This is a genomic window from uncultured Marinobacter sp., from assembly GCF_947488835.1.
GTDB lineage: Bacteria > Pseudomonadota > Gammaproteobacteria > Pseudomonadales > Oleiphilaceae > Marinobacter.
Window position 1 is genome coordinate 460,341 of record NZ_CANLBK010000002.1, and the last position, 57,534, is coordinate 517,874.

The 57,534-nt window shown below is 52.6% G+C and carries 55 protein-coding genes, 1 tRNA gene and 3 pseudogenes (2 of these 59 running past the window's edge); 44 read left to right on the top strand and 15 right to left on the bottom strand.

The features are described from left to right. Positions 1-447, bottom strand: the start of a protein-coding gene (locus Q0824_RS11045) for an NADP-dependent oxidoreductase (RefSeq protein WP_298450298.1). It extends 579 nt beyond the left edge of the window; 447 of the gene's 1,026 nt are visible here — the first part of the coding sequence; its start codon is at positions 445-447; its stop codon lies off the left edge, out of view. 240 nt (positions 448-687) lie between these two features. On the opposite strand from Q0824_RS11045, the gene tssI reads away from it, so the two are divergent. The 7 genes and pseudogenes from tssI to Q0824_RS11080 all read left to right on the top strand — a co-directional run bounded on the left by tssI (position 688) and on the right by Q0824_RS11080 (position 8,027). Continuing rightward, the gene (gene tssI, locus Q0824_RS11050; protein WP_298450300.1) at positions 688-2,763 is read left to right on the top strand and encodes a type VI secretion system tip protein TssI/VgrG; all 2,076 of its coding nucleotides are present in this window, start codon (positions 688-690) and stop codon (positions 2,761-2,763) included. Next, positions 2,763-3,704, top strand: a complete 942-nt coding sequence (locus Q0824_RS11055; protein WP_298450302.1) for a DUF4123 domain-containing protein — start codon at positions 2,763-2,765, stop codon at positions 3,702-3,704. The genes tssI and Q0824_RS11055 overlap by 1 nt, the downstream gene beginning before the upstream one ends. An 89-nt stretch (positions 3,705-3,793) precedes the next feature. Beyond that, positions 3,794-4,606 carry a VRR-NUC domain-containing protein gene (locus Q0824_RS11060; protein ID WP_298450304.1) on the top strand — a complete coding sequence of 271 codons (813 nt, stop codon included), beginning with the start codon at positions 3,794-3,796 and terminating at the stop codon, positions 4,604-4,606. A gap of 35 nt (positions 4,607-4,641) precedes the next feature. Continuing rightward, positions 4,642-5,601: a type VI immunity family protein gene (locus Q0824_RS11065; RefSeq protein WP_298450306.1), complete on the top strand. Its 960-nt coding sequence runs from the start codon at positions 4,642-4,644 to the stop codon at positions 5,599-5,601. Further along, positions 5,594-5,968 (top strand): hypothetical protein, encoded by a 375-nt coding sequence (locus Q0824_RS11070; RefSeq protein ID WP_298450308.1) that lies wholly within the window; start codon positions 5,594-5,596, stop codon positions 5,966-5,968. The genes Q0824_RS11065 and Q0824_RS11070 overlap by 8 nt, the downstream gene beginning before the upstream one ends. Before the next feature lie 76 nt (positions 5,969-6,044). Next, a pseudogene (locus tag Q0824_RS11075) lies at positions 6,045-7,012 on the top strand (RHS repeat-associated core domain-containing protein); the annotation flags it as partial. 193 nt (positions 7,013-7,205) lie between these two features. After that, positions 7,206-8,027, top strand: coding sequence for a hypothetical protein (locus Q0824_RS11080; protein ID WP_298450310.1), 822 nt, complete (start codon positions 7,206-7,208; stop codon positions 8,025-8,027). A gap of 95 nt (positions 8,028-8,122) precedes the next feature. Here the strand turns inward: Q0824_RS11080 and Q0824_RS11085 are convergent, their stop codons facing one another. Beyond that, positions 8,123-8,413: a hypothetical protein gene (locus Q0824_RS11085; RefSeq protein ID WP_298450312.1), complete on the bottom strand. Its 291-nt coding sequence runs from the start codon at positions 8,411-8,413 to the stop codon at positions 8,123-8,125. A 34-nt stretch (positions 8,414-8,447) separates the two neighbouring features. Then, positions 8,448-8,735, bottom strand: coding sequence for a hypothetical protein (locus tag Q0824_RS11090; protein WP_298450314.1), 288 nt, complete (start codon positions 8,733-8,735; stop codon positions 8,448-8,450). 43 nt (positions 8,736-8,778) lie between these two features. Here Q0824_RS11090 and Q0824_RS11095 point away from each other — a divergent pair, with 43 nt between their 5' ends. From Q0824_RS11095 to Q0824_RS11145, 11 genes and pseudogenes are all read left to right on the top strand, one after another. Next, a complete protein-coding gene (locus tag Q0824_RS11095) occupies positions 8,779-9,153 on the top strand; it encodes a hypothetical protein (protein ID WP_298450315.1) in 375 nt (124 codons plus the stop codon). Between the two features lie 124 nt (positions 9,154-9,277). Continuing rightward, positions 9,278-9,793 (top strand): hypothetical protein, encoded by a 516-nt coding sequence (locus tag Q0824_RS11100; RefSeq protein ID WP_298450317.1) that lies wholly within the window; start codon positions 9,278-9,280, stop codon positions 9,791-9,793. Then, positions 9,790-10,863 carry a hypothetical protein gene (locus Q0824_RS11105; RefSeq protein WP_298450319.1) on the top strand — a complete coding sequence of 358 codons (1,074 nt, stop codon included), beginning with the start codon at positions 9,790-9,792 and terminating at the stop codon, positions 10,861-10,863. Before Q0824_RS11100 ends, Q0824_RS11105 begins: the two co-directional genes overlap by 4 nt. A gap of 513 nt (positions 10,864-11,376) precedes the next feature. Continuing rightward, positions 11,377-12,519, top strand: a complete 1,143-nt coding sequence (locus tag Q0824_RS11110) for a hypothetical protein (protein ID WP_298450321.1) — start codon at positions 11,377-11,379, stop codon at positions 12,517-12,519. Between the two features lie 756 nt (positions 12,520-13,275). Beyond that, on the top strand, positions 13,276-14,073 hold the full coding sequence (locus tag Q0824_RS11115) for a hypothetical protein (protein ID WP_298450323.1): 798 nt from the start codon (positions 13,276-13,278) through the stop codon (positions 14,071-14,073). A gap of 165 nt (positions 14,074-14,238) precedes the next feature. Then, complete coding sequence (locus tag Q0824_RS11120) at positions 14,239-14,346, top strand: hypothetical protein (RefSeq protein WP_298450520.1); 108 nt, start codon at positions 14,239-14,241, stop codon at positions 14,344-14,346. Positions 14,347-14,538: 192 nt separating this feature from the next. Then, positions 14,539-15,204, top strand: coding sequence for a hypothetical protein (locus Q0824_RS11125; protein WP_298450325.1), 666 nt, complete (start codon positions 14,539-14,541; stop codon positions 15,202-15,204). 30 nt (positions 15,205-15,234) lie between these two features. Then, positions 15,235-15,666, top strand: coding sequence for a hypothetical protein (locus Q0824_RS11130; protein ID WP_298450327.1), 432 nt, complete (start codon positions 15,235-15,237; stop codon positions 15,664-15,666). Positions 15,667-15,752: 86 nt separating this feature from the next. Beyond that, complete coding sequence (locus Q0824_RS11135; protein WP_298450329.1) at positions 15,753-16,277, top strand: hypothetical protein; 525 nt, start codon at positions 15,753-15,755, stop codon at positions 16,275-16,277. A 164-nt stretch (positions 16,278-16,441) separates the two neighbouring features. Beyond that, a pseudogene (locus tag Q0824_RS11140) lies at positions 16,442-17,878 on the top strand (RHS repeat-associated core domain-containing protein); the annotation flags it as partial. Between the two features lie 495 nt (positions 17,879-18,373). Next, a complete protein-coding gene (locus Q0824_RS11145; protein ID WP_298450331.1) occupies positions 18,374-18,799 on the top strand; it encodes a hypothetical protein in 426 nt (141 codons plus the stop codon). Positions 18,800-18,910: 111 nt separating this feature from the next. Here the strand turns inward: Q0824_RS11145 and Q0824_RS11150 are convergent, their stop codons facing one another. Further along, positions 18,911-19,129 (bottom strand): hypothetical protein, encoded by a 219-nt coding sequence (locus Q0824_RS11150; protein ID WP_298450333.1) that lies wholly within the window; start codon positions 19,127-19,129, stop codon positions 18,911-18,913. Between the two features lie 121 nt (positions 19,130-19,250). On the opposite strand from Q0824_RS11150, the pseudogene Q0824_RS11155 reads away from it, so the two are divergent. The 3 genes and pseudogenes from Q0824_RS11155 to Q0824_RS11165 all read left to right on the top strand — a co-directional run. Beyond that, positions 19,251-19,994, top strand: a pseudogene (locus Q0824_RS11155) (RHS repeat-associated core domain-containing protein); the annotation flags it as partial. Positions 19,995-20,424: 430 nt separating this feature from the next. Beyond that, positions 20,425-20,766, top strand: coding sequence for a hypothetical protein (locus Q0824_RS11160; protein WP_298450334.1), 342 nt, complete (start codon positions 20,425-20,427; stop codon positions 20,764-20,766). A 60-nt stretch (positions 20,767-20,826) separates the two neighbouring features. Further along, positions 20,827-21,198, top strand: a complete 372-nt coding sequence (locus Q0824_RS11165; protein WP_298450336.1) for a hypothetical protein — start codon at positions 20,827-20,829, stop codon at positions 21,196-21,198. Here the strand turns inward: Q0824_RS11165 and Q0824_RS11170 are convergent. Next, positions 21,192-23,069, bottom strand: a complete 1,878-nt coding sequence (locus tag Q0824_RS11170) for an MFS transporter (protein ID WP_298450337.1) — start codon at positions 23,067-23,069, stop codon at positions 21,192-21,194. The two genes, Q0824_RS11165 and Q0824_RS11170, sit on opposite strands and share 7 nt — an antisense overlap. Positions 23,070-23,554: 485 nt before the next feature. On the opposite strand from Q0824_RS11170, the gene Q0824_RS11175 reads away from it, so the two are divergent. Then, a complete protein-coding gene (locus tag Q0824_RS11175; RefSeq protein ID WP_298450338.1) occupies positions 23,555-24,505 on the top strand; it encodes a hypothetical protein in 951 nt (316 codons plus the stop codon). A gap of 316 nt (positions 24,506-24,821) precedes the next feature. Beyond that, the gene (locus Q0824_RS11180) at positions 24,822-26,168 is read left to right on the top strand and encodes a hypothetical protein (protein ID WP_298450339.1); all 1,347 of its coding nucleotides are present in this window, start codon (positions 24,822-24,824) and stop codon (positions 26,166-26,168) included. 48 nt (positions 26,169-26,216) lie between these two features. Here the strand turns inward: Q0824_RS11180 and Q0824_RS11185 are convergent, their stop codons facing one another. Beyond that, complete coding sequence (locus Q0824_RS11185) at positions 26,217-27,125, bottom strand: DUF1853 family protein (RefSeq protein WP_298450341.1); 909 nt, start codon at positions 27,123-27,125, stop codon at positions 26,217-26,219. A 106-nt stretch (positions 27,126-27,231) separates the two neighbouring features. Here Q0824_RS11185 and Q0824_RS11190 point away from each other — a divergent pair, with 106 nt between their 5' ends. The 3 genes from Q0824_RS11190 to Q0824_RS11200 all read left to right on the top strand — a co-directional run bounded on the left by Q0824_RS11190 (position 27,232) and on the right by Q0824_RS11200 (position 29,567). Beyond that, on the top strand, positions 27,232-27,672 hold the full coding sequence (locus tag Q0824_RS11190; protein ID WP_298450343.1) for a VOC family protein: 441 nt from the start codon (positions 27,232-27,234) through the stop codon (positions 27,670-27,672). A 124-nt stretch (positions 27,673-27,796) separates the two neighbouring features. Next, positions 27,797-29,221: a hypothetical protein gene (locus tag Q0824_RS11195; RefSeq protein WP_298450345.1), complete on the top strand. Its 1,425-nt coding sequence runs from the start codon at positions 27,797-27,799 to the stop codon at positions 29,219-29,221. Further along, positions 29,193-29,567 (top strand): hypothetical protein, encoded by a 375-nt coding sequence (locus Q0824_RS11200; protein WP_298450522.1) that lies wholly within the window; start codon positions 29,193-29,195, stop codon positions 29,565-29,567. Before Q0824_RS11195 ends, Q0824_RS11200 begins: the two co-directional genes overlap by 29 nt. An 83-nt stretch (positions 29,568-29,650) precedes the next feature. Here Q0824_RS11200 and Q0824_RS11205 read toward each other — a convergent pair whose 3' ends face one another. Further along, positions 29,651-30,214: a cold-shock protein gene (locus Q0824_RS11205; RefSeq protein WP_298450347.1), complete on the bottom strand. Its 564-nt coding sequence runs from the start codon at positions 30,212-30,214 to the stop codon at positions 29,651-29,653. A 263-nt stretch (positions 30,215-30,477) separates the two neighbouring features. Between Q0824_RS11205 and Q0824_RS11210 the strand changes: the two genes are divergently transcribed. Beyond that, the gene (locus Q0824_RS11210; RefSeq protein WP_298450348.1) at positions 30,478-30,696 is read left to right on the top strand and encodes a SlyX family protein; all 219 of its coding nucleotides are present in this window, start codon (positions 30,478-30,480) and stop codon (positions 30,694-30,696) included. Positions 30,697-30,777: 81 nt separating this feature from the next. Here Q0824_RS11210 and dapE read toward each other — a convergent pair whose 3' ends face one another. From dapE to map, 6 genes are read right to left on the bottom strand one after another with little or no spacing between them, the layout of a single operon-like run. Continuing rightward, positions 30,778-31,914 carry a succinyl-diaminopimelate desuccinylase gene (dapE, locus tag Q0824_RS11215; RefSeq protein ID WP_298450350.1) on the bottom strand — a complete coding sequence of 379 codons (1,137 nt, stop codon included), beginning with the start codon at positions 31,912-31,914 and terminating at the stop codon, positions 30,778-30,780. Then, entirely contained in the window at positions 31,901-32,929 is a 1,029-nt protein-coding gene (gene dapD / locus Q0824_RS11220; RefSeq protein ID WP_298450352.1) for a 2,3,4,5-tetrahydropyridine-2,6-dicarboxylate N-succinyltransferase, read from the bottom strand. Before dapD ends, dapE begins: the two co-directional genes overlap by 14 nt. Before the next feature lie 31 nt (positions 32,930-32,960). Beyond that, positions 32,961-33,302, bottom strand: coding sequence for an ArsC family reductase (locus Q0824_RS11225; protein ID WP_298450354.1), 342 nt, complete (start codon positions 33,300-33,302; stop codon positions 32,961-32,963). 3 nt (positions 33,303-33,305) lie between these two features. After that, positions 33,306-34,502, bottom strand: a complete 1,197-nt coding sequence (gene dapC, locus Q0824_RS11230; protein WP_298450356.1) for a succinyldiaminopimelate transaminase — start codon at positions 34,500-34,502, stop codon at positions 33,306-33,308. After that, on the bottom strand, positions 34,499-37,144 hold the full coding sequence (locus tag Q0824_RS11235) for a [protein-PII] uridylyltransferase (RefSeq protein ID WP_298450358.1): 2,646 nt from the start codon (positions 37,142-37,144) through the stop codon (positions 34,499-34,501). The genes dapC and Q0824_RS11235 overlap by 4 nt, the downstream gene beginning before the upstream one ends. Further along, positions 37,145-37,915, bottom strand: coding sequence for a type I methionyl aminopeptidase (gene map, locus Q0824_RS11240; protein WP_298450360.1), 771 nt, complete (start codon positions 37,913-37,915; stop codon positions 37,145-37,147). It lies immediately after the preceding gene. 262 nt (positions 37,916-38,177) lie between these two features. On the opposite strand from map, the gene rpsB reads away from it, so the two are divergent. The 16 genes from rpsB to Q0824_RS11320 all read left to right on the top strand — a co-directional run bounded on the left by rpsB (position 38,178) and on the right by Q0824_RS11320 (position 52,949). Next, positions 38,178-38,924 carry a 30S ribosomal protein S2 gene (gene rpsB / locus Q0824_RS11245; RefSeq protein WP_298450362.1) on the top strand — a complete coding sequence of 249 codons (747 nt, stop codon included), beginning with the start codon at positions 38,178-38,180 and terminating at the stop codon, positions 38,922-38,924. Positions 38,925-39,017: 93 nt separating this feature from the next. Then, the gene (tsf, locus tag Q0824_RS11250) at positions 39,018-39,887 is read left to right on the top strand and encodes a translation elongation factor Ts (protein WP_298450364.1); all 870 of its coding nucleotides are present in this window, start codon (positions 39,018-39,020) and stop codon (positions 39,885-39,887) included. A gap of 181 nt (positions 39,888-40,068) precedes the next feature. Next, positions 40,069-40,797 (top strand): UMP kinase, encoded by a 729-nt coding sequence (gene pyrH / locus Q0824_RS11255; protein WP_298450365.1) that lies wholly within the window; start codon positions 40,069-40,071, stop codon positions 40,795-40,797. 41 nt (positions 40,798-40,838) lie between these two features. Then, complete coding sequence (frr, locus tag Q0824_RS11260; RefSeq protein ID WP_298450524.1) at positions 40,839-41,396, top strand: ribosome recycling factor; 558 nt, start codon at positions 40,839-40,841, stop codon at positions 41,394-41,396. Between the two features lie 67 nt (positions 41,397-41,463). After that, positions 41,464-42,234, top strand: coding sequence for a polyprenyl diphosphate synthase (gene uppS, locus Q0824_RS11265; protein WP_298450367.1), 771 nt, complete (start codon positions 41,464-41,466; stop codon positions 42,232-42,234). 21 nt (positions 42,235-42,255) lie between these two features. Beyond that, the gene (locus Q0824_RS11270; RefSeq protein WP_298450368.1) at positions 42,256-43,095 is read left to right on the top strand and encodes a phosphatidate cytidylyltransferase; all 840 of its coding nucleotides are present in this window, start codon (positions 42,256-42,258) and stop codon (positions 43,093-43,095) included. Positions 43,096-43,097: 2 nt separating this feature from the next. Continuing rightward, positions 43,098-44,282, top strand: a complete 1,185-nt coding sequence (gene ispC, locus Q0824_RS11275) for a 1-deoxy-D-xylulose-5-phosphate reductoisomerase (protein ID WP_298450371.1) — start codon at positions 43,098-43,100, stop codon at positions 44,280-44,282. Positions 44,283-44,329: 47 nt separating this feature from the next. Then, complete coding sequence (rseP, locus tag Q0824_RS11280; protein ID WP_298450373.1) at positions 44,330-45,679, top strand: RIP metalloprotease RseP; 1,350 nt, start codon at positions 44,330-44,332, stop codon at positions 45,677-45,679. Positions 45,680-45,723: 44 nt separating this feature from the next. Beyond that, entirely contained in the window at positions 45,724-48,042 is a 2,319-nt protein-coding gene (bamA, locus tag Q0824_RS11285; RefSeq protein WP_298450375.1) for an outer membrane protein assembly factor BamA, read from the top strand. 63 nt (positions 48,043-48,105) lie between these two features. Further along, on the top strand, positions 48,106-48,600 hold the full coding sequence (locus Q0824_RS11290) for an OmpH family outer membrane protein (protein ID WP_298450377.1): 495 nt from the start codon (positions 48,106-48,108) through the stop codon (positions 48,598-48,600). 47 nt (positions 48,601-48,647) lie between these two features. Next, complete coding sequence (lpxD, locus tag Q0824_RS11295) at positions 48,648-49,673, top strand: UDP-3-O-(3-hydroxymyristoyl)glucosamine N-acyltransferase (RefSeq protein ID WP_298450379.1); 1,026 nt, start codon at positions 48,648-48,650, stop codon at positions 49,671-49,673. 11 nt (positions 49,674-49,684) lie between these two features. Next, positions 49,685-50,122: a 3-hydroxyacyl-ACP dehydratase FabZ gene (gene fabZ / locus Q0824_RS11300; RefSeq protein WP_298450381.1), complete on the top strand. Its 438-nt coding sequence runs from the start codon at positions 49,685-49,687 to the stop codon at positions 50,120-50,122. Then, positions 50,122-50,913, top strand: a complete 792-nt coding sequence (gene lpxA, locus Q0824_RS11305; protein ID WP_298450382.1) for an acyl-ACP--UDP-N-acetylglucosamine O-acyltransferase — start codon at positions 50,122-50,124, stop codon at positions 50,911-50,913. Before fabZ ends, lpxA begins: the two co-directional genes overlap by 1 nt. 20 nt (positions 50,914-50,933) lie before the next feature. Continuing rightward, on the top strand, positions 50,934-52,115 hold the full coding sequence (lpxB, locus tag Q0824_RS11310) for a lipid-A-disaccharide synthase (RefSeq protein ID WP_298450383.1): 1,182 nt from the start codon (positions 50,934-50,936) through the stop codon (positions 52,113-52,115). Next, positions 52,116-52,805 (top strand): ribonuclease HII, encoded by a 690-nt coding sequence (gene rnhB, locus Q0824_RS11315; protein ID WP_298450384.1) that lies wholly within the window; start codon positions 52,116-52,118, stop codon positions 52,803-52,805. A gap of 67 nt (positions 52,806-52,872) precedes the next feature. Beyond that, positions 52,873-52,949: transfer RNA gene (locus Q0824_RS11320), tRNA-Met, on the top strand. A 106-nt stretch (positions 52,950-53,055) separates the two neighbouring features. Here the strand turns inward: Q0824_RS11320 and Q0824_RS11325 are convergent. After that, the gene (locus tag Q0824_RS11325; RefSeq protein ID WP_298450386.1) at positions 53,056-54,213 is read right to left on the bottom strand and encodes a metallophosphoesterase; all 1,158 of its coding nucleotides are present in this window, start codon (positions 54,211-54,213) and stop codon (positions 53,056-53,058) included. Continuing rightward, on the bottom strand, positions 54,213-55,955 hold the full coding sequence (locus Q0824_RS11330; RefSeq protein WP_298450387.1) for an alkaline phosphatase D family protein: 1,743 nt from the start codon (positions 55,953-55,955) through the stop codon (positions 54,213-54,215). Before Q0824_RS11330 ends, Q0824_RS11325 begins: the two co-directional genes overlap by 1 nt. 343 nt (positions 55,956-56,298) lie before the next feature. On the opposite strand from Q0824_RS11330, the gene Q0824_RS11335 reads away from it, so the two are divergent. Beyond that, positions 56,299-57,534: the start of a glycosyltransferase gene (locus tag Q0824_RS11335; RefSeq protein ID WP_298450388.1), read on the top strand. It continues 1,473 nt past the right edge of the window; the window shows 1,236 of its 2,709 coding nt (coding positions 1-1,236); its start codon is at positions 56,299-56,301; its stop codon lies beyond the right edge, outside the window.

Here is a 57,534-nt window from a genome sequence, read left to right on the forward strand (position 1 = left end):
TTTCGGTTTGCCCAAGTAGGTTAAACCGCAGTAGCCCGTGCGTCCTGGCATGCCTGCCACGCCGAGATAGGTTTGCAGGGGTACGTTTTCTTTTTGATCGATCTTGTACACCATCGGCGCATCTGCGGGGAAGGTGACATACTCCTGCCAGCCGGAATAGCAGGTAACCAGATCACCTATTTTGAGCTTGTCTGACCGGGACTCAACAATCCTCGCAACACTTTCGCCCACGATGGGGTCGTCTATCGCAATGGGATCCATATAGCCTTTTGCATCGTTCATTCGCGGACGCATGTATGGGTCCAGCGAAAGCCATAACACCTGCGCAACAACCTCACCTTCTTCGGGCTTGCGCACCGGGCGCTCTTCCATCGCCAGATCACCGTCCTGAATTTCGCCGTTGGGACGCTGCTTCAGCACAATGGCGCGATTTTGGTATTGGCTCATGGTGTTTCCTCTGCTTATGCATGGTGGAACGCAACTTGAGGGGCGGCGGTCTTGGGCCGGCTTTTCATTTAGGTTGCGTAAAGAGACCAGATTAGCTTGAAGGAGAATAAACTTGTGGTCAAGCTCTCATGTTTCTGGCCATACCGGTTAGCGGGGTTACATTCCGGAATCGGGAGGTTATAATCGGGCACCGGCTCAGGATGAGCATGGATAACACACCAATCTTCAGGGATAGAAGACATGCCCCAGGCAAGCGGACTGCAGTTTACCGCCCGTGTTGGCGAACTCCCCTCTGATCTATTTTCCGTTGTCGGCTTTACGCTGACTGAACGGCTATCCGAGCTATTTCATGGCCGCCTTGAACTGGCCAGCACCGACCAGGATATTGATGCCTCCGAAGTTCTGGAGCAGCAAGTCGATCTGGTTGTGTGGCAGGACGGCATGCCCCTTCGCCGTTTTACTGGCGTAGTTAACGAATTTGCCCGGGGCGATTCCGGTCATCGGCGCACCCGCTACGAGATTGTTATCCAGCCGCCTGTGTGGCGCTTGGGGCTGATGCACAACAGCCGTATCTTCCAGACCCAAACCACAGACGTTATCGTGCGCACCCTGTTAGAAGAGCGGGGCATAGTGGATTCGGTATTTGGTTTGAAGCGCGCCCCCCAGGAACGGGAATACTGCGTACAACACCGGGAAAGCGACCTGGCCTTTATCGAGCGGCTGGCCGCCGAAGAAGGTTGGCACTACCGCTACCAGCACGGCAGCGTGGATGGAAACGAACAACCCGGTCTGATTATTGCCGACCACCACGGCGATGCACCAAAACTTGAAACCGCCGAATACAATGGCAAAGCCGGCGGCAGCACCAAGCAACCTGTGGTATTCCGCTTCCGCTACGAAGAACGGGTTCGCGCCGCTTCCGTAGCCACCAAGGATTACACCTTCAAAAACCCTGCCTACGCCTTGATGCACGAACACAGTGCCGCCGGTGCCAACCAACGGCAGGATTACCAGCACTTTGATTACCCCGGCCGCTTCAAAGCCGACGCCAGCGGCCAGCCGTTTACCGAAGCCAGGCTGGATGCGCTCAGAAATGATGCAAGCACAGCTCAAGGCGAAAGCAACCGCGCAGATTTCACATGCGGGGCCAAAACCGAACTCACCGAACACGACAACCCCAAGCTGAATCGGGACTGGCTGCTCACGGCTGTTATCCACACTGGCAAACAGCCTCAGGCCATGGAAGAAGAGGGTGGCTCCGAACCCACCAGCTACCACAACACCTTCAGCGCCGTGCCCGCCGACAAAACCTGGCGGCCAAACATCACCCACCGCCCACTCATGGACGGCCCGCAAATCGCCATAGTGACCGGCCCCGAAGGGGAAGAAATTCACTGCGACGAATTTGGCCGGGTAAAAGTGCGCTTCCCCTGGGACAGATACAGCAAGAACGACGAACACAGCAGTGCCTGGTTGCGCGTAAGCCAGGGCTGGGCGGGCGGCCAGTATGGCTTCATGGCCCTGCCAAGAATTGGCAACGAAGTCATCGTCTCTTTCCTCGACGGCGACCCGGATCAGCCCATCATCACCGGCCGGACTTATCATGCGACCAACACACCGCCTTACGCGCTGCCGGAACACAAAACCCGCACCACGCTGAAAACACAGACCCACAAGGGCGAGGGCAGTAACGAACTGCGGTTTGAGGACGAAGCGGACAAAGAGCAAATCTACATCCACGCCCAGAAAGACCTGGATTTGCTCACGGAAAACAACCGCACCGACGTCATCAAAAACGACAGCCATCTAACCGTTGAGAACGACCGCTTCAGCCACGTAAAAAGCAACGACCACGTTACCGTGGACGGCGAAAAGCGCCAAACTATTGGAGCCGACTGCAGCCAGACCATCGGTGGCACCCTGCACCAGAAATCCGGCAGCGCCACCCTCTGCGAAGCCGGCAGCGAAGCCCACCACAAAGCGGGCGCCAAAGTAGTACTGGATGCCGGTGCCGAAATTACCATCTCCGGCGGTGGCAGCTTTATCAAACTGGATCCCAGTGGCGTAACACTGAGCGGGCCGGGGATAAAGATTAATTCTGGTGGGGCGCCGGGGAGTGGGAGTGGGCAGGGGGCAGTGATGCCGGGAGTGCCGCAGAATCTGGAAGGAAATTCTCATGAACCGATAGCGCCCACTTTTCATCCTGCCGGTTTTGCTGAAACGGAAGGCCAGTCTCTGGCATTGAAGCAGGCAGCCATCAACGGCAAGCCATTCTGTCAAATTTGCTCCGAACGCATGAAGCAAGGTATCGCATAATGTGGCCCTTCGACCCACAAATGCGAACGTTTGCCATTATCGATGCAGCTATACCGCAGCTTAGGGAGCGCTGTTATGCGCTCTCTGCAGCTAGTAATAGCGAACCGTTGTACGTGAGCACACCGTTTGCCCATTTAATTGAAATTTCACCAATACTGCTTGAGATTACATCCGATAGCCCACTTTTAGCGTGGCTTTCCGAAAACCGCCCCACATTGAACTGGGGAGTTTTGTTGGCTTCTGATAGTGATTTATCCGCAGTGGCAACGCACTTGCGAAAAACGTTAACAGTAAAGAGCATTGATGACGATGAAATGATGCTCCGCTTCTATGATCCGGATACGTTACCTGTTTTTTGGGATGCATTATCGACAACCGAACAACGGTTGTTCAGTGGGCCTGTTACCCAATGGGCAGCCCGAAAAATTGAAGGAAATGTCAGCTGGTGGCAGGCAGCTCGCCCTCTAGAGGAGGCGGACGCTACCATGAAAGATCTCGGGCAGCCTTGGTTAAAGTTAACCTCAGGGCACCGGAACAGGTTGCGCGTGCTGTTCCACCGCTCATTGCGTGCACAGGTTATTACGAGACTTAACACGACCATAACGTGGCGGCTGATGCATTTAGAACCTGCCTTTGTCGAATCGCGAGTAGATGAATCACTGAATGCGATGTACCAGTGGTTATCTGACCCCGAGGAATCTCAATCAACCAGGTTTTGTCGGCTATGCATCGAACATAGCTCTCATTTTTATCAATCAAGACAGGCACAGTCTTACTTGAACAATATGGGCTTTGATCAAGCAATGGACCGGTTGGAACAAGAAATAGCTGTCGCCCCGAACACCTATGCTGAATATCACGACCGGGAATGGATGCCGGATTTTGATGAAAACGTTTTAACTGAAAAGCGTCGCCAACAACGCTGGAGTAATCAAGGATGAGCGAAACGCAAAGCTGCCCGCTGAATAACGACATTACACCCAAGCTTGCTTTTATTTGTAGTTTTGTCTGCTTTTGCAGCATCAATCCTATGAAGTCTAAAACTGGCCGTAATCTGAAACAGATGTGCGTAGATGCTTCCTTGGATGCAGCCAATACCGTAGCGGATACGGGTATTCGGCCCGAAGTAGGCTATTACATGCCAAGAGGCCCAGGTCAAATACCCAGGCCATTGATGCTAAAAGATAATATGGGCCAGGAAACCAACACGCCCATTCGTAATTTTGGCCACATGATCAACCGTATTCGTCGCCTTAAAACACCGGTTGCTGCGCTAGCGAAGGACGAGGTGGAATCTTACTCAAAAGGTGAGTTGCGAATTCCCGATGCAGTGGTACTTAAAGACCCATGCAAACCGCCGACTCAGGATAATTTACTGGGCGTTGTAGAGGTAAAATTTCGCGGGGATCGTTGGGGAAAAGGGCAAGCGGATGCTTATCGCGATATTGCGGGCTCGAGAGAGGGGCTGCGTGAGCTAAATGAGGAGACCTGCCAGTGCGATGGTACCGAGCAGCAACTTCTCCCCGAAGACAATTTACAACCCGCGCAAGCCATGTATGAGCAGGAAGAAGAGCATGGTTTTGGTGATGCGTTGTTGTTGGGCCTTGAGGTTGCTGTTATAGGCGTTGCGATGGCGGCTTTGGTTCTGGATGATGCCACGGGTATTGGCACGGCGGATGATTTCCTTTTAGTGCCACTCGGTACACGGATGGCCCTGCAAAGTGCACGCTTTGCCAGCGGTACGTCGACAGTTGTACGCGGTAGCAGCCAGGCTGTGCGGATCGTATCCGAACGTATGCATCTGCTACGACCCAGCCTTGAGCGAATCGGCGCTGCATTTTAGGCAAGGCGCAAAGACAATTTGAAAGGAGTTACACCGTGGATGAACTGAAACAATTAATGACGATAGAAGACGCCGACGGCGTAATGCTCAAGCTCAGCTTGAATGTGGAAATATACTTCCGGAACGCCTGGCAAGTTGAGCAGAGAGCTGCATTGCTATCGGTGTTTGATGAGTACCGTGCCTATTTTGGTGCGGACTTCAAATGGACCACCAACCCCAACACGGGGCGGTGGAAAAGCCTGAAAAAAACGCCGTATCCCTATCCCGAGGAATGGTTACCGGGCGTGCCTCAGGATGAAGCATGGGAATTCGTTTACCATGGAGGGGGGCGTAAAACAGATGCCTCCGATATTGACGTCGTATCATTTGGCAGAGGCGAGGTTGATGGGCACGAATCACCGGCCTCTATGGACAGCTACCTTTCCTATATTTATATGCATTTCCCCATCGATTTTTTCATGAACCGCGATGAAAAATTGCCAGCTGTGTTCCAGCGCTGGTGCAGCTTGCTTAATGCAGAACAAGCCTATGCCGGTTTCGGTCTTGCGATTTCTCACGGTTATGAAACCCGGGTTGATCCACTGGTCTTCCCCTTGGGGGAGCGGTTTGCGGGGCTGAATATTAGTGACGATATCGGTCACTCGAGGGAGCTTCTTAAGAGTATTAAAACCCCTAACTGGCTCACGGCTATCTGTCAGCCTTACGTCGATCAACTGGGTGGAGAGGCAGCACTGCGTGAGAAGCTGCCGAATGAGTGGCTCACCACATACACTGGCGGCCTGATCGTTCAAGCTGGTGACAAGCCATTACTGGGCGACCGGGAACAAGGGCTGGATGTACCGGCCTATCGACAAGCAGCACAGGTGCTGCGCCCTATTCGCTCGACGGATCACGACGGCATCGCCATGGGGCGGGTAGACAAAAAGCAAGTTTACAATGCACCCGAGTATCAGGCGTGGTTGGCCCGTTTTGACGGGGAGGCCAGCAATGACTGAAACACTGGATTTGGGATTGATGCCGGCGCAATGGTTTCCGGATATCGAGTTGGAATCGTTAACGGTTGAGGGCCGGTCTGTCAATATTGTTGGCGAAGGTGAATGGGCCTTGCAAGGTGACCTGGTTCTCTTCGAAGGCCGAGGCACGCTTACGCTGAACTTAAACGATGAACCGAACATTGAAATTTGGAATGGAAGCGAGTGGGAGGCGTTTCCGGCGGACTTGCTCAAGCATACAACCATTGTCACCTACCTGCAGTACGACAAGGTCGACAAGCAGGTAGTGGTGAACGCCCGGGTAGGGGATAAGGGCGCCAAAGCACACATTCAGGGCACGCTCTCAAGCGTTGAGTGGCTTCAGGAATAGGCCAGTTGTGAGAAAAGGGAAGCACCCATTGTGGATGAACTGAACCAGTTAATGACTATACAGCCGTAAGGTCAACCCGAATGGCCTGGTCCAACAGGAGACTGCGTTTGATGGTCATCGCACCGCCTACCAGTATGACCTCAATGGTCATCTGACGGAGAAGGCCGAGTACGGTACCTCCAGCTACGTACTTCAAACCACCACCTATGAGCGGGACTGTTGTCGGGCATCGACCTGAATGGCCAACCCCTGACCCGTCACCGAATGGCGTCTACCGGCGAGGAAATCGAACGTCAGCAAGGCGACCTGCTCAGTGCCTACGTTTACGATGAAGAAGGTCGACTAACTCAGCACCGAGTGCATCAAAGCCGTATCAAAGGCATTGCCGCCCAGCGGGACTAGCAGTACGCCCCCAACGGCAACCTCAAAAGTATCCAGGACAGTCGCAAAGGGCTTAGGCAGTACGTCTACGACCCGATGGATCGTTTGGTTGGCGTGCGGGGCGATCTCTATGAGCAACTCATACACGACCCGGCCGGCAACCTGTTGGAACAAAACCTGGGCGCTTCGAGTGGTCAAGCCGCCAATGTGCGCGGCAATCGGCTCACCATGCACGGTGACAGCCATTTTGAATACGACGAATTCGGCAACCTGATTGAGGAGCGGCGCGGCAAAGGCCAGAAACTGGTTACACGGTATACCTACAACTGCGAGCACCGGCTTGCGAGCGTAACAATGCCGGATGGCAGCACCTGGCACTACGAGTACGACGCCTTTGGTCGTCGTATCGCCAAAACCAACGGCCTGACTCGCACCGAGTTTCTGTGGCAGGGCGACCGACTCATTGCCGAAGAAACCGGGGATGACTATCGCACCTACGGGAATGTTGTTCAGCAGCAGGTTGCAGAGATCGACAACCCTCTCCGTTTTCAGGGCCAGTACCATGACCCCGAAACCGGTCTGCATTACAACCGGCATCGATACTACAACCCCAATACCGGCCGATTCATCACGCCCGATCCGATTGGCCTTGCGGGTGGGTTGAATAATTATCAGTATGTGCCTAACCCTACGGGGTGGGTGGATCCGTTGGGGTTGGCGGCACAAGAGAAACGTTCGCCTGATACCTCCATAAGCACTGAGCTTCAGGCGAGCCTTCGTTCGTTGCCTGACGGGAGCTATAGTGGCCGCTGTCAGGACAGGCAATGCTGAAGCTCAGGCAGGTGCGGTACTGGGGATGGTTGGTAGTAGCGGCCTAGCGGGAGTCAATGCCTACGGACTTTCTCGGACCGGCCAGTCGTTCTCTAAAGTTCTTGCCGCACGAGGAATGGATAGCAAGGGCGCAGCGTGGGCTATCGCTGGACGAAGTTTGTCCGGTCTGTTTGCCCGCTTGAACGTGGCTGGGCTGGTATTTACCGTGTTTGAGCTGGGTGGTACCTGGCTGTATAACCGACATAATTTGAGTGAGCGGGATAAGTGGTTGCAAACTACGCCATGGTCTAATGAGCCCATCCAGATCCATAACGGATCGCGTGAGGATTACTTAGCGGCTTTCCCCAGAATTGGCGAAAGTGTAACTCTTGAAAAGGTACCTGAAGAAAAAGGTGATCCAGTCAGATTGCAGCTTAATGTTCATAGTTTGCCACCTCAAAGTCTGGCAGAGCCCTTGGATGGTAAAGCCCAATACCGAGTGTCCATCGTCGCTTGGCAAGTTCAGCCCGGACGAAGAGGGAAGTTTTCTGTTCAGCCAGAAACCTGGGTCCCATGCACTGGAGCTATTCTTGGAAGTCTTGAGGCATCCGAGGATGCTGCTCATTTGCAACTGAATTTTCGCCCTCCGGTTCATGAAAAAACCAAGCATGGGGTTCGCACTAAGATCCTTGTCTTAATGGTGAAGCTGGAGGTGCTTCAGGAGGATGGGGCTTACACAGGTTCTGTCTATCTATTGAAGTCGGCCCCGGATAGTGCTTATCCGTTGACTCCTGTTCAGGAGGCGCCAAAAGCTAAAACCACCTGGTGGCGACTGCATCAGCCACTGATAATGACGGATGGATTTTAATGACTCGGAAAGCTAATCAGTCACAACAGTCCCCTCGCGTGGGACGCACTGAGCCTTTTCCCAGCGGCAAGCTGACCTTTTTGTCTCCTAAGCCTTTACCGACTGGCTTGCCGCCGGTGGATCATGGTCGTGCCGTAGGGGAGGTGAATGATAGTTTTCTCGATTTTGGGGCGGGAGCGACGTCGGTATTTGGCTGGCAAGCGACCATAGGCATACCCTTTTTTTGCTTTTTGCTTTTTGCTTTTTGGTTTTGTTCTCCCTTTCCTGGCTTTGCTTGGTGGGTTTGTTTTTGGAGATGGATGGGAAGATGCTCTATGGGGATGGCGAGTAACCTTTGAATTTGCCTTCTGGATTGCTGTTTGGGGAGGGCTTTTTGGTTTTGTCATGCTCTCTCTCCCTCGCTGGCAGGCATACGGGAAACTAAAATCCGTAATTCCGACCCGCTTCAACCGCCAACGCCGGGAAGTTTGTTTTGTGCCAGAAGGAGGGGGAACCCCAATCTTCGTTCCTTGGGAAGAGTTGGTCGCTTGGATTACAGAAGCACAGGGATTCACCGAATACGGCATCCAGCGCCAATATGGTTTTGGGGTTGGATTTTTTCATCCAGACACCGGTAAGAAATACATCCTGGAGTTTGAAACCTACGGCCAGTCCCAAGCTATCAGCACTTGGGAAGCGATCCGTGCTTACATGGAGTACGAAGTGCATACCCTAAAGGAAATCCAGGATCCACTGGACTTGCAGGGACCGGATGACCCACCCCCGGGGAGGCGTCCATGTGTTCCGTAATGCCCGAAAACGAGCCCACAATCAGTACCGAGAGGGCGATGTGGGCCTGTTTTATCTGGTTGGTTGGTACCTTTACCACATGATGACGCTTTGGACCGTTCCCAATCGACTGGTGGAATGGGAGGCTAAAAAGCTTAACACGATGAATCGTAGAGCCATGCCAGAATCGATGCAGCGCTGGTCCGAGCTCTTGCCGGAAAGTCAGTGGGCCAAGCCCAGTGATGAGCTGAAGCGTCAAAGCGAACGTGTCCGGGAGCTGCTAAAAGCCCATCCAGGGAAAAGCACGCTTGAAATATTTGCGCAGGTCAGTGATGAGTTTGATGCAAGGCTTTGTTGACCGCATGAGGAGCTTCAGGTGATGGCAGAACCGGGCAGCATCGTGCGTTGCAGCTCAGATATAAGTGCTTTGCCCGGAAGCCCCGAAAGGCGCAGCACAGCAGTATGCTGATCCTGATCCGTACTTGATTCACTCTGGCGAGCAACCGGCGCCTGATGATGTTATTACTCTGAAGACACCTTTAATCAGCAGGCTGAAAATCACAAGTAAATCCCTCTCAGAGGCGCTGTCCAACCCGTTCAGCCTTGTGGTGCAGGAAGATGCTTATTGGTCGTCATCAATGGCGTCCTCAGGCTCCGATAAGGTCGAGACAGATCAGGTACTGAGTGCGCAAATTACTGGAAGGCAGTCGCTTCCCCACCAATCGGCGGTTCGGTTTCTGGTAAAACGAGAAATATCTGAAAGTGACTACAGCCGTTTTGGGTATAGCCAGTCGATTACCACCAGTGTGAGAGTCGGGTTGCAAGCGGTGGTGGATACCGAGTTGGGACCACTCGTGTTCCCGGCACCTGTCCATGAGAACTATGAGGCTTTTAATAGAAAGCGCCATGGAACACCGCCACTGAAAAGCAGGTCGCTTATGAACCCATATTCGCAACCCGAGTCTCCTTACTGGTTCTTTACTGAGGTATTTGTGTGAGTAACAAGAAAGAGGCGTCGATTTTTACCGCGACTGTTTATAGGGGGAGCACCATTAACGCACTTCCGGAGAGCCCAAGAGAGCGCAATCGTTTTGGTGATGAATTGCAGCCGCTAGGTACCTACGCTGACGCCGACCCTTACCATCGGATTATTGAGGATGTGGATGCACTGCAAACGAACGAACAGACGGATCCTGAGTTTAAGAGTAAAGACTGGTGGTGGGATCATCAGAAAATTCGTTTTTTAAATGAGAAGCTGGGGTTCAAGTTTCTTCTCTTGCTACTGCCCTTCACGTGGATTTTCACCCTAATAATTGGCGGCGGAGCCGCTATTGTCTGGGGCTGGGTGCAACTGGCTGAAACATATGAGCTTCCAGCTCTTCTTCTTGTGTTGCTGTTATGTGTTCTTGGGCCGGGATGGTTGTTTTTTTCATTGTGGATCATCCCCCCAACCACCAACTGGCTCATGAGCACCGGTATCGGCTTTGTTATGAGGCCCTTTGAAAAAGGCATCAACAAAAAACTGGATCAGGTGTTCGAAGACGGTTGCAGCGAGTTCAACCGACAAACAGGTCAGATCCGGTTTGCCCTTGGGCGAAAACGCTTTTTCGAAGCGCCCTTCGTAGAGTTTGATGCCTATGTTGAGAGAGTCGTCCAGCAGGGTGGTATTTTCTACCGTTTGATGTTCGTGCATCGCTATACCCAGAAGACCTTCAATAAGCTGTGGTTCAGCGGCATTGAAGCCCAGAAAACCGAAGTTTACGCGCTGTGGGACATGCTTCAACGCTACATGGACGTGTCTCAGCCTCTGCCGGACGTCCCTCGCCTGGAGCCTTTCCGCCACCTGGATCCAGTGACTCGCGAACATGATGAAGAGATTGGACAGAACCCGCGCTACTGGCGTGACTTGAACCTGGAAGAATGGAAAACCCGTGAGGGCCTGGAAGTGCTTAGACGCCAACGAGAGTATCCGTGGGACAGTCGGGTGTGCAAACTGACACCCCAACTGGGCAGAATTTCGATGGAAGAGTATCGCCAGAAGCGCCCTGATGGCTCTTGGCCGATTTGAGACAAGGAGCCCGCTAATGGCCTGACCTTACGGCCAGGGAACTAACCGTGGCCAGCGGTGAGCCTGAGGGTCTTGCCAGACAGAGGGAGCTCAGCGGCGACACGCGGATCAATACAGTAAACAGAGATTAAAAATTAACTCAACTTCAGGGATGGTGAAAATGAGTGATTGTGTTGAAGCTACATGCACTGCCTGCAATGGTAGGAATCAACTTACTGCAGATCAGATGGAAATGCTTGGGAAATCCGAGCCTGTTGAGTGTTCCCAGTGTCGGGTATTGGTCAAGATTAAAGCTGATGCCGAATCAGAGCTAAAAGCAAAAGTATAGGTTTTAATACTAACAATTGGGGCGGCAACGGTTGGTGTGGTGGCGCTGATCAATATGTTTGGTGATGCCGCGTTCCCTACTTATTTTGTGGCGATTCCATTCATTTTGATTTCTGCAATCATGAGCTCAGCGCTGAGTGGTGGTGCTGTTCAGTTACAGAGTGTTGACGCTTCTGGTTGATGGGTATGGAAGCGCTTCTAGGCACGGAAGGCTACTCAGGGCGATCTATCTTGAAAAACACCGGTATGAGCGAGCTAAAATCGATGCCCGAAATCGAGGATAAGACATTTCGGCCCTTGGAAATTAGTCCTCTTCCGAAATCCCCAAAAGAGCGCACGCGGATCGGCGAGGAGCTTCAGCCATTTGGCAGCTATGCGGGCATTATCCCCTATCAGAGAACAATTCAAGACGCTGAAGTGCTTCAGGATCACGAAAAGACCGACCCTGAATTCACCTCCAAAGACTGGTGGTGGGATCACCATAAAATTCGGTTTTTGAATGGAAAGCTAGGCCTCAAATTCCTGTTATTAATTATTCCTCTTACTTGGGTGCTGTTTTTATGGTTCAGCGGGGTTGGAGTGATCTGTTGGGGGGCAGTAAAAATACTTGATCAACCCGGAATTTCAGACGTTATTGCCATAGTTGTGATGGTTGTTGGCTTTATTCTAACTTTATCCTGGTTTGCTTTCGCAATTTGGATCACGCCAGTCACCACCAACTGGCTAATGAGCACCGGACTCGGATTTTTACTCAAACCCTTCGAGAAAACCATCCACAAAAAGCTGGACGACACCCTCGAAGATGGCTGCAGTGAATTCAACCGCCTCACAGGCCAGGTTCGCATTGCACTAGGCCGAAAACGATTTTTCGAAGCACCTTTTGTGGAGTTTGATGCCTATGTTGAGCGGGTTGTTCAGCAAGGCGGCATCTTCTATCGACTCATGTTGGTACACCGCTACACCCAGAAAACCTTCAACAAGACCGCCTTCAGCACCGTTGAAGCGGAAAAGCACGAAGTTTTGGCCCTGTGGGATATGCTTCAGCGCTACATGGATGTGACCCAGCCCTTGCCAGATACACCGCGCCTGGAACCCTTTCGTCACCTGGATCCGGTCACTGCGGAACATGATAAGCAAACCGGTCGTAACCCCCGATTCTGGCGAGATCTGGACATAGAGGCCTGGAAGCAGGGAGAAGGGGTTGAGTGGCTAAAGCGACAAGCCGAGTATCCTTGGGGCAAGCGCAAGTGCAAACTTACGCCACAGTTGGGTAAGGTCACGATGGAAGAATATCGCCAAAAACGCCCAGCGGGCTCTTGGCCAATTTGAGACAAAGAGCCCGTTAATGGCCTGACCTTGCGGCAAGGGAACTAACCGTGGCCGGCGGGGAGCCAGAGGGTCTTGTTAGACAGAGGGAGTTCAGCCGCGGCACACGGATAAATACAGTAAACAGAGATTAAAAAATTAACTCAACTTCAGGGATGGTGAAAATGAGTGATCGTGTAGAAGCGACATGCACAGCCTGCGATGGTAGGAATCAACTTACTGCAGATCAGATGGAAATGCTTGGGAAATCCGAGCACTGTTGAGTGCTCCCAGTGTCGGGTGTTCGTCAAGATTAAAGCTGATGCCGGATTCTCTACTTATTTCGTGGCGATTCCATTCATTTTGATTTCTGCAATCATGAGTTCAGCGCTGAAGTTTTTGCTGTTCAGTTACAGAGTGCTGACGCTTCTGGTTAATGGGTATAGAAGCGGTTATATGACAAATCAATTGCATTCAAAAAGCTCTAACGCTGGACAAGTAAGCAAGTTCGCAAGTGGGAGCCAAACGTATCTGTCTCCTTTACCGCTGCCTACGGGCTTGCCACCTGCCGACCACAGTCAAATTTCAGCTGAGATACGCGACGGCTATCTGGAGCTAGGCGCCTTTACACCGAATATTTTTGGTTGGCAGCTCACTTTTTTGGCTCCCATGACAATGCTCCTTTTGGCTTGCGTTATTTTTCCCATCTTAATGTTTTTGACGGGACTAGTTTGGGGTGAAGGGTTTTCAGATGCGGTATTAACGTCTTTGGATGCGTTTTTGTTTAGCATTCCTTTTGGCCTCGCAATTTTGTTAGTAGGTTTGGTTATTGCCTTGGTTCCACGGCTTCATGCTTACTTCAAACTCAGGGGCGTTGTCCCCACCCGTTTCAATCGCCAGCGGCGAGAAGTCTGCCTGGTGCCTTCGGATTCTGATATTCCAGTCTTTGTACCTTGGGAGGATATTCAGGCATGGGTTATTCAAGCTCAGGGAACCACTCAGTATGGCGTTCAGCGTCAATACGGCTTTGGGTTTGGTGGCGTTGATCCAAGCACAGGCACAAGCACCAGCCTGGAGATTATGAGCGCGGGTCTGCCGTTAGCCATCAGTACCTGGGAAGCGTTGCGGGCTTATATGGAGTACGAGGTTAATAGCCTGGAAGAGATTCAGGTGTCACAAGAGCTGCAAAAGCCTGGCGATCCCCCCTGGGAAGGCGTTCATACTTTCTATAATGCGCGGGAGCGCATGCACCAGCGTCGTAGGGAAGGCGAGGTTAGTCGGTTTTACCCTTTCTTTTGGTACTGCTACCACCTGATTACTCTCTGGACTCTACCCAATCATTTGACAGAGTGGGAGGTGCGCAAGGTTCAGCGCCTTAACCGGCGGGCAACGCCAGAATCGATTCAGCTGTGGTCTGAACCGCTGCCTGAAGAACAATGGGCAAAGCCCAGTGACGAACTGAAACGCCAGAGCGAGCGGGTGCTTGAGCTACAAAAGGCCCATCCGGGGAAAAGCACGCTCGAAATATTTGCCCAAGTGAGTAAGGAACTCGATGCCGAGACGTCGGTGACGGCATGAATAGATGACCAGGAATGACTGGGATGATGAGGAACACGTTTAGCGGGGTTAAACATCGGTGACCGTATTGGTCACTCGAGTGAACTCCTCAAAAGTATCAAGACGCCCAATTGGCTCACCAAAGACGCTGGCGGCCTGATCGTTCAAGCCGGTGACAAGCCATTACTGGGCGACCGGGAACAAGGGCTGGATGTACTGGCCTATCGACAAGCAGCGCAGGTGCTCCGTCCTATTCGCTCGACGGATAACGACGCATCGCCATGGGGCGGGTAGCCAAAAAGCAAGTTTACAATGCAGCGGAGCATCAGGTCTGGTTGGCCCGTTTTGACGGAGAAGCCAGCAGTGACTGAAGCACTGGATTTGGAGTTGATGCTGGCGCAATGGTTTCCGGAGATCGAGTTGGAATCGCTAACGGTTGAGGGTCGATCTGTCTGAGGATCCCGTCATTAAAATGGATGTTTATCAATGAATGAGCACAAGGCCAAGTCAGACTTGCCACCTGGAGTCGGTCGCTCCGAAACCTTTCCGACCGGCAGGCTTACTTTTTTGTCGCCTAAACCGCTACCTACTGCTGCAGAACCTATCGATTATGGTCATGTGGTGACTGACATTGGTGAAAGTTGCCTTGACTTCGGTACGGGCGTTCCGCCGGTTTTTGGTTGGCAAGCGACCATAGGCATACCCTTTTTTTTCTTTTTGCTTTTGGCTTTTGTTCTCCCTTTCCTGGCTTTGCTTGGTGGGTTTGTTTTTGGAGATGGCTGGGAAGATGCTCTATGGGGATGGCGGGTAACCTTTGATTTTGCTTTCTGGATTGCTGTTTGGGGAGGGCTTTTTGGTTTTGTCATGCTCTCTCTCCCTCGCTGGCAGGCATACGGGAAACTAAAATCCGTAATCCCGACCCGCTTCAACCGCCAACGCCGGGAAGTTTGTTTTGTGCCAGAAGGAGGGGGAACCCCAATCTTCGTTCCTTGGGAAGAGTTGGTCGCTTGGATTACAGAAGCACAGGGATTCACGGAATACGGCATTCAGCGCCAATATGGTTTTGGGGTTGGATTTTTTCATCCAGACACCGGTAAGAAACACACCCTGGAGTTTGAAACCTACGGCCGGTCCCAAGCTATCAGCACTTGAGAAGCAATCCGTGCTTACATGGAGTACGAAGTGCATACCCTAAAGGAAATCCAGGATCCACTGGACTTGCAGGGGCCTGATGACCCTCCCTGGGAAGGCGTCCATGTGTTCCGTAATGCCCGAAAACGAGCCCATAATCGGTACCGAGAGGGCGAGGCGGGCCTGTTTTATCTGGTTGGTTGGTATCTTTACCACATGATGACGCTTTGGACCGTTCCCAATCGACTGGTGGAATGGGAGGCTAAAAAGCTTAACACGATGAATCGTAGAGCCATGCCAGAATCGATGCAGCGCTGGTCCGAGCTCTTACCGGAAAGTCAGTGGGCCAAGCCCAGTGATGAGCTGAAGCGTCAAAGCGAACGTGTCCGGGAGTTGCTAAAGGCCCATCCAGGGAAAAGCACGCTTGAAATATTTGCACAGGTCAATGATGAGTTTGATGCCAAGGCTTCGCTGACCGCGTGAAGGGTGTTTAGACAACTTCTAAACTAAACGACATGCCGTATCGCAGCTCAGGTATAAGTGCTTTTCCTGAGAGCCCCGAAAGGCGCATGTGCAGTGCCGAAGATCTTCAACCCGTCGGCGACTGCGCTGTGGTCGAAATCCTAATAAAAAACCTGCCCTGGATTATGGGCGCCTTTGCCCTTTTGCTAAGGCCCTTCGTCAAACTCCTCTCCAAGCTTCTGGATCGAGGCCTGGATGCGGGTGAAAGCTACTTCAGTCGCGAGACTGGTGAAGTGAGCTTTGCTGTGTCAGGGGGCAAAAAACTGACGGCCCCCTTTGAAGAGTTCGATGCCTATGTGGAGCGAGTGATCGAAGCGGGCGGTATGTTCTATCGCCTGATGTTTGTGCATCGCTACACCGGCAAGCAATTCAGTCAGACTTCCCTGAGCCGTGTTGAACCGGTGAAGGAAGAGGTGATGGCGCTGTGGGACATGCTCCAGCGGTACATGGATATATCCCAGCCTTTGTCCGATGTGCCAAGGCTGCAACCTTTCCGGCAGTTAGATCCAGTAGCGGCCAAGCATGATCAACGGATTGGTCGTATCCCCGTTTCTGGCGCGACATGGATATAGGCGCCTGAAAGCAGAGAGAAGGGACCGAATGGCTGAAGCGGCAAGCCGAGTATCCCTGGGACAGTCGGGTGTGCAAACTGACACCCCAGCCGGGTAGGATCTCGATGGAAGAATACCGCCAGAAGCGCCCAGCGGGCTCTTGGTCAATTTGAGACAAAGAGCCCGCAAATGGCCTGGTCTAACAGGAGACCGCGTTTGATGGCCATCGCACCGCCTACCAGTATGACCTCAATGGCCATCTGACCGAGAAGGCCGAGTACGGTACCTCCAGTGACGTGCTTCAAACCACCACCTATGAGCGGGACGCGCTCGGCCAGCTGCTGAAAAAGACGCTACCTGATGGCCGCGAGATTCAGTACGGCTATAACGCAGATGGCAAACTGATTGGGGTTGATGACGGCCACTGGCCTCTGGCTTTCGAGTACGACGAATTCGGCTTGCTGAAGACCGAACATCAGGGCTGGGCCACTCTCCGCTATAAGTATGACGATATGGATCGCCTGAGCGGCATGACGCTCCCCGATGGACAAGAATTGGCCTATCAACACGACAATGCCGGTTTGCTGTCGGGCATCGATCTAAACGGAAGTGCATTAACCCGCCACCGGCTCTCATCCACTGGCGATGAGATCGAACGCCAGCAAGGCGACCTGCTCAGTGCCTACGTTTACGATGAAGAAGGTCGGCTAACCCAGCACCGTGTACACCAAAGCCGTATCAAAGACATTACCACCCAACGGGATTACAAGTATGCTCCCAACGGTAACCTGAAAACGATTCAGGACAGCGCCAAAGGGCTGCGCGAATATGTTTACGACCCGATGGATCGTTTAGTCGGGGTGCGCGGTGATCTTTACGAGCAGCTGATCCATGACCCTGCAGGCAATCTACTGGAGCAGAGCGAGAGCGCCGCAAAGAACAAAGTCGCTAATGTAAAAGGCAATCGACTTACCATGCAGGGCGACTGCTTCTACGAATACGACGCTTACGGTAATCTGGTTGAAGAGCGCCGTGGCAAAGATCAGAAGCTAGTCACATGCTATACCTACAGTTGCGAACACAGGCTCACCAGCGTTACCAAACCGGATGGTAGCACTTGGCATTACGAATACGACGCCTTCGGTCGCCGTATCGCCAAAAGCAATGGCTTGGCCCGAACCGAATTTCTCTGGCAGGGCGACCGCCTGATTGCTGAGGAAACCGGGGATCAGTACCGCACGTACGTATATGAACCAGACACCTTTAGGCCGCTGGTCTTAGTCGATGGCTATGGCACCAAACAGTCAAACATTTACTACTACCATCTGGATCACCTGGGTACTCCTCAGGAACTGACTAACGCTAAAGGCGATGTGGTCTGGTCAGTAACCTATCGGGCTTACGGCAACGTGGTTCGTGCATTGGTTCAGGATATTGATAATCCAATCCGTTTTCAGGGCCAGTACCACGATATTGAAACCGGGCTGCACTACAACCGCCACCGCTATTACAATCCCAATACAGGGCGGTTTACAACGCCTGATCCGATTGGGCTTGCGGGCGGGTTGAATAACTACCAGTATGTTCCGAACCCAACGGGGTGGGTTGATCCGTTGGGCTTGGTAAGTGTTGCGAAGGACTCACCAGAAAGCGCTCCAAGAAGAGTATTTAGTCGTTCAGAAATGGAAGAGGAAATACTTGATAGAGTAGGAAATAACTTTAAGAATAGCCCTTTACGGCTAGAGTATGAGGCGGAAGTTTTAGGGCTATCTAAGTATACGGAGCAGCTTGTGCCAGGAATGTCCTTAACAGGTAAAAGAAATTTAGCATACGAGGCCAATGAAGCTAGAAGACAGCTCGGTGTTAAGTATAAGAATGCAACGCCCGGCCCTCTCAGAGATTTCATATATGACGTAAATAATGATCGATACAGCGATCCATTAGGGCCAACAGTTGAATTTTTAGTAGAACAAAAAGGTAAAACCTATACTGACATTGTTAATTCGGCATCTAGACCTAATCCAGATGTTGATAAATTACTCGGAGGGTTTAGTGTCTGGCTGAAGCAGCAGCCGGTTGAGTATGTTCGTAAACACAGCAATCTTGTTGGTTAGCATATGAAAGAATTCTATATCAGAAATAAAGTTTCGAAAAATAAATGTTTAAGATACAGCTGCGAATTTGGTCCCGTTGAAGAGGTAGATGTAGGCTCTGTATTATTAAATCCTAGGATGAAAGCGTGTTATGTGCGATTCTCGAAAGGGTTCTTGGGAGTCATAGGGTCAGTTTCTGGTCCAGTTTTATTTTTTAATGATCGTAGGTTTTATTTTTCGAATCCTAATTGGAATGTAAAAGTTGAGAATAAAAATGTGTTCTATTTATTTGAAAATGGAATTGAAGTTTTAAAAGAAAAGTATAATTCGCCCCCGTTGGACGAGCTTGATCCTTGGTCTGATGAGGAGTCTGAAGATTTTTTTATTTGGTTAGAAGCAAAAAGAAATGATGAGGAGTTTATGGAAATGTGGACGTTGTGTAAGGTCTGATTAACGCATGAGGAAACCCTTGTTAACTCAGTTTGAGTCCAAGTGTAATCCTCCCGTTTTTAACCCTCTACTCAACAAGGCGGAAGAAAATGGAGGGGTTACACAAGCAGCTCACTGACCACTCCCGCTCAAACCTTTAACCCGCTGCTCCAGCATCTCGGCATTCGCCTTTTCTGCCGAAACCGGCTCGCCAGCCGCCAATTCGATCCGCGACCAGAACCGTTTCGGAAGGTGGCTCAGTGCTGGCCCGCGGCAGTGGCTGAAAAAGCTACCCCAGGGCCCGCTTAGCGCCATGGGCACAACCGTTACAGGCCTGCGCTGCAGGAACATCTCTACGCCATTTTTGACGGTGCCTATTTCCCGTCAGAAGTCAGCTTCCCTTCCGTGAAAATACACACCACGTTTCCAGCATCCAACTCTTTGTCGATGCGCTTCAAATGAGCAACTCATACACGACCCGGCCGGCAACCTGTTGGAACAGAATTTGGGCCCTTCGACTGGTCAAACCGCCAATGTGCGCAGTAACCGGCTCACCATGCACGGTGACAGCCATTTTGAATACGACGAATTCGGCAACCTGATTGAGGAGCGGCGCGGCAAAGGCCAGAAACTGGTTACTCGGTATACCTACAACTGCGAGCACAGGCTTGATAGCGTCACAACGCCGGATGGCAGCACTTGGCACTACGAGTACGATGCCTTTGGCCGCCGTATCCCAAAAACCAACGGCCTGATTCGTACTGAGTTTCTGTGGCAGGGCGACCGACTCATTGCCGAAGAAACCGGGGATGATTATCGAACCTACCTTTACGAACCCGACAGCTTCAAACCCCTGGCGCTGGTTGAGGGCCACGGCCCGGATGAAGCCAAGGTTTATTACTACCACCTGGACCATTTGGGAACGCCCCAGGAACTGACCAATCAACAGGGCCAACTTGTCTGGTCAGTCACCTACCGAGCCTACGGGAATGTTGTTCAGCAGCAGGTTGCTGAGATTGATAACCCACTGCGCTTCCAGGGCCAGTACCACGATGTGGAAACCGGTCTGCATTACAACCGTCATCGCTACTACAACCCCAATACCGGGCGATTCATCACGCCGGATCCGATTGGCCTTGCGGGTGGGTTGAATAATTATCAGTATGTGCCTAATCCTACGGGGTGGGTGGATCCGTTGGGGTTGGTGAGCAAAAAAGGTGACTGTCCCGGTCCATCAAATCTGAAAGTTCCATTAGATGAATATAATGCAATCCGAGCCCGCTCTTTGGTTAATCCGGAATCGGACACGTTGGTTCTTGGTAAGTACACTCCTACAGTAACGAACGGTGTTGAGGACTGGAGGACACCTGGTGCAGACTCGTATATCACTATGGCGGAAAAGGAGGGGGCGTCATATTTTTCGCTAGGTTCCGAGTGGGGGACTATTCAAAATAAGTATGATTTGTCAGATCAGGAGATGTTTGATCTTTTTAATGTTCCCGTGCTGGACGATGCATATAGAAATGGAAAACTTGTGAAGTTTTCTCATGATCCACGAGAGTATGATGGGTTTATCAGGCAAGAGTGGAATTACATTAAAAAGCACTACAGCGTAACGCACCTAGTCAAGAGCAAGGGCTTTTACCATGCCAAATGATACTAACGTAAAAATAGCAGAGAAACTGATAAAAGACTTATCTGTGTTTTTTGAAGATGCTGGTGATGACTTCGTTATAATCGAATCAACAGACTATCCAATGATGATGGTGCAAATAGAATTTACAGTATATAACTATTTTTTGGCGAGGTTGACGCTACAGAGTAAATCGATATCGTTTTCAATTATGAATTGTGGGCAGTGTTTGAAAGTCACTCAAGGAATGGTACCGCTTGAAAACCTTGCAAATGAAGTGGCGGAATTCGACGAGAATATTAGGCTTCGGATACCAGATAAATACCTTTCTGCAAAGCCATGGATCAGAAATTGATGGCAGGTGTAAGCCAGGGGCTGCAGGTATATGCACGCATGTTCTGAGCGAGGAAACCTTATGCTCGGTACACATCGTGTGACCTATGACGGGGATAATTCAAAAATAACGTGGGAGTACAACGGAAGTAGGCAATCCATCGAGCTAAAGGCCGCAAATCAATATGCTTTGGATGAACAAACTGGTTTTATTATTGTCCTCACTGGTGCCCACGTAGTGCCTGATAATTTATACCTCATCAGTGTCGAAGATGGGAGTTGTAAGTCGGTGCAACAGCCATCAGGTTTTGCCTTCTATTACCTCACCAATCATTCAAAGCTGGGGGTATCGGTTGTATGTGTATCAGACGATCCGGTGGAAGGCTGGCGTGACTGGCATTTTTCATTCGACCCTGCATCCAATAACTTAATCAGAGCCATCCCAGCTCACTGACCACTCCCCCTCAAACCTTTAACCCGCTGCTCCAGCATCTCGGCATTTGCCTTCTCCGCCGAAACCGGCTCGCCAGCCACCAATTCGATTCGCGACCAGAATCGTTTCGGTAGGTGGCTCAGTGCCGGCCCGCCGCAGTGGCTGAAAAAGCTACCCCAAAGTCCCCGCAGCGCCATAGGCACAACAGGCACGGGCCTGCGCTGCAGGATAATTTTAACGCCGTTTTTGAAGGTGCCCACTTCGCCGTCAGATGTGAGCCGGCCTTCCGGGAATATACACACTACATTGCCAGCATCCAGCTCTTCGTCTATGCGGTCGAAAGCTGCGTCGTAAATCTCAGGCACTTTAGCCTTGGGGCCGATGGGAATGGTTTTGGCGAGCCTGAACAGGGCACCAAGAATGGGCATTTTGAAGATCTGGTGGTCCATCACGAATCGGACCGGGCGGCGTACCGCGCCAGCGATTACAAGCGCGTCCATGTAAGTTACATGATTGCAAACCAGCAGCACCGGGCCTTCTTCCGGAATCTGGCGAAGGCCTTCATGGCGCACACGGTAGATGGTGTGTGACAGTATCCAAACGATAAACCGCAAAGCGAATTCCGGAACCTGCTGGTAAACGAAGCCAGCTACGATCAGGTTCATGATGGAGAGCACCAGAAAGAACTCTGGAATACTGAGTCCGATCACGCCCAGCATTAAAATACCCATGCCAGCGCTGACTACCATGAATAGTGCGTTGAATACGTTTAGTGCCGCAATTACGCGGGCCCGCTGGGGTTCCGGGGTTTGTTGTTGTACAAAGGCATAGAGCGGCACGATAAACAGGCCGCCAAAAAAGCCTATGCCCAGAAGATCAATGGCCAGTTGCCGGTGTTGGCTGTCGGTGACGAGCATCCACCAGTCGGTCGGCACAGGATTGGCGGGCATATTGAAATACAGGTCAAGCCCGAACAGGCTGATGCCCAAAGAGCCGATGGGCACTATACCCAGTTCAATGCGGTGCCCGGATAGGCGTTCGCACGCCACGGAGCCCAGTGCGATCCCAATGGTGAATACGGCGAGCAGCAAGGTGACAACGGTTTCGTCGCCCATCAGGTCGGTTTGCGCGAAGCTGGGAAACTGCGTGAGGTAAGCAGCGCCTAGAAACCAGAACCAGGAAATGGCCATGATGCACAGCAGTACGGAGTGGTTCTCGGCCGCCAGTCGCATCAGGTTCCAGGTTTCTTGCAGAGGCCGGAAGCCAATTTTCATATGCGGGTTGGTTGAGCCCGTCACCGGAACTTGTCGTGCGGCCAGATAACCAACAATGGCAAGAGCCACTACTCCGAACGCGGCCAGTTTCTCCGGCTGCTCGCTGCCCATTAACAAGCCAGCTGCAAGCGTACCCACCAGGATTGCAACGAAGGTGCCCATTTCTACCAGAGCATTGCCGCCTACGAGTTCATCATTTGTGAGCACCTGGGGCAGGAGGGCGTATTTGACCGGCCCAAAGAAGGTGGATTGCATGCCCATCAGGAATAGTAACAGCAGTAGAGCTTCATACCATCCGTGCCAGAGGCCAACGGCGGCCAGCACCATGATGGCAATTTCCGCCAGTTTTACCCATCGGATAACCTGAGATTTTTCGTACTTGTCGGCTAGCTGGCCAGCAATGCCCGAGAACAAAAAGAACGGCACAATGAACACGAAGGCTGCGATATTCACCGCCACATCAATCGACAGGCCCATCAAGCCGCCTGCGGTATAGGTGATTAAAAGCAGCAGGACATTGCGGAACAGGTTGTCGTTGAAAGCGCCGGAAAATTGCGTGAGGAAAAACGGCAGGAACCGGCGCTTTGAAAGCAGCCGAAACTGGCTGTGATCGTCCATGATGTTTATCCCTTATCAATACTTGGGTCGCGAATCTGCCATAAACCGGATCGCTACGCAGGGTGTTGGCTTGTGTTTATTCCGGTAGGTCGCACGCGTAAATTACGTAACTTTTGCTCAGCCGATCGTGAATCAGACGACCGCTCAAAAAGGCATTAATGAGCCAAATTGCATTCCATAGCAGCGCGGTAGTAAATATGAATATCAGCAAGCGTGCAAGGCCTCATGGCGGCCTCCGCGAATAAGTAGCGCATCCTGTTCTTCAGCCTCTTGCGGGTCCGGGTGAGCAATAAACTTGTCGGCCCTGGGTGGTGGCGCCTCTTTTGGTCGAGCGGTTGGACGGCTCTCATTGATAAATTCAGGGTCGTATTCAACGCAGTCGGGCAGGAGCGTTATTTTATCGAAAAATCGCTCCCTTGTTGGTACTCTTCCGCCCCGGTGATTCACTAGGCACTCGTGATAGGGTGCTTTCAAGGAGAGCAAGGATGCCCAAATTTTACTGTCTTATTTCGCTGCTGTTTATGGCTGCATGTAACCCAGTTCAGGACTTTTCCCGGCTGACGTTCGATATACCTGTCCAAGCCAATCGGGGCTATACAGGGTCAGACCCGGAAAAGGTAAATCTGACCTACGCCATGAGCATAATTAACCTGCTCAAGGAACATGATATCGATCCCAAAGCGGTCAAAATGCGGGTTGATCGAGAGAATAGCCATGCAGTAATTCTCAGTATTCACGAAAGTGGCTCACATGAAGAAAAATTGGAGAGCTTTGAGGGAGCTTTAAAGGACATTGTTCATGCGCGAGGGATTTTGCCGCTGAAACTCACGCTCAATGTCTATCCGCCATCTCCGGACAAGGCTGGTTCTGGCTCGAAAACCTTGGAGGTGTTACATGGACGTGAGGTGGAGGTGAGTCTGGAAGGTCTGGGGTTAAGTCACACCTACGGAATGGCGGAGACACTACAGGATGCTTTCTCAGGCACCCAGCCACAGGCAGAAGCCTTCTGCTCCGTGACTGCAAAATTGAGCCCGGCGCTTCCTTTTACCTATTTGCAAGAGCGTGCCCGTGGGGCTGGTGAAAACGGACGCTTCACAGCATCCACAAAATCCTATTCTGGCGAGTTTCATGCGGATCTTGTTTTTAATGATGAGAACATGCGTAAGATGGTGGAAAACCAGGATGTGTTGCTTGCCATGCCATTTGATAGCAGTGCCAAGGTGAGTATGTTCAAAGGGCATCTGAACCAGATTGCTCTGCATATTGGGTCTGTGGGGACTTTCGATTTCAGTCATGCAGGGGTCGATAGTGTCACTCGTTCCAGATTGCGAAACCGCTGCGAGGATCTGGCGGTAAAGATGGGCAGGCCCTTCACCTTTGTGATAGGTGACAGCCTGGACCGCTTGGCATCGGTAAGTTCGCTTCTGCCCCATTGAAAGTTACGGGAGACTGCCGGGTAAGCTCAAGGCAAACATCCCACATTGAGTTCGCGAGGTGATAGCTCTATAATTCCGCCGTTTTAGCAGCGTGATGACCCATGGAGGGGACAGAGACGATGAGGGAATCCCGCGCCACTCTTGCGGAAGATGCCTACCTGCCGGATATGTTCCGGGACATGCTGCTGCGTGATCCCAGTATTATGTCGACCTTTCAGCTAGTCCAGTCAGGGTTCCCTCTGGTCCGCTCACCCGGGCTTTCATCAATTGAAACTATTAGGTTTATGCGATCGGCGGGGAAAGCGTCGGCACTGACATGATTGTGGCATTTAAAGTATTTAATATATTATTCTTTTTATACGCCTTGTATAAAGTAACGACCATTTTCTACACCTCCGTATGGTGGCGAATCCATCGGCGCTCTGATGTTAAGTTGGCAACCGAGCTTAAGAATAATTCTCAACCCCTTTATCACTTGACTGATTCGCAGCTCAATCTCTTGGCACGCCTGCTGAAGAGAGAAGGCATTTACGAGAAAAAACGCTTTGATAAGCAGCTTTTGAGCGCAGAAGTTTACTGCATTGAAAATGCCGACATTACGAAAAAGGACTGGTTGAAAAGCAATTCAGAGCTTTGTGTTGCCCACAAGGTTAACGGTTTTGAATTGTTTATTCCCGGGCGATTTAAGTTTATTGAGATGCCAGAACCGATTAAAGAAATCAGGGTGGTATTTTATGGCCACATTGCCGTACTTGTGGAAGCGCCGGGCCTTTTCGATATTTATCAGGAAGAAGAGGAGGCCTTGCCGTATGAGCCTTATGTCAGAGTAACAAAAACACCAGTTGCCTTATGGCATGACGTTAGTGCTCAGGACGCCCGGTTTAATATAAAGGGGGCTGGTGAGGGATGGATCACAGAGCCGTTAGGCAACTCTGGCTTACTGGTTTATCGCCGGAATCCGGTGATTGAGGGAATACTTTTTGTTACTGCCGTTTCCGGCGGGCTTTCTGCCTTGGTCGCTGGAATTGCCTGTATTGCAGCGGGTGATGCCTTAGGCTTGCCGAGCTTCTTTTTTCTCTGGGCAGCCATCTGGTTTTTACTTGTTCTTTTGTTCTGCGTTTATGAGGTGCGCCTCGTCAACAGAGAGCCTGTGATACTCGCAGACAGACATACAAAATCATTAAGGATCTTTGATACCGAAAATGTATGCTCGGAACTTAAATGGGATGAGATCTGGCTACGGTTTCAAAACGAATCCGGCTGGCCCGTCGGTGGAATGATGGAGGTGTTGAATGCTGCACATATCCATATTTATCGTGGAGATGTGATGATTGAGCCGATTATTTCAATGAGGGTTCCCTACTACCAATCATCTTTTGCAGTGTGGAATAGTATTTCCGGGTTTATGCAAAATGACTTTCAAGGGGAAGATGGCACTTTCGAGATAGGAAATGACGGTAGTCGGAAAAGTGTATTGGTTTCAGGTTGCCGGCGGTTCGTTGGCCACGTTAAGAATAATTACCTGAGCAAGGGCCTTGCCGCGCAGTTTGGGTGGGCTTTGGTAACGTTCGTCACCATGGGACCTTTTCCCTTTTTGGTGGCGGAATTGATAGCCAGGCTGAGATTTCGTCGGGCATCGCGTAGCTGTATGGATTTATCCTAAGCACCGTAGGCTGTTTGCGTGGACAGTTACAATGGTCTACTCCCAGCGCTATTCCCGATTGCGCGGCCAACCCTCCGGCACCACAAACACGCGGTCCACCTCCTGCCAATTACCGGCCGGCCGGTCTTCCCGCAGCACGGCAAACAGCTGCGGAATACACCTGTCTTCTACTCGCCTAAGAGCATCCATAGCAAGTTCGGCATCTGGCTTCTCGCCCTGAAACCAGCCGCCAATCCAGTGTGGTTTATTGAGTACAACCCAATGCGAGGTGTCTAATACTTTTGCGTGGCAAACGTACAGCCATCGCCCACGCAGATGCTCGCTGGGAACATAATCCGGCGCTGTTGCCTGCGGCGCATCGGGATAGAACAAATACCCCGGCATGAAAATTCGCGGTGTCAGCGGTCCGGTAATACCGGCTTCGGAGAGCATTGCGAGTGTTTCCGGCAACCATGTGCGCCTGCTTTGTTGTTCGAGCAGGCTGGTCGTTTTTATGTCCAGGCGGTCTCTGGCATTGGGGCCGTACCATAGGGTTGTCCCGTTGGGCTCTGGCATGCCAAGGTAAAACTTGATGGCGATTTCGTGGTGTTCAACGCGGTCTTCTGCACGATTGTGCACCACGAAATCCAGCTCTCCGATGGTGTGCCCGGCAGATTGTATCTGTTGGTTCTTCATCAAAATGGGCCAGCCGAGCAGGTCGTCCAACAAAACCTGATACAGCCGCTCGAAATAGAATCCCAGCCTGCGCTGTGGCGGCTCCCTCAATAACGGAGGTGCAGCCTCAGGATCTTTATCCCATAGCTTAAGCAGGTCAGGATAGTTCGAAGGCAGATACTCTGCAGGCTCAAAAATGATCGGCGAATGCATCAGTTGCGGTGCCTGGCACAACCAGGCGAGGTGGTTGATCGCTGGCGTTCGGTAAGGCCTGGTCAGTTCCGGCTTGAGGTTTGCGTCCATCCGTCCAGAATACCGTAAACTGTGAGGTAATAAAGATGCGGCAGTTCCGTGCCAGTCAAAACGCAGGGTTCACCGCTTGAAGCAAAAGGATACGGAAGGAGCAAGTATGCAGTACCTACATACGATGATCCGCGTAAGCGATCTTGATAAATCCCTGCATTTTTTTTGTGACTTGCTGGGTATGGTCGAGATCGACCGAAGAAGCAGTGAGAAAGGCCGTTTTACGCTCGTGTTTCTCTCAGCGGCAAAGGACGAAGCTCAAGCGCGCGAGCATAAGGCGCCTACGCTGGAGCTGACCTATAACTGGGATCCGGAAGAGTATGACGGTGGTCGTAACTTTGGCCATCTGGCTTACCGAGTGGATGACATCTATGCGCTTTGTGAGTCGCTGCAGGCCGGTGGCGTTACGATCAACCGCCCACCACGGGATGGGTACATGGCGTTTATCCGTTCACCAGACAATATTTCCATAGAGTTACTACAGAAAGGCGAGCCGTTGGCGCCTAAAGAGCCTTGGGTCAGTATGGAGAATACCGGCAGCTGGTGAGTGCGGTATGCCCGCCGGAATTGCAGATAGCGCGAAACAACCATAGAATTGCGAAGATACTAAAAGTTAGTTTTAACTAACGCTTCAAGCATCAGGACGATGCGATAAAACAGGGAAATGTTTGATGGAAGATTGGCAAGGATGCCTCGCCCCCCAATGTCAGACCGCATTGCTGTACGCCCGCGAAGATGTTGATCGTCGTGGCGGCGTAGTCATAACGGTTGAAGATTTCCTGCTCGCTTTGTTGGAATCCAGCCCTTCCGTGAGCAACTTCTTGCGCGGCTCAGGCGTGGATATGGACGAGCTGATCCGCACCATACAATGTGAACAACCCATAGTGACTGAAGTAGGCGGTGAAGGCCTGCTGTCCTCCCAGCTTATCTATTGGCTGGCAACTGCCCGAGAATCCTTTGGTACGCCTGCCTGGCTTGATTGGCCTCAGCTTCTGGAAGTGCTCGCAAGGCATGCAGAGCGCCTGCAGGAAAAGGCTTACGTTGCCGTGCTGGAGTTGGTGTCACGGTGGCCTGAATCGAGTGAAATGTGTAGTGAAGGCGGGCGTTCGGAAAGGCCAGGCATTGAGGATGAAGAGGCAGTGCCGATAGTGATTGCTGATGCGAATTGGATCGAGCTTGCAGAAGATGTCGCCATTACTCTTGCCGCAACGCCGGGCGTTGTAGTGTGGGTCAGGGGAGAGCGTGGCGCGGGCAAGTCTGTTTGGCTGCGGTCCCTATTGTCGTCACTGGCACAGCCATATGTTGAGATGGATCTGCGCAGTGAAACGGAGGTAATGGCCAGCGAACTTGCGGTCATTCCCGCCAATGGTGAAAAGCCTTGGCCGGTTTTGGTGCTGGATAATGTATCGCCGGTCGATTTGATGGTATTGATGGATCGTCCTTTGGGTCTGGCATCCGAGCTTGTTCAGCGATGGCAAGGGCCTATAGTGCTGTTGGGGCCAGATACGCCACAAGGCAGCGAAAAGCCATGCCGTGCTCTGGAGCAACAGCTTGGGCGTACGCTGGAGGTATGTAACATGCCGCTATCCAGCGAGCTGCAACGCAAAGCCATTCTGGTTGCCCATCAAGCAAACATCGAGCGCCGCTGGAATATACTGCTCTCTCAACCCGTGATTCAATTTGCCTCATCCCGGCACAGTCGATGTGTGTGTACGCCCGGAGGAATGTTGCAGTGGGTGGAGCGAGCTGCGGCACGGCTGGAACTGTTTGCGCGGCGTGGCCCGGTAGGATCCGTAGCTTTGTCCGGGCAGGCCGACACGCTCCGGCGTCAGAGCCTTGTTGCTATGGCGCGACAAGAACCACTCGAAGAGATTGAGCAGTCGTTAGAGGAAATACATTTGCTGCGCACGGCTGCTGAAGTAGCCTGGCATGAACGCAAAGCTGCCGGAACCTTGAACCGACTAATGGTGGAGGATTTACGGTATGAACTGGAACGCTGGCTTGCAGCGCGGCCCGGGCCGGTTCACTATGGGCCCCATTGTGATCACCACCATGGAGAATTTGCGAGTGCGGGATCTGGAAATCTACATTCGTGACCTGGAAGCAGGCGCCGTTCATTGTTGGCTTGAAGGTCATGTAAAGCAGTTGGTACTCGATGACAGTGATGTTGCATCCGTTACCAAGGGTACGGCTATTTTTGGGGACGCTCAGCTGAAAGTAACCCTCTATCCCCAGGCGTTCGGGAAGCGATTTACATCACTAATTATAGAAGGTGAGCAGCTACCCTGGAACAGCGATCTGGAGTGTGCACGCAGTGCATGGCGAACCATGGACACTGAAATCCGCTGCAGCCCGGGAGAGTGGAAAGAAGGCGAGCCGGCGGAAGATGAGAAATGGTGGCGGCTGGATAGTCGCGGTGAGCAGCTTGTTGTCTGGAACTGAGTGTTCAGAAACTGAGTTGCCCAGAACGAAAAAAGGCAGCCGCTAAATAAATAGCAGGCTGCCTTTTTACATCAGATCAGGTTTCAGTCGCTCAGGATAGAAACATTATCTGCTTGCAGGCCCTTGTCGGCGTCAACAACGCTGAATCGAACCAGTTGGCCTTGGCGAAGCACGCGGCGGCCACTTCCACGAATGGCGCGGAAGTGAACAAATACTTCGTCTCCGCTGTCGCGGACAATAAAGCCGAAGCCCTTCTTGACGTTAAACCACTTTACAGTGCCTTCTTCGTCGCCTTCCGGGCTGTCGTCGTCGTAGTCGGCCTCATCATCGGCATAGTTCTGGTTGGAACTCTGGCTACGTGATGGTGAGCTGGCGCGCTTCGACGAGCCCCGTGTGGGCTGCTTGGCTGCGATGGCAACGGCCACAAAGCCGACAATGCCAAAAACAATTAAGCTGATAACGTATGCTGCGATACCCTGCGCGCTGCCGAGAACGAACGGCGTGCTTGTTGCCAATTCATTGCTCTGGGACTGAGACAGGATCTGGAACAGCTCCGGGGTAAAAGAAACCAGCAGAAAGCCTAGGATAAATGGGGCGGGAATAGCGATCAGAATAGCAACAAGGATCGCTTTGGCTGGATTACGCATTGACTGAGAATTCTCCATATTTCATTAACGCTGACGATAAAAAACCGGATATCGGGTAAAATCGTTTATCCGGCCAGTGATTACCGCCTGATTTCCTGGAAAACGGGAACTCGGGCGGGCAAAAGCGGCATGATAGCAGATTATCCCTGCTGCTTACCAAGCGCCTGTTGTGCCGAATGCCACAGAATGTCGTTAGAAGGCATTTTGGCTGCACTTTCTACCCATCTACGTGAATTATTCATCTGACGGAGCTTTAGTACCTGATGAGCCAAAAAGACCTGCAAAACAGACTGGATGAACTTGAAACACGGCTTGCCTTTCAGGACGACGTTATCAACACCTTGAGCGAGCAGGTAGCAAAACAGGAGATGGATATTCGTGAACTCTGGAATGCCAAGCGATTACTGCACAGTCAGATAAAGGATGTTTCTTCATCCAATATCAAGCGTGAAGAGGAAGAGGCTCCGCCTCCGCATTATTGATTCATGAATGCGTTCTTAGAAAGCAAAAGGCCAGGGCATAAGCTCTGGCCTTTTGGTTTCAGATCGTCTTGAGCCTGCAGTTCAGGCGAGCAGTTCCACCAGAATCTGTTCATAGATTTGGGAGAGGGTGTCCAGATCGTCAGCTTTCACACACTCGTTCACCTTGTGAATCGTCGCATTGATCGGTCCCAACTCCACAACCTGTGCGCCGGTAGGTGCAATGAAACGCCCATCAGACGTGCCCCCTGAGGTAGAGAGCTCGGTTTCACGCCCGGTCACATTGCGGATGGCGCTTTGAGTGGCGGAGACCAATGCACCTTTATCAGTGAGGAAAGGTCGGCCACTGAGATGCCATTGCAGGTCATATTTCAGGTTGTGCCGATCAAGCGTAGCGACAACCCGCTCTTCAAGGCTTTCTGCAGTGTTCTCTGTGCAGTAACGGAAGTTGAAGTGCACCAAACACTCACCGGGAATGATGTTACTACCGGTGCCGGCTTCAACTTTGGTGATCTGAAAAGTGGTGGGTGGGAAGTAATCGTTGCCGTTATCCCAGAACTCGTTAGCCAAGGAGTGCAGAGCGGGTGCAACGGCATGAATGGCATTTTCCGCCAAGTGCGGGTAGGCCACGTGGCCTTGGGTGCCATGCACAGTGAGGTAGCCGTGCAAGGAGCCGCGCCGTCCATTCTTGATCACATCGCCCACTTCTTGCGTGCTCGATGGCTCACCAATCAGACACCAGTCCATCTTTTCTGAACGGGCTTCCAGTGCTTCGATCACCTTTACGGTGCCGTTCTGGGCCGGGCCTTCTTCATCGCTTGTGATCAGCAGAGCAATGGAGCCACGATGATCTGGATGGGTGCTCACGAAACGCTCGCAGGCAGTAACGAATGCCGCAAGGCTGCCTTTCATATCTGCAGCGCCACGGCCAAGGAGGTAACCGTCTTTTATAACCGGGTCAAACGGTGGATGAGCCCAGTTTTTCTCCGGCCCGGTAGGCACCACATCGGTATGGCCGGCAAACGCCAGAACAGGGCCCTCAGTGCCTTTACGGGCCCAGAGATTGTCGGTATCGCCAAAGCGCATGTGTTCGCCGCTAAATCCAAGAGGGGCCAGGCGAGACATCATCAACTCCTGGCAGCCGGCGTCTTCTGGAGATACCGAAGGGCGGCTGATCAGGTCAATGGCCAGGTCGAGCGTTGGGGATTTAGTTGTTTGCATGCAGTTCTTCATTCAGCTCGATGGCGGATTGGTTGGTTTTGCATTCCACAGCGCCGGATTGGCTGTTGCGGCGGAAGAGCAAGTCTGGCTTACCGGCCAGATCGCGGGCTTTTACCACTTCCACTAGCTCGTTGCTGCCGTCGAGTAAGGCAACCTTGGTGCCGGCTGTGACATACAGGCCGGATTCAACCGTGCAGCGATCACCCAGAGGAATGCCGATGCCCGCATTCGCGCCGATCAGGCAGTTTTCACCCACGGAAATAACCATGTTGCCGCCACCGGAAAGGGTGCCCATGGTGGAGCAACCGCCGCCCAGGTCGGAACCTTTTCCAACCATAACGCCCGCAGAAATGCGGCCCTCAACCATGCTCGTACCTTCTGTGCCGGCATTGAAGTTGATAAAGCCTTCGTGCATTACCGTGGTGCCTTCGCCCACGTAGGCGCCGAGGCGCACTCTTGCGGTGTCTGCAATACGAACGCCGCTGGGCACCACGTAGTCCGTCATTTGTGGGAATTTGTCGACGGATTTTACGTCCAGAGTCCGACCTTCAAGGCGGGCTTTAAGCTGGCGCTCCGGCAGCTCGTTCAAGTCAATGGCGCCTTCGTTGGTCCAGGCAAGGTTCGGCAACAGGCCGAAGATGCCGTCAAGTTTGAGACCGTGGGGCTTAACGTGTCGATGGGAAATCAGGTGCAGCTTGAGGTAAACCTCTGGCGTGCTGGATGCCGTACCGTCTGTTTGCAGGACGGTCACGACCACTGGGCGCTTGCTGCCGGCAGCCTTCTCTGCCAGTGACGCCTGCTCTGTGGCGCCGATCTGGCGTAGGGCAGTGGCTAGTTGTGTAAGCTGCTCAGCGGTTGCCTGGATGGCCTGATTGCCGCCCTGATAGTTCAGTACAGTTTCGACTGCATCTATCAGCTCTGTTTCCGGTGTGATCATCGGTTGCTGGTAAAAAACTTCCAGCCATTCGCCCTGGTTGTTTTGGCTGCCGATACCTATACCGAATGCAAAGCTCATGCAGTGATTGCTCCTGTCTATCTGATAGTTGCTATTTGATGGTTGTTGCCCAGTCGTCGGCGTTAAAGCCGACATACACTGCGCCGTTATGTTCGACCACGGGTCGTTTAATGATGGAGGTGTTTTCCAGCATGATGTCGTGGGCAGAAAGGGCGCCAATAGTATCACGAACCTCTTCGCTGAGCTTGCGCCAGGTGGTGCCTCGGCGGTTCAGCAGGGTTTCCCAGCCCACTGCCTCCTCCCATTGGGATAGCCGGTCCCCGTTCAGCCCTTCTTTTTTGAAGTCGTGAAACTCGTAAGAAATTCCCTGGTCATCAAGCCATTTGCGGGCTTTTTTGACGGTGTCGCAGTTGCGGATGCCGTAAAGTTTCATAACTCAGCTTGCCTTTACAAATTCAACAATGCGTTTTGCTGCTTCCACACACTCTTCCAGCGGTGCAACCAATGCCATACGAACCCTGTTCTCTCCCGGATTGTAGCCGTCCACAGTGCGGGATAAGTAGCGGCCGGGAAGAACATGGACGTTTTGCTGAGCCGATAACTCTTTCGCAAAGGTTTCGTCATCCATGGGCGTGATCGGCCATAGATAAAACCCGGCATCGGGAAAATCGACGTCCATCACTTCGCGCAGAATGGGCACTACAGCTTCAAATTTTGCGCGATAAGCCGCCCGGTTTTCCCGCACGTGGTCTTCATCCTGCCATGCGGCAATGCTGGCTAGCTGGTTATGAACCGGCATGGCACAGCCATGATAGGTGCGATAGCTCAGGTAGCCTTTGAGTATGCTTGCATCGCCGGCAACGAAGCCTGATCTAAGGCCTGGCAGATTGCTACGCTTCGAGAGGCTGTGGAAAACAACGCAGCGCGCGAAGTCGTGACGACCTATCGCTGCACAGGTCTGTAGTAAGCCTTCGGGTGGATTGTTTTCATCGGGGTAAAGTTCGGAATAGCATTCGTCTGAGGCGACGATGAAATCGTATTTATCTGCCAGTTCAATAACTTTTTTCAGTGTCTCTCGTGGTATGACAGCGCCGCTGGGATTGCCGGGTGAACACAGGAACATAACCTGGCAATCCAGCCATACAGAGTCGGGCACTGCATCAAAATCAGGAATGAAGCCGTTGGAGCCATCACAAGGAAGGTATACCGGCGTAGCACCTGCCAAAAACGCCGCGCCTTCATAAACTTGATAAAAGGGGTTGGGGCTTACAACGGTTGCCTGCTTGCTGGCATCCACCACTGCCTGCACCAGTGAAAATATAGCCTCCCGGGTGCCGTTTACCGGAACGATGTTCTGATCCGGGCTCAGGGAGCCAGTTTTCAGTTGGAAGCGCTTCGTAGCCCACTGACTTATCGTTTCCCGCAGCTCATCCAAACCACGGGTGGTGGGGTAGTTGGCCAGGCGATCCAGATTGTCGGCAATCACCTGCTTCACAAAGTCAGGAGCCGGGTGTTTGGGCTCACCGATACCAAGAGATATGGCTGGCAGATGCTTGGGTACCGAAATGCCTGCTTTGAGTTTCGCCAGTTTTTCGAAAGGGTAGGGGTGAAGCTTGTTCAAATTCGGGTTCATTGAATTTCATCCAGCATTTTGCACAGGTCTTGCTGCAGGGCGCGGCATACGGAAGGGTCGCTTATTGGCTCACCGTGCTCATCAGTCACAAAGAAAACGTCCTCCACCCGCTCGCCCAGGGTGGCGATTTTGGCATTACTCAGGCGTATGCGGTGATCCAGCAGTACCTGCCCAATCCGAGCCAGAAGGCCGGGGCGGTCAGGTGTCACCACTTCAATCACTGTGCGCTCGTTAACGGTGTCGTTAGAGAACAACACTTCAGTCGGGAACGCAAAATGCCTGAGTTGCCGTGGTGTACGGCGATGAATAATGTCCGGGTAGTCTTCAGGGTCGTCCAGCTCTTCGATCAGGCGCTTGCGTACCCGCTCTTTGCGGGCCGGGTCGATACCCAACGGCTGGCCCTTCTCATCCAGCACAACATAGGAACTGATTGTGAAAGGACCATCATTCGAACTGATGCGCGCATCCACAATGTTGAGATTGAGTTGTTCCAGTACGGCCGTGGTTGCTGCAAACAGCGTAGCTCGATCTTTAATGTAAATAATGATCTGGGAAAAGCCGTCTGTGGGGCCACCGTGAGTGTCCCGAATAAGCACGAGCGGGCCGGGCGTGTCGCCATGATTGATGATGGCTGCAGTTTGCCATGCTATATCAACCGTTGAGTCCTGCAGGAAGTAATCCTCGTCAACGGTTTCCCAGATAGCGTCTATCTGTTCATCATTGATATTTTGGGCATGAATAAGTTGCCTTGCCTCAGACTGGGTTGCGCGCACCCACTCCTGCCGGTCTACCGGAATCTCGGTGCCGCGCCTTAGGGCTCGTTTGGCTTCTATATACAGTTGACGCAGTAGAGATGCTCGCCAGGTGTTCCAGAGCTTGGGGTTGGTGGCGCTGATATCGCACACAGTAAGGATGTACAGATAATCCAGGTGCGCCTGGCTCGGTACCGCCCGAGCAAAGGAGCGAATGATGTCGGGATCAGAAATATCTTTACGCTGGGCCGTCATGGACATCAACAGATGGTTTTCCACCAGCCAGGAAACCAGCTGGGTATCGCGTTCGCTCAAATGGTGGCGCTGACAGAAAGCTTCAGCGTCCATGGCACCAAGCTCTGAATGGTCCCCGCCGCGGCCTTTTGCAATGTCGTGATACAGGCCAGCTATATAGAGCAGCTCGCGTTTGGGCAGGCCATGGATCAGACGCGCCGCTAATGGATAGTCGTCGCGGGCGTCCGGGCCGCTCATCCGCACCATGTTGCGCACTACCCGCATGGTATGAGCATCAACCGTGTATATGTGAAAAAGGTCGTGCTGCATTTGGCCAATAATCAGGCCGAACTCTGGCAAATAGCGCCCAAGCACGTTGTATTTCTTCATGGCTGAGAGGATTTCGTCCAGTGCATGGGGTGTTCGCATCAGTTCCATGAACAAGGATGTAACCGCCAGGTCAGAACGAAAGGCGTCGTCAATCAGGTGCCTGTGTGCCCGCAAAGACCGGATAGTCGTTGCCCGGATGCCCTTGATTTCAGGATGCTGGGCCATCAATACAAAGATTTCCATAATGGCGTAGGGCGAGTAGGCAAAAACCTGGTTATTTACTGCTTCTATATAGTGGTTGCGGATCTGGAAGCGATTGTTGATCGGCTGAATATTGTCTTCGGTGCCCGTGCCGAGTATGGCCTCGTCGTAAAACTGAAGAATAACGTCTGCCAATTCTGCCAGCGCCAGTACCGCACGGTAGTAGGATTGCATCATCAGTTCGACATCCAGTCGCTTGCCTTCGTCCTTATAGCCCAGCATTTGGGCCAAAGCGCGCTGATGATCAAATAGTAGGCGGTTTTCGTTACGGTCTGCGATCAACTGGAGGCCATAGCGCAATCGCCATAGCAGGGTTTCGCCTTCCAGCAGAACCTGGTGCTCCTCATCGGTAAGGATGCTGAAGCGGGTCAGGTCGGCGATACTCTGCAGGCCAAAGTGCCGCTTGGTTATCCAGCCAATGGTCTGTATGTCCCGCAGGGCGCCGGGTGAGCTTTTTACGTTGGGTTCGAGGTTGTACTCGGTGTCGCTATACTTTTTGTGGCGTCGCTGTTGTTCTTTGCGCTTGGCAATAAAGTAGTCGCGGTCGGTAATGATGTTGTCGGAGTACGCTTGCTCGCTGAGCTCTTTGCGTAACTCATCCGGCCCGGCAATTGTGCGGGTTTCCAGCAGGTTGGTCAGTGTGGCGACATCGCCTCGTGCTGCGGCTTTGCTTTCTTCAATGCTGCGAACACTGTGGCCGATGTCTAGCTTCAGATCCCAGAGCAGTGTGACAAAGGCGCCAAGATCCTCCTGCCAGCCCGGTTCGATACCCTCGCGGGTGAGCACAAGAAGATCAATATCCGAGTGGGGGTGCAGTTCACCCCGGCCGTATCCACCAACTGCTATCAGCGCAATGTCGGGTGAGCCGGAGAAAGGGTAGCGGTTCCAGATAAGCTTCAGAACGGTGTCGATGGTATCGGCTCTGGAGCGAACCAGAGCGCGCACGTCGGCACCCTGCCTGAAGGCTTCCGCATCTTCGTTGTAGCGTTCTTTTAACAGTTCCCTGGCTGCCATAACCGGGGAAGGGTCCCTGCTGATTCTGGCTTCCAGTTCCTGGCGCGTCACTTAGAAGGACTCCTCCGACCGTTTCGTCAGAACTTCATAACCATCCGCAGTGACCAGAATGGTGTGCTCCCATTGCGCTGAAAGCTTGTGGTCTTTGGTGACTACGGTCCACTGGTCTGGCAGCAGTTTGGTGTGGTACTTGCCTTGGTTGATCATGGGTTCAATCGTGAAGGTCATGCCTTCCTGCAGTGCCATCCCAGTGCCCGGCTTGCCGTAGTGCATAACTTGCGGCTCTTCATGGAACACTTTTCCAATCCCGTGGCCGCAATAGTCTCGCACCACCGAATAACGGTGTTTTTCAGCGTGCTGCTGGATTACATGGCCGATGTCGCCCAAGCGCGCGCCAGGCTTCACCAGCTCAATACCTTTATAGAGACATTCCTGAGTGATTTTGATCAGGCGCTCAGTACCGGGCTTTGGCTTGCCAACGATCCACATTTTGCTGGTGTCGCCGTGGTACTCATCTTTTATTACCGTAACGTCAATATTCACGATGTCGCCGTCCTTCAGAACTTTCTTTTCTGAAGGGATGCCGTGGCAGATAACATGGTTCACTGAAATGCATACGGATTTCGGAAAGCCTTTATAGTTCAACGGTGCGGGAATCGCATTTTGCTCGTTGACGATGTAGTCGTGGCAGATCTGGTTGAGCTCTTCGGTGGAAACACCAGGCTTGATGTGCTCCCCGATCATTTCTAGAACTTCAGCTGCCAGGCGGCCGGCCACACGCATCTTTTCAATTTCTTCCGGAGTCTTGATCGATACTTGCATTGGGCTTCCTATTGATTTGTGTCAAACGAGCATTTTAAGGTCCCCGGGCTCAGGGCACAAGGAAGCAAAGGCTCAAAAATAATGGCGCGGGGTGGTGGTTTTATGGTATAAACGCGCCCGCTGGAAACAAATCCGGCAAATTCGAGCACGTGTCAACACGTTGCCCCAGGGTGCCTGCTCCCGCTTTAAATCTATATAGGGAGCCTGGTTGGGGTAATTGGACGCGTGTAAGACTAACCCGAAGCTAAACTAAGGTAATATCATGGCTCAGGTAAATATGCGTGACCTGCTCAAGGCAGGTGCTCACTTTGGTCACCAGACTCGCTACTGGAACCCAAAAATGTCGAAGTACATCTTCGGCGCCCGTAACAAGATTCATATCATCAACCTTGAGCAGACTGTTCCTGCCATGAATGAAGCGCTTAACTTCGTTCAGCAACTGACAGAGAGCAAGAACAAGATTTTGTTTGTTGGCACCAAGCGCGCCGCAGCCAAGGTCATCAAGGAAGAAGCCGAGCGTTCCGGCCAGCCTTTTGTTAACCATCGCTGGCTCGGCGGCATGCTGACCAACTACAAGACCATTCGTCAGTCCATCCGTCGCTACCGTGAACTGGAAGCCCAGAGCAAAGACGGTACTTTCGATAAGTTGACCAAAAAAGAAGCACTTGAGCGCACCCGTGAAATGGATAAGCTCGAGCGTTCTATTGGTGGTATCAAAGATATGGGCGGTCTGCCTGACGCTTTGTTCGTTATCGACGTTGATCACGAGCGCATTGCCATTAAAGAAGCCAACAAGCTGGGCATCCCCGTTATCGGTGTTGTTGATACCAACAGCAACCCGGATGGTGTTGATTTTGTAATCCCGGGTAATGATGACGCTATTCGTGCAATCCAGATTTATGTGAAAGCGGTTGCTGACACCTGCCTGGAATCTGCTCAGGCTGGCGGCGCTGACGAATTTGTTGAAGTTGCCGAAGACTCTGCAGGCGCCGCTCCGGCTGCCGAGTGATACATCTGCATCACTGATGAGATATAAGACATGCCAGGGAGAGTGTCCTGGCATGTCTTCCCACCGATTTCAGAAAAGTTAAGAGGACTGAACATGGCTGCTATTACCGCTGCAATGGTCAAAGAACTGCGCGACCGCACTGGCCTTGGCATGATGGAGTGTAAAAAAGCTCTGGTTGAATCTGAGGGCAGTGTAGACGCGGCAATTGAAGAGCTGCGCAAGTCTTCCGGTCTGAAAGCTGCCAAGAAAGCAGGCCGTATCGCCGCTGAAGGTGTTTCGTTGATCAAGATCTCCGACGACAATACCGTTGCTTATATTCTGGAAGTTAACTCTGAAACAGACTTCGTTGCCCGCGACGAGAACCTTCTGAACTTTGCTAACGACGTGCTGAACGTTGCCTTTGAAAAAGGCGAGACAGACGTTGCCAAGCTGATGGAAGGTGAGCTGGAATCCAAGCGCGAAGCACTGGTTCAGAAAATCGGCGAAAACATTACTGTCCGTCGCCTGGTTTCAGTTAAAGGTCCGGTAGTGGGTGGCTACGTTCACAGCAACAACAAGATTGCTTCTGTTGTAGCTTTGACGGCTGGCGATGCTGAGCTTGCTCGTGATATCGCGATGCACGCTGCTGCAGTTAACCCGCGTGTTGCCAAGCCTGAAGATATGCCGGCTGAAGAGCTGGAGAAAGAGAAAGAAGTCATCCGTGCTCAGCCAGACATGGAAGGCAAGCCTGCCGAAATCGTTGAGAAAATGATGGGCGGCCGTATTCAGAAGTTCCTCAAGGAAAACAGCCTTGTTGAGCAGCCTTTCGTTAAAAACCCGGAGCAGACTGTAGGCCAGCTTATTAAAGCGGCCGGCGGCGAGCTGGTTGGTTTTGTTCGCCTGGAAGTGGGCGAGGGCATTGAAAGAGAAGAAGTAGACTTTGCTGCTGAGGTTGCTGCTGCAGCCGGTACTGGCAAGGCCTGATTTTTCTCGGCGCTGTGACGGTCAGTTACAGCGCCACCTGAGTCTGCCACGTTGGCTGGATTTTTCCGGCTCTCGTGGCGGGCTTGTATCTGAGATCCCCCTTTTTCAAGGAGTATGTCAGATGCAAGCCTGCAATGCGTATCACGCCGGATAGCAGTTAACAGACAAAAAGGGGATCAGTATGCCGACATCATCAAAAAACCAGCCAAGATACAATCGTGTTCTGCTCAAGCTCAGTGGCGAAGCCCTGATGGGCGAGCATGATTTCGGTATTGACCCCAAAGTTCTTGATCGGATGGCGCTTGAAATCGGTGCTTTGATTGGCATCGGCATTCAGGTTGGCCTCGTTATTGGCGGTGGCAACCTGTTCAGAGGGGCTTCGCTGAGCGAGGCTGGAATGGATCGTGTTACTGGCGACCACATGGGCATGCTGGCCACGGTAATGAATGGCCTTGCCATGCGCGACGCTTTGGAGCGTTCAAACATACGTACCCGGGTTATGTCAGCCATTCCCATGAGTGGTATTGTTGAGCACTATGATCGCCGCCGCGCTGTCCGCGATCTTAAAGACGGTGACGTTGTTATTTTTTGTGCAGGTACCGGCAACCCCTTCTTCACAACAGATTCTGCGGCGTGCCTGCGTGGTATCGAGATTCAGGCAGATGCCGTGCTGAAGGCAACGAAAGTAGATGGTGTGTACTCAGCGGATCCTTACCTTGACCCGACTGCAGAAAAGTACGACAAACTGTCTTATGATGAAGTACTCGACAAGAAGCTGGGCGTGATGGATCTGACCGCTATCCTCCTGGCGCGGGATCATGGGATGCCGCTGCGTGTTTTTGATATGAACCGTCCGGGCGCCCTGACGCGCATCGTGACCGGCGAGAAAGAAGGTACATTGATCGAATAACGGGTTTTATGCAGCCCGACGAACGAATTGAGGATGATTACGTGATTAACGACATAAAAGCTGAAGCCGAGAAGAAGATGGAAAAGAGCCTTGAGGCTCTGCACTCGGCGTTCAACAAGATCCGTACCGGCCGGGCCCACCCGTCGATTCTGGACAGTGTGATGGTTAACTACTACGGGCAGGAGACACCGCTGAAGCAGGTGGCGAGTGTTAACGTAGAAGATAACCGTACGTTGGCGGTGTCGCCTTGGGAAAAGAACCTGGTGCCCGTTATCGAGAAGGCCATCATGGCTTCAGATCTCGGCCTGAACCCTGCAACTAGCGGCGATCTGATCCGTATACCTATGCCGATGCTGACGGAAGAAACCCGTAAGCATATGGTTAAGCAATCGAAGGCGGATGCGGAGAATGGTCGTGTTTCCATCCGGAATGCCCGTCGCGATGCAAACAGCATGATGAAAGACCTGCTGAAAGACAAAGACATCAGCGAAGATGATGTGCGCAAGGGTGAGGACGAAATCCAGAAGCTGACAGATCGCTACATCGCTGAAGTCGAGAAGATGCTGAAAGCTAAAGAAGAGGATCTGATGGCGGTTTGATCGCCACGGTTCACTGCAAGCGAAACACGGCCAGTAGGGGTGTTCTATTGGCTGTACAGGGGATTTCATGACGGGATCAGTATCCGCAGAAATTCCGGTGTCGGCTGATAGCCGGCCCCGGCATGTGGCCATTATCATGGATGGTAACAACCGGTGGGCAAAATCACGCCTGCTTAAAGGAGTGGCGGGGCACAAGGCCGGAGTAGAGTCTGTCAGGGCCGTTGTTGAAACCTGTGCCCGCGAAGGCGTTGAAGTACTTACGCTGTTCGCCTTCTCAAGCGAGAACTGGCGGCGCCCAAAGGATGAAGTGTCGGCTCTCATGAAGCTGTTTCTTTTTGCTTTGGAGCGGGAAGTCAGAAAGCTGCATCGCAACGATATCCGCTTACGGATCATTGGTGACCGTTCCGCGTTTAATGCGACCCTGCAAGAGCATATGGCCAAGGCAGAGGAGCTCACCCGCAACAACACCAGAATGACTCTTGTCATCGCTGCAAACTACGGCGGCCATTGGGATATTGCCCAGGCAGCCCAGCAGGTTGCCCAAATGGTGAAGAGCGGCGAGCTTGAACCTACTGATATTACCGATGATCTTATACAGCAGCACCTGAGCATTGGTGATCTTCCAATGCCGGATCTGATGATCCGGACGGCCGGTGAGCAGCGGATCAGTAACTTCATGCTTTGGCATCTCGCCTATACCGAGCTGTACTTCTCGCCCGTGTTCTGGCCCGACTTCAAAGAAGAAGAAATGTGCAAGGCATTGCAGGCCTATGCCGGACGTCAGCGCCGTTTTGGTCAGACGGACGACCAGATCGTGGCCAAGACGTCACAACAATAACGAATGACAGCGACCTAAATTGTGCTAAAAACCCGAATTATCACCGCCCTTATTCTCGCACCCATCGCTATTGGAGGCATTTTTTTTCTGCCACCTATGGGGTTTGCTTTATTTATGGCCGCGATCATTACGCTGGGCGCTTGGGAATGGGCCAATATGTCTGGCTTCGAGCAGCAACCGCTGCGGATCGGTTATGCGGCCGTTATAGCTGCCATTCTCTACGGTCTGTTTGATGTGTCTGCCGTTCCGGTGCTTTGGCTGGCGCTTCTCTGGTGGGTTGTGTGTTTTTTACTGGTACGCAACTACCCGGCAGGTTCAGGGTGGTGGGGCAGCAGGCCTGTGCGAGCTCTCATGGGCGTACTGGTTCTTGTGCCTGCTTGGGTTGGTTTGAACCATCTTCGAGCCGCAGGCTTTCAGTTCGGCAATACAGATAACAACCTCCTGGTGATTCTGTATGTGTTCTGCGTTGTCTGGGTGGCAGATATTGGAGCTTACTTTGCAGGCCGGGCTTTCGGTAAGGCAAAGCTCGCCCCCAGAGTCAGTCCTGGCAAGTCCTGGGCCGGCGTATACGGTGGCTTGGTCGCTGTGGCTGTATTGGCTTTGGTTGCGAGCGCTCTAGCTTCCGCAAGCCTGGTTGACACCATGATGCTGGTTGCGGCAACGTTGGTAACCGGCCTGGTGTCTGTGCTTGGGGATCTTCTGGAAAGCATGCTCAAGCGCTTCAGAGGTATCAAGGACAGCAGTGCTCTGCTGCCAGGGCATGGCGGGATACTGGATCGTATTGACAGCCTCACTGCCGCCGCTCCCGTGTTTGCGCTTATTATTACGCAACTTGGCTGGCTGACAGTCGGGCACTTGTGAGTATGGTAAATCGCTCTGTTACGGTACTGGGGGCGACCGGCTCAATCGGACTTTCCACCCTCGATGTCATTCGCCGTCATCCCGAACGGTTCTCAGTGTATGGGCTTACCGCAAGCACCCACGCTGAAGAGCTTGCCGTGCTGTGCCGGGAATTCCTCCCGAAAGTAGCGGTAATGGCAGATGCCGCTGCTGCACAAAGGCTCACAGAATTACTTTCAGACCTTCCTCAAATATCAGTGTTGAGTGGTGAAGCGGGGCTTTGTGAAGTGGCTTCCGCCCCGCAAGTCTGCACCGTTATGGCTGCCATTGTTGGTGCGGCAGGCCTTGCGCCGACACTTGCCGCCGTGCGTGCAAGCAAGCGTGTGTTGCTGGCCAATAAAGAAGCATTGGTAATGTCTGGCAAACTTTTTATGGACGCCGTATCGGCTTCTGGCGCAGAGCTGTTGCCGATAGATTCCGAGCATAATGCGATCTTTCAATGCTTGCCGGCTGAAAAGGTTCGCGACCCGGAAGGTGCTGGTATTACCCGTATTCTGCTCACCGCTTCTGGTGGCCCTTTTCGGGAGACCAGCGCTCAAGACCTGCGCTCAGTGACGCCTGCTCAAGCCTGCGCTCATCCAAACTGGTCCATGGGGCAGAAAATCTCGGTTGATTCTGCCACTTTGATGAACAAAGGGCTTGAGTTGATTGAGGCATGCTGGCTGTTTAATACCACGCCAGATCGCATTGAGGTCCATGTGCACCCGGAGAGCATCATTCACTCAATGGTAGAGTACGCTGACGGCTCTGTACTGGCTCAACTTGGCAGCCCTGATATGCGCACGCCCATCGCCAATGGATTGGCTTGGCCCGAGCGTATTGATGCCGGGGTCGCGGCACTGGATCTTTTCGCTATAGGGCGGTTTCATTTTGAAAGACCGGATCTTTTGCGCTTCCCCTGCCTTCGGTTAGCCGCAGAAGCATTTGAGCAGGGAGGAACCGCGCCTGCCGTGTTGAATGCTGCGAATGAGGTGGCGGTGAGTGAGTTCCTGAAAGGGAACCTCGCATTTACGGACATTCCGGTTGTCATTGAGCGAACTCTGTCAGTAACACCAGTGGTACCTGCGGACAGTTTTGATACCATCTTCGCGAAGAACTCAGAGGCACGGCAACGGGCGCAGGAACAGATCCGCCTGTTAACGGTCTGATGTAACTTAGAGATTTTCGCCGGGTTGGCGCTTAAACCAGGAATGCTATGCAGATTATTCAAACCGTACTTGCTCTTGCGCTTACATTGGGGATACTCGTTACCCTGCACGAGTATGGCCACTTCTGGGTTGCGCGCCGCTGCGGTGTGAAAGTGCTGCGCTTCTCAGTGGGTTTTGGTAAGCCCCTGTTCTCTTGGTACGATCGCCACGGCACTGAATTCGCAATAGCTGCCATTCCGTTGGGCGGCTACGTTAAAATGCTTGATGAGCGAGAGGGGCCAGTCCCCGAAGAGCTCAGAGATCAGGCTTTTACTTCCAAGCCGCCCTCCCAGCGGATTGCCATTGCCGCTGCAGGCCCGGTTGCCAACTTTTTGTTTGCTATTTTCGCCTACTGGCTGCTTGGCGTAGTGGGTGTTACTCACGTTGCGCCGATTGTGGGCGACGTTGCCAAGGAAAGCGTTGCCAGCAATGTCGGCCTGCGGGAGGGCATGGAAATCCACGCGGTAGACGGGCATCGAGTGAGCTCCTGGCGTGATGTGAATATGCGCATTCTTGAGCGTGCTGGCGAGCAGGGAGTTATCACCCTGGATGTTTCCAGCGCTGGTGCTCAGGGAACTTTGAGTGGCGAGCTGGGTGGGTGGAGCCTTAGTGACGAAACGCCGAACCCGCTTGGTGAGTTTGGTATCACGCCTTGGCGGCCAGATGTTCCAGCCATACTTGGCCAGATCGCAGACGGTGGCCGTGCCCAGATTGCGGGCTTGCAGACCGGTGATCACGTTCTTGCTGTGAATGACGAGCCCATTGCGAACTGGTTCGAGTTGGTTGCATCGATTCGTGGTGCACCTGAGCAAACACTGGCTCTTACCATTGAACGTGCTGGTTTGGAACAGTCTGTACAGGTTACTCCGGCTGAGAAAAAGCAGGATAGTGGCGAGGTGATCGGCTTTGTAGGCGCTGGCGTTGAGGCAGTATCGTGGCCAGACAGCGTAATGCGCGACGTTCGCTACGGCCCTCTGGCTGCCATCCCCATCGCGCTGGATGAAACCTGGGCAGACACCCGCCTTACACTGGTTGCCATTAAAAAGATGGTTACAGGATTGCTCTCACCCAGTAACCTCAGTGGCCCAATTACGATTGCCCGTGTAGCTGAAGCCAGTGTCAGCTCAGGATTTGAAGACTTTATTCGATTTTTGGCTTACCTGAGCGTTAGCTTGGGAATCTTGAATCTATTGCCTGTTCCTGTGCTGGATGGTGGCCATATCGTGTATTACACCATTGAGGCAATCCGCAAAAAGCCGGTTTCGGATGCGGTCCAGGAGCTTGGATTACGAATTGGTATGGCAATGATCCTCACATTAATGGTGTTTGCTCTTTACAACGACCTGATGCGGTTGTGAGAATTGCGGGCTCCTTACGCGCATTAACCAGGCGAAATAATTGAATGAGACGTTCTCTTCTAGGCTTAGCTGTTGGCCTCGCTGTTGCCGCAACCGGCATGAAGCCAGCATTTGCAGATGAATTTACGGTTGCAGATATTGAGGTGGAAGGCTTGCAGCGAGTTTCTGCAGGTACTGTGTTTTCCGCTTTCCCCGTTAATATCGGCGAGCAGATGGACGAAGCCGAACTGGCCGATGCGATTAAATCACTGTTCCGGACAGGGTTGTTTACCGACATAGAAGCGAGTCGCGACGCCGGGATCCTCATACTTACAGTTCGGGAGCGCCCCTCGATCACGTCGATCGAGATTGAGGGCAACAAGAACATCGAAACTGGCATGCTCATGGATGCCTTGGCCGGTGCCGGACTTCAGGAAGGTCAGGTATTCCGCCGGGCAACACTGGAACGTCTGGAACTGGAAATTTTGCGCTCCTACATTGGGCAAGGGCGCTACAACGCTCGAGTCAAAGCAACGGCAGAAGTGCTTCCGCGTAATCGTGTGGCCGTCCGCCTGGATATTAACGAAGGCACAGTTGCGGCTATTCAGCACATCAACCTGGTAGGAAACCGGGAGTTCAGCGATGAGCAGTTGCGAGATTTGTTTGAACTGCGTACCAGTAGCTGGTGGAACTCCCTCACTAATTCCGACAAATATGCGCGGGAACGACTGAGCGGTGATCTGGAAACCCTGCGCTCATTCTACCTCGACCGCGGATATCTGGACTTCAGCGTTGAGTCCAGCCAGGTTTCTATCTCGCCAGACAAGCGACAGGTATTTATCGCTATTGCTCTCAATGAAGGCCCGCAATATACGATTTCTGATATAAAACTGCGCGGCGATCTCATTGTAGGTGAGGAAGAACTGCGTGAATTGATCCCGGTAGAGGCGGGCGATGTATTCTCCCGTGCCCGTATGACGGCTATTTCGGAAACGCTGTCGTTCCGATTGGGTAGAGAAGGTTATGCGTTCGCAAACGTAAATGCCGTGCCTGAGCCAGGCCCCAATAACACCGCCGCCGTTACCTTCTTTGTAGAGCCTGGCAAGCGGGCTTATGTTCGTCGCATCAATTTCAGCGGAAACGTCTCTACCCGTGACGATGTTTTGCGTCAGGAAATGACGCAAATGGAAGGCGGTATTGCCTCGTCGGATCGCATTGAGTTTTCTAAAACTCGTCTTGAGCGACTTGGTTTTTTCAAGATGGTCAATGTGGATACGGTTCCTGTGCCAGGAACCGATGACCTGGTTGATGTGAACTATTCTGTTGAAGAGCAGCCAACCGGCAGCCTTTCAGCGTCTGTGGGCTTTTCACAGGACTCTGGCATTATTCTTGGCGCCAATGTTGCCGAAAATAACTTCTTCGGCACCGGTAAGCGGGCATCGTTTGGAGTAAACGTCAGTGATGCGGTGAGAAGCGCAAATATCTCCTATATGGACCCGTACTACACTGTAGATGGCGTGAGCCGTGGATTCAGTGTGTTTGCCCGGGAGACTGATTTTGAGCAGGAGGACATCACGTCCTACCTGTTGGATGAATACGGTGGGCGTCTCACCTTTGGGTATCCGACCGATAACATTACCCGGCTGAACTTCGGGGTGGGTTATACCAACTCCAAGCTGAAAGGTGGTGTATTTACATCGAAAGATGTGACTGAATTTATTGCAGAGGAAGGCGATAGCTTTAACAACTATTTCTTATTTGGTAGTTGGCGTCGCAGCACTTTGAACCGGGGTGTTTTGCCAACCGCGGGCCACAGTCATTCCCTGTCGATTGATGTCGCCGTGCCTGGCAGTGACCTTACGTTCTACAAAGCCACCCACAGAACGGATTTCTACTATCCGGTTTCGGATAGCAATCGCTGGGTTGTGCATACAAGAACAGAAGTGGGTTACGGTAATGGATATGGTGAAGATCCAATGATGCCGTTCTATGAGCACTTCTATGCTGGTGGCTATGGTTCGGTAAGGGGCTATCAAGCGAATTCGTTGGGGCCGCGGGCCCGCCCCGCAGACAACGATTTTTCCGATCCCGATCCGTTCGGTGGTAATCTCCTCACAGAAGGATCTTTGGAGCTGATTTTCCCGACGCCATTTGCCGGTGACAGCCGTTCTATGCGCACAGCATTCTTTTTGGACGGCGGCCAGGTATTCGACCCGGACCGTGGATTCGACCCGGATCTCAAGGAATTGCGATTCTCTGTGGGCGTTGGATTTCAGTGGATTACCGCGGTAGGCCCATTGGCATTCAGTCTTGCCAAGCCGCTGAACGATAAACCGGGTGACGACACTCAGGTGTTCCAGTTCTCACTTGGCCAGACATTCTGATTCCCGGACATTCCGATTAAGCGTTACGAGAAACAAAAACGAATGATACTCAGGAGACCCAAGATGTTCAGAAACTTACTGATGTTTGCAGCAGCCATGGCGATCGCGCTGCCAGCCGTAGCAGAAACCCGCATTGGTGTTGTCGATCTTCGCCAGGCATTGTTTTCATCAAACGACGCAAAGTCTTTCAGTGAAGCTATGCAGAGAGATTTTGCTGGCGATGAAGAAAAGGTTCGCGAGACTCAGGAAGCAGCACGAAAGTTGAAAGAGCGTCTGGAAAAAGACGGTGCAATGATGAATGAGAGCGAGCGTAACAAGCTTGCGGGTGAATTTCAGGAAAGAGTCAAAGAGTTCAACTTCCTAAAACAGCGTCTTGATACTACTGTTAATCAGCGGAAGCAGGCGTTTCTTGAAGAAGCCCGCCCGGAAGTGGATGCAGCAGTAAAAGAGCTGTTGGAAGAAAACGATCTGGATCTGATTCTGCCAAGCGAAGCTGTTGTTTATGTGAAGCCGGAAATGAACCTGACCCCACAGCTTCTGGAAAAGCTGAACCGTTAATTCTTGCTGGAGAGCCCAAGGGCTCACAGGCGTGTTTGGAGCGCGAGATGACAGAAAAGTCTTACCGGCTTGGAGCGATAGCAGAAGCCGTGGGAGCGGAGCTGCGAGGCGATCCTGACATTCAGGTGTTCGGCATTGCAACTCTTCAGGCTGCTGGCCCGAACCAGCTCAGTTTTCTGGCAAATCCCGCCTATGCAAAACACCTGGCAAATACGCAGGCGGCGGCGGTTATCCTGTCGCCTGCAGCTGCGGATAATTGCCCGACCAATGTCCTGGTACTTGATAATCCCTATCTGGGTTATGCTCGGCTCAGCCACTGGTTTGATCCCGCACCCATTGCACCGCCGGGCATTCATCCTGCAGCAGTGGTTGATCCCAGTGCAGCCGTTGCCGCCAGTGCCAGTATTGGCGCCAATGCCGTTGTTGAGGCGGGCGTAGTTATTGGCGAAGCGGTTGTCGTCGGAGCGGGCAGTGTGATTGGTGCGCGCACAAGTATTGGGGATGGCTCTATCATCAGGCCCCGGGTGACTTTAGCCCACGATGTGGTGATTGGGCAGCGTTGTCATATTCTCAGCGGCGCAGTGATAGGCTCTGACGGATTTGGCTTCGCAAACGAAAAAGGCCAATGGCATAGAATTGCGCAGCTAGGTCGCGTTGTTCTTGGTGACGATGTTGAGGTCGGCGCAAACACGACTATTGATCGCGGTGCTCTGGATGACACAGTTATCGGCAATGGTGTAAAGCTTGATAACCTGATTCAGATTGCCCACAACGTGCGCATTGGTGATCATTGCGCAATGGCTTCAATGGTAGGCATTGCGGGCAGCACAAAGATTGGCAGCCACTGTGTATTTGGCGGAGCTGCCGGAGTAGCCGGCCACTTGGAAATCACTAGCCAGGTGCATCTTACTGGCATGACCATGGTAACCGGAGATATCCCGGAGCCGGGAGTCTATTCTTCGGGAACCAGTGCAGATACTAATCGGCAATGGCGCAAGAATGCCGTGCGATTCCGCCAACTGGATACTTTGGCACGGCGCGTCAAAGAGCTGGAAAAGAAAACAGAAGGCTGAGGCCGATCATAATGATGCATATTGATGAAATACTGGAACACCTGCCACACCGCTATCCGTTTTTGTTAGTGGATCGGGTGACCGAGATCGAAAAGTCCAAATCGATTAAAGGTTATAAAAATATCTCCTACAACGAGCCGTTCTTTAACGGTCACTTTCCCGGCAACCCGATAATGCCTGGAGTGCTGATTATCGAAGCCATGGCGCAGCTGTCGGGCATTCTCGGTTTTGTGACGGTGGGGCGGAAGCCTTCAGATGGACTGGTGCAATACCTGGCAGGCACCAGTAAGACGCGATTCAAGCGCCCCGTGTTACCCGGAGACCGGCTGTGTATGGAGTCGGAAATTATCTCGGAAAAACGCGGTATCTGGAAATTTGATTGTCGCGCACTGGTCGATGGTGAAGTCGTCTGTGTGGCAGAGATACTGACCGCTGAGAGAGAAGTTTAATGGCGACGAATGACTGGTCGGGCGTTCATCCCCAAGCGATAGTAGATCCTTCAGCCAAACTCGCGGATAACGTAACGGTTGGACCCTGGAGCTACATTGGCCCGAACGTGGAAATTGGTGAAGGCACGGAAATCTTTTCCCATGTGGTTGTGAAAGGGCCAACGATTATTGGCAAAAATAATCGCATTTTTCAGTTCTCCAGCATTGGAGAAGAGTGTCAGGATAAAAAATACGCGGGTGAACCAACCACTCTGATTATTGGGGACTATAATACGATCCGCGAGAACTGCACCATTCACCGCGGCACAATTCAGGACCAAGGTGAGACCCGTATCGGCAGCAACAACCTGCTTATGGCCTATGTGCATGTGGCCCATGACTGCGTTATTGGCAGCGACATTATACTTGCTAACTGTGCAACCTTGGCAGGCCATGTGACGGTTGGTGACCATGCCATTCTGGGCGGTGGCACCATGGTGCACCAATTCTGCCACATTGGGCCCCATAGCATGGCGGCTGGCGGCAGTATTGTACTCAAGGATATCCCGGCTTACGTTATGGCTGCCGGCCAGTCGGCGGAGCCCCACGGCATGAACGTTGAAGGCCTCAAGCGACGCGGATTCGACAAAGAAGTGTTGATGACCCTGCGCCGGGCTTACAAGGTTATATACCGCCAAGGCCTGACGACGGAGCAGGCAGTGGAGAAGCTGGAAGAAGAATACTCAGGCACACCAGAAGTGCGGGTGCTTATTGACTCTCTGCGCGGCGCTCATCGCGGCATTATCCGCTAAGCTGGCAGGAGCCTTGTTTGATGGAGCATCCCCAGGCCGCGGTTGTCAGTGACCGCAGCATAACCTTTGGAATTATCGCAGGTGAGGCGTCTGGGGACATTCTGGGCGCTGGATTGATCCGATCACTTCGCAAACGCTACCCCAACGCACGCTTTGTGGGCATCGGTGGCGATGAAATGATTGCGGAGGGGTTCCACTCCCTGATTCCCATGGAGCGGCTCTCTATTATGGGGCTGGTAGAAGTGCTTGGGCGCATTCGGGAACTCTTTCGGATTCGTGCTCGCCTTCTGAGTTATTTTTTTGCCACACCACCCGACGTGGTGATCGGTATTGATTCCCCGGATTTTACCCTGGCCATCGAGCGACGCTGCCGAGAGGCGGGTATTCCCTCTGTTCATTACGTCAGTCCTTCGGTTTGGGCTTGGCGGCAGAACCGTATTTTCAAAATCGCCAAGTCGGTAGATCTTATGCTCACCTTGTTGCCGTTTGAGGCCAGGTTCTATGAAGAGCATCAGGTGCCCGTTGCCTTTGTAGGGCATCCACTTGCAGATCGCATTCCACTGGTGCCTGAAACAGGGAAAGCCCGCCAGGATCTTGGGCTTGATGAGAGCGCACCTTTACTGGCAGTTTTGCCGGGTAGTCGGGCTGGCGAAGTTGAGCGGTTAGGCACTTTGTTTCTGGAAGCTGCGCGCTGGATTCAAACCAAACGGCCGGATGTGCAGCTGGTGATCCCTTGTGTGAACCGTGAAAGGGAGCAACAGGTTCGCGATCTTATCGAAGCACTCGATGTAAAACTTCAGGTTACTATCGTACGAGGACGTTCCCGGGAAGTGATGGCAGCATCCGACGTTGTGTTGCTTGCGTCTGGAACGGCGACCCTTGAGGCCATGCTGCTGAAAAAGCCTATGGTTGTGGGGTATCGTTTGAGTAACGTCAGTTGGGCAGTGATTTCCCGCTTGGTGAAGGTGCCTCATGTGGCGCTGCCGAACCTGTTGGCAAAGCAATCTCTAGTCCCTGAGCTGTTGCAGGATGACGCGACACCGGAATCACTTGGCACTGCGGTGTTGGAGCGAATGGAAAACCAGCAAGAACGCGATCGGCTGGTGCATGCATTTACTGAGCTACACCACACCTTGAAGCAAGATGCTGACGAGAAAGCTGCCAGTGCAATCTCCATACTCGTTGAAGAAAGGGCCGGTTAGATGGCGCGAGCACCTGCATTACCTCCGTTCAAGTGCGCGTATCAGGGCCGGCTATTGGCTGGTGTGGATGAGGTAGGGCGCGGGCCTCTCATTGGTGCCGTCGTGACTGCTGCAGTCATTCTGAATCCTGATCGGCCCATCGCTGGGCTGGCAGACTCAAAAAAGCTCACCGAAAAAAAGCGTAATGCCCTTTACGAAGAAATCATTGAGCATGCGAGTGCCTGGAGCCTGGGCCGTTGCGAGGCCCATGAGATCGACCAGATCAACATCTACCAAGCCACCATGATCGCCATGGAACGTGCTGTGGCTGGCTTAGGTGTTGCGCCGGAATACGTGCTGGTGGATGGAAACAAATGCCCGAAGTGGCATTGGCCCTCTGAGCCGGTGGTAAAAGGGGATAGTCGGGTAGAGGCCATCAGCGCCGCATCCATACTCGCTAAAGTGACCCGGGACAGGGAAATGGAAGCACTGGAGCAGAAGTACCCCGGTTATGGCCTTGCCAAGCACAAAGGGTATCCTACGCCCGTGCACATGGAAGCCCTGTTCCGGCTTGGAGTAACGCCAGAACATCGGAAGTCGTTCCGGCCAGTTCAGGAAGCGATGGAGCAGGTCGGATTTTTCAAGAATTCAGTGGCGTCGGATACAGAAAATATCCACTATCCAACAGACCTATTTGAAAACAGTAATTGACAACGTGCTCACAACTCCTTAATATACGCGCACGTTGATCGAGGCGACTCGGCAACAACCAGTTTGATGCGGGGTGGAGCAGTCTGGTAGCTCGTCGGGCTCATAACCCGAAGGTCGTAGGTTCGAATCCTGCCCCCGCTACCATATTAAAAGGCAAATCAGTAAGTTACTGATTTGCCTTTTTTGCTTTTTGAACCTCGAAATTCCTCTGTGTCCGCAACCCTGAGTTTCTCAGCGGGCATAAAGGCCGTCAGGCCAGCTCCGGCTCCGGAGCCAGAACCTCGGTGGTTACCGGTTTTGTGGTTTCCCGAGCGAATCCGACACGGTAATCCCCGGTATCAGGGTCCACAACGTAGAATTCAACCTTCATGGTGGATTTGGTCAGTTCAATCCGGACAAACCCCAGCATTTCTTCCCTCTGATAGAACGTGGGGTTCCTCTCAGGTTCTTTCAGGGTGTCGGTTTTGCCGCCGGCTCCTGAAACGATGATGTGTGCAGGCCCGAACTCCGGTACCGGCTTGATCCACTGCATTGAATGATCGTGGCCGGTGAACAGCATGTCGACCTTATGGGCGAAGGCGTCTTCCAGAAACGTCTTATATCTCAGCCCATCCGCATCCGGGTTGTTGAATAGAATCCTTGTGCCCTCGTCGAGATTTCCGGCATTGCCATGTTTGCCGTTGGATTTGTAGGGAACGTGAGACATGGCGATCTTCCAGTGAGCTTGCGAGGATTCTACTGTCTCCTTCATCCACATCTGTTGTGGGTAGCCGTAGTTCTGCCAATTGAAATTTTCATCCCTGTCGATGTAAAAGCTCGTCAAGGGGTTGGAGTCCACAACAAATAGCTCCAGGAATGGGGCACCGCTAGTTTGATTTCCAAATATCTCGTTATAGAAGCGGGCCGGCATGTTCCACTTATTGGAGTACCGGTTGGTGCTGTAGTGGTAGTCAACTTGATAATCACCGCGCTTATTGTCGCTGCCACCACCAAAAATTGTGCTGGCGCAGTCGTGGTTTCCGAGGCACATGTAGAACGGCAGATCTAGGTTCTGGTAGGGGTATTCAAAGCTATCCAGGAATCGAGGGTCATCAACCGATGTCACGCCTTCCTCGTAGATGTTGTCTCCGGCGCCGAGTATAAATTGCGCGCCTTGAGCCTTGGCCACCTTTTCCATGGCTGCCGCCACGTGGTATTGCCCTTGTGTGCCTGTCCCTGTGTCCCCCACAACCAAAAACTGAAGTTTCTCGGTTGGCGTACCATCCTGGCCTCCCGGTAACTCGGGGGAGGTGTTACCTCCTCCATTCGTGTTGTTGCTATCACTGCTGCCACCACAGGCGGTCAGTGTCGGGATCGTTGCGGCCCCAACCAGGAAATTTTTCAAAAACTTTCTGCGATCAACGCTCATCAGAGGATCTCCTTGGTCTGTGAGGCGGCGGGTGCGAGGGCCGGGGCGTGCAGCTTAGGTGCGCTGGGAGCATTCGCGCGCTCCACGTGATTGCCGCCGTCTTTCGTCAGGTAGGAGCGGGCGAAGTGCTCCTGGTTGCTTGGCTCAGACACCGTTTCGAGGTGGAACCAGTCGGCTTTGCAGCGCTCAGGGGTTACGTCCAGGACCATATAGCCGCGGTGGTAAAGGTCGACCCACTTAAGATGTCGGTTCAGAGGAATCAGGGCGGCGGCCGCAAGGTCTGACAGACCTTTAGTGGGAGCTGCCGGCGAGGTGACTGCGGGTGTGACAAACTCGACCGCCAACGAGCCCTCGCCAGTAAACCGGTTGTAAGACAATAGATTGCCGGGGTCCATAGCAACATCCATGGCCCAAGAACTGTGGATGTCCCCGGTAAGTACAACGGCGTTGTTAAGCCCCATGGCTTCCAAGCGTCCTAGCAGGTTTTTCCGGCTGACTTCATACCCATCCCACTGGTCGTAGTTGAGCTGGGCACCGCCGCCAATATGCCAGTTGGGATTGTCTGGCAGTGTTCCTAGCGTGAGGGGAGAGAGCATGACTTGTTGACCGATTACGTGCCAACTAGCGCCCCGGCTGTGGGAAGTTTGGAGTTGGTTAAATAGCCATTTTTCCTGTTCATGGCCAAGAAGTTGCCTGTCAGGATCTCGGGCTTGTGATGGTATGGATACCTGTTCATTGCGTCCGATCAGGCGGGTGTCCAGCATCATCAGCGAGAGTAGTTGTCCGAACTCGAAGTGGCGATAGATGCGGATCTCGTTGTCGGGGTCCACGCGACGAATAGGCATCCATTCGAAGTAGGCTTTGACCGCCGCTCTTTTGCGTTCCAGATAGTCGCCTTCACCCTTTTCTGGGTTATGGTTCTCGGCGCCGCCTTGCCATGAGTCGTTAGTGATCTCGTGGTCGTCCCAGACGCAAATAAACGGGTGTTGCCTGTGGCACTCCTGCAGATCTCCGTCAGTGCGATAACACGCGTAGCGACGGCGATAGTCCTCAAGAGAGACAATCTCGTGGGGTGGGTCGACCGGTCGCTCTTCTGTCAGGTTCTTGTCGGAGTACTCACCTTGAGCGTACTCGTAGATGTAGTCGCCCAAATGGATGACCGCGTCAAGGTCTGGGCGATAGGCGACTCTTCGGTAGGCATTAAAGTAGCCGTAAGGGTAGTTGGAGCAGGAAACGACAGCCAGTCGCAGGTGATCCATCTGCTCACTGGGTGCCGGCGTGGTTCGAGTGCGGCCCACCGTCGACAGGTGCCCTAGCGACTCGAAACGGTAGTAATAGGTCGTTCCTGCCCGTGGAAGGTGGGCGTCAATTTTTACCGTGTAATCCGAGCTGGATCGGGCGTAGCCGATTCCTTCATAAACCAGTGCGCTGAAGTCGGGCGTTTCCGAGACTTCCGCAATAACAGGGATCTCATCCAGGCCTTCTGCCGTAATCCGAGTCCAGAGAATGACCTGATAGGCCAGAGGGTCACCACTGGCAACGCCATGAATAAACGGGGTTGGGCCGTTGTAGTCAGGCATGTGGTCTCGAATGTTGTCCAGGGTATTGCCTGGAGGCTGGCTGGTGTTATTCGATGCGTTGGTGTCCGGGATGGATCCGCTTGATCCGCCACCACACGCAGACAGCAACCCGAGCGAGAGCCCTGCTGCGCTTGCCTGAGTGATAAAGTCTCTTCGTTTCATGGAGTGTCTCCCCCTTGGAATCAATGCAGCGGGGCACTCTATAGTCAGATTGTTAACGCGTGGTTACCGTTTTAATACGGAACCCCTGAATGAGTTGGGTTAGCAATCGAAAAGGCCTAGAGCTAGCGATCAAGCAGTTCAAGGCTTGGTTTGTCATGCATCTGTAGGAATGCTGACACATGGGCTTCATGTGGTTCCGTTATGTTTAGGTTGCGGCTGCAAAGCGAAGCCTTCTGCTTCAGATCACCAATTTGCATTCCATTCTTACAGTGCCATACACCCGGGCGAGAGGAGTCAGTCAGGCAACGGGGCGGGATCAACACTCAAGCGAGGTGGATTAAGTATGTCAGTTCGATTGCATGGCAGCGGCGAGCCCGGTTTTCGTCGGGGTCTGAGAAACGAATTTGATAGCTTCATGGCGCATCAGGCACAGCGCTTCGATTCCGAGAATTGCCTGCGCATCGATTTTCACTGTCACGACCATAATAGCGACGTGCCCGATGAACTCTGGGGCCGGATATTGCGGCTGCCGGAAACGTGGCTGAAAACCAAAAAACTGGTGAAGGTTCTGAAGCAGAACGGCTGCTCTGTGATTACGGTTACTAATCACAATAATGCCCGAACGTGTTGGGAGCTTCAGGACCAAGGCGTTGATGTTTTGGTTGGGTGCGAATTTACCTGTTTCTTCCCGGAGTACGACTTATTCGTTCACGTGCTCGCCTATGGTTTTACCCGGGAACAGGAATCGGTTCTCAATGAGAAGCGCCAGAATATTTATGAGTTCCTTCGCTATGCAGCTCTTTATGACATACCGGTGATTTTGCCGCACCCGCTTTATCTGTATAGCCGTAATGACCGGATTGATTTGTGCTTGTTCGAAAAGCTCGCTGTTATGTTCTGGCGCTTCGAGGTGCTGAATGGTCAGCGGGATTTGTGGCAGAGCGTTTTGACACTGAACTGGGCGCAGAGCCTGACACCGGATCGCATTCGCATGTATGCACGTAAGCACAACTTGAACCCAGCCGAGTTCGGTGTAGACCCTGATCTGCCGAAAGTGTTAACGGGCGGCTCCGACGATCACTCCGGTCTTTTTACCGGGCTTTGCGGCTCGCAGCTTTACGTGCCAGATCTTCAAAAACGCCTTAAAACCGAAGCAGCCTCAGATCTTGCCTTGGAAGCACTGCGCAATGGTCAGGTTGCGCCGTTTGGAACGGTCGGCGAGAACCAGAAACTCAACATTGCTCTGCTGGACTATTTTTCCCAAGTAGCGACTAAGCTCAAGGATCCTGGGTTGTTACGCATCCTGCTTCATCGGGGGTCAACGTGGGACAAGGCGGGCTGTTTTATCTCTGCCAACCTGTTTCTGGAAATGCAAAAGCACAAGAAAACCATGAAATTCTTCTCATTTATTCACGACGCGCTCCAGGGCAAAAAGCCCGCGCGCTTTTTGAGGTGGCAGGCGGCGAAAGATTATAAATTCTGCGTAGCCCAACTGGAGAAGATTGCCGATGCCAAGCGCAACCGACCTGAAGAGTTCGTTGATACCGTAAATGACAGCATCGGCGAGCTGTTCAACCAT

What these genes read in the sequence shown, in the direction of transcription:
- tssI (WP_298450300.1), top strand. Translation starts at nt 688, where the DNA reads ATGCCCCAGGCAAGCGGACTGCAGTTTACCGCCCGTGTTGGCGAACTC.
- Q0824_RS11055 (WP_298450302.1), top strand. Translation starts at nt 2,763, where the DNA reads ATGTGGCCCTTCGACCCACAAATGCGAACGTTTGCCATTATCGATGCA.
- Q0824_RS11060 (WP_298450304.1), top strand. Translation starts at nt 3,794, where the DNA reads ATGAAGTCTAAAACTGGCCGTAATCTGAAACAGATGTGCGTAGATGCT.
- Q0824_RS11070 (WP_298450308.1), top strand. Translation starts at nt 5,594, where the DNA reads ATGACTGAAACACTGGATTTGGGATTGATGCCGGCGCAATGGTTTCCG.
- Q0824_RS11080 (WP_298450310.1), top strand. Translation starts at nt 7,206, where the DNA reads ATGGTTGGTAGTAGCGGCCTAGCGGGAGTCAATGCCTACGGACTTTCT.
- Q0824_RS11085 (WP_298450312.1), bottom strand. Translation starts at nt 8,413, where the DNA reads ATGACAAAACCAAAAAGCCCTCCCCAAACAGCAATCCAGAAGGCAAAT.
- Q0824_RS11090 (WP_298450314.1), bottom strand. Translation starts at nt 8,735, where the DNA reads ATGCACTTCGTACTCCATGTAAGCACGGATCGCTTCCCAAGTGCTGAT.
- Q0824_RS11095 (WP_298450315.1), top strand. Translation starts at nt 8,779, where the DNA reads ATGACCCACCCCCGGGGAGGCGTCCATGTGTTCCGTAATGCCCGAAAA.
- Q0824_RS11110 (WP_298450321.1), top strand. Translation starts at nt 11,377, where the DNA reads ATGGAAGCGCTTCTAGGCACGGAAGGCTACTCAGGGCGATCTATCTTG.
- Q0824_RS11125 (WP_298450325.1), top strand. Translation starts at nt 14,539, where the DNA reads ATGAATGAGCACAAGGCCAAGTCAGACTTGCCACCTGGAGTCGGTCGC.
- Q0824_RS11135 (WP_298450329.1), top strand. Translation starts at nt 15,753, where the DNA reads ATGTGCAGTGCCGAAGATCTTCAACCCGTCGGCGACTGCGCTGTGGTC.
- Q0824_RS11145 (WP_298450331.1), top strand. Translation starts at nt 18,374, where the DNA reads ATGAAAGAATTCTATATCAGAAATAAAGTTTCGAAAAATAAATGTTTA.
- Q0824_RS11150 (WP_298450333.1), bottom strand. Translation starts at nt 19,129, where the DNA reads ATGTTCCTGCAGCGCAGGCCTGTAACGGTTGTGCCCATGGCGCTAAGC.
- Q0824_RS11160 (WP_298450334.1), top strand. Translation starts at nt 20,425, where the DNA reads ATGCCAAATGATACTAACGTAAAAATAGCAGAGAAACTGATAAAAGAC.
- Q0824_RS11165 (WP_298450336.1), top strand. Translation starts at nt 20,827, where the DNA reads ATGCTCGGTACACATCGTGTGACCTATGACGGGGATAATTCAAAAATA.
- Q0824_RS11170 (WP_298450337.1), bottom strand. Translation starts at nt 23,069, where the DNA reads ATGGACGATCACAGCCAGTTTCGGCTGCTTTCAAAGCGCCGGTTCCTG.
- Q0824_RS11175 (WP_298450338.1), top strand. Translation starts at nt 23,555, where the DNA reads ATGCCCAAATTTTACTGTCTTATTTCGCTGCTGTTTATGGCTGCATGT.
- Q0824_RS11180 (WP_298450339.1), top strand. Translation starts at nt 24,822, where the DNA reads ATGATTGTGGCATTTAAAGTATTTAATATATTATTCTTTTTATACGCC.
- Q0824_RS11185 (WP_298450341.1), bottom strand. Translation starts at nt 27,125, where the DNA reads ATGGACGCAAACCTCAAGCCGGAACTGACCAGGCCTTACCGAACGCCA.
- Q0824_RS11190 (WP_298450343.1), top strand. Translation starts at nt 27,232, where the DNA reads ATGCAGTACCTACATACGATGATCCGCGTAAGCGATCTTGATAAATCC.
- Q0824_RS11195 (WP_298450345.1), top strand. Translation starts at nt 27,797, where the DNA reads ATGGAAGATTGGCAAGGATGCCTCGCCCCCCAATGTCAGACCGCATTG.
- Q0824_RS11205 (WP_298450347.1), bottom strand. Translation starts at nt 30,214, where the DNA reads ATGCGTAATCCAGCCAAAGCGATCCTTGTTGCTATTCTGATCGCTATT.
- Q0824_RS11210 (WP_298450348.1), top strand. Translation starts at nt 30,478, where the DNA reads ATGAGCCAAAAAGACCTGCAAAACAGACTGGATGAACTTGAAACACGG.
- dapE (WP_298450350.1), bottom strand. Translation starts at nt 31,914, where the DNA reads ATGCAAACAACTAAATCCCCAACGCTCGACCTGGCCATTGACCTGATC.
- dapD (WP_298450352.1), bottom strand. Translation starts at nt 32,929, where the DNA reads ATGAGCTTTGCATTCGGTATAGGTATCGGCAGCCAAAACAACCAGGGC.
- Q0824_RS11225 (WP_298450354.1), bottom strand. Translation starts at nt 33,302, where the DNA reads ATGAAACTTTACGGCATCCGCAACTGCGACACCGTCAAAAAAGCCCGC.
- dapC (WP_298450356.1), bottom strand. Translation starts at nt 34,502, where the DNA reads ATGAACCCGAATTTGAACAAGCTTCACCCCTACCCTTTCGAAAAACTG.
- map (WP_298450360.1), bottom strand. Translation starts at nt 37,915, where the DNA reads ATGCAAGTATCGATCAAGACTCCGGAAGAAATTGAAAAGATGCGTGTG.
- rpsB (WP_298450362.1), top strand. Translation starts at nt 38,178, where the DNA reads ATGGCTCAGGTAAATATGCGTGACCTGCTCAAGGCAGGTGCTCACTTT.
- tsf (WP_298450364.1), top strand. Translation starts at nt 39,018, where the DNA reads ATGGCTGCTATTACCGCTGCAATGGTCAAAGAACTGCGCGACCGCACT.
- pyrH (WP_298450365.1), top strand. Translation starts at nt 40,069, where the DNA reads ATGCCGACATCATCAAAAAACCAGCCAAGATACAATCGTGTTCTGCTC.
- uppS (WP_298450367.1), top strand. Translation starts at nt 41,464, where the DNA reads ATGACGGGATCAGTATCCGCAGAAATTCCGGTGTCGGCTGATAGCCGG.
- ispC (WP_298450371.1), top strand. Translation starts at nt 43,098, where the DNA reads ATGGTAAATCGCTCTGTTACGGTACTGGGGGCGACCGGCTCAATCGGA.
- rseP (WP_298450373.1), top strand. Translation starts at nt 44,330, where the DNA reads ATGCAGATTATTCAAACCGTACTTGCTCTTGCGCTTACATTGGGGATA.
- bamA (WP_298450375.1), top strand. Translation starts at nt 45,724, where the DNA reads ATGAGACGTTCTCTTCTAGGCTTAGCTGTTGGCCTCGCTGTTGCCGCA.
- Q0824_RS11290 (WP_298450377.1), top strand. Translation starts at nt 48,106, where the DNA reads ATGTTCAGAAACTTACTGATGTTTGCAGCAGCCATGGCGATCGCGCTG.
- lpxD (WP_298450379.1), top strand. Translation starts at nt 48,648, where the DNA reads ATGACAGAAAAGTCTTACCGGCTTGGAGCGATAGCAGAAGCCGTGGGA.
- fabZ (WP_298450381.1), top strand. Translation starts at nt 49,685, where the DNA reads ATGATGCATATTGATGAAATACTGGAACACCTGCCACACCGCTATCCG.
- lpxA (WP_298450382.1), top strand. Translation starts at nt 50,122, where the DNA reads ATGGCGACGAATGACTGGTCGGGCGTTCATCCCCAAGCGATAGTAGAT.
- lpxB (WP_298450383.1), top strand. Translation starts at nt 50,934, where the DNA reads ATGGAGCATCCCCAGGCCGCGGTTGTCAGTGACCGCAGCATAACCTTT.
- rnhB (WP_298450384.1), top strand. Translation starts at nt 52,116, where the DNA reads ATGGCGCGAGCACCTGCATTACCTCCGTTCAAGTGCGCGTATCAGGGC.
- Q0824_RS11325 (WP_298450386.1), bottom strand. Translation starts at nt 54,213, where the DNA reads ATGAGCGTTGATCGCAGAAAGTTTTTGAAAAATTTCCTGGTTGGGGCC.
- Q0824_RS11330 (WP_298450387.1), bottom strand. Translation starts at nt 55,955, where the DNA reads ATGAAACGAAGAGACTTTATCACTCAGGCAAGCGCAGCAGGGCTCTCG.